Here is a 43,126-nt window from a genome sequence, read left to right as displayed (position 1 = left end):
GGGTAGTCCACTACACGATGATGGCTCTCGATATCGAGCGGCGTGTTCGGATCGTCGTTTCAGAAACCGAGGTCGAACAGTCGGTTGCCGGCGAGTGACAGACAGATCACCGAGAGGAACACCACGAAGGTGCCGAACGCGATCCCCCAGCCTGCAGTGTCCGCGATCGTGCCCACGACGACGCTGCCGGTCGCGCTCAGCATCATATACGTCGTCCGCACGAGACCGAACCCAGCACCGCGTTCTTCGTTCGAGAGATTGTCCACAAAGCGCGGGAGGAGTGCTGCGCCCCAGCCCATCGAAACGCCGACGAGAACGATACCGACGAGAAGCACCGCCAATCGCGATCCGACGAGAAGCAGCGTGAATCCGCTGATTCCGAGCACTGCACAGAGCCCTGCCGTCTCCTCGCGCCCATACCGATCCGATAGCGAGCCCACGCCGGGCTGTGTGAGCCCCTGGATGACGAAATACGCCGAGAACAGCGTGCTGGCGAACGTCACCGAGTAGCCGTGATACGCGATCAGAAACGTCGGGAGGAAGGATGCGGTCGCCTGCCAGACGAATTCGAACAGAAACGCCAGCACGGCAGTGAACGCGATCTTCCGCCGGGAGAGCAGTTCCACGACCGGTTTGAGTGCGAACCGATCACCCATCGGCTGCTCGGGCCGCGCGGGTTCCGTCGGACGTACCTTCCACCGAAAGAGGACGAACACGGGCAACGCAGCCACGGCTCCGAGCGCGATCGCCGCCCGCCAGCCGAANCTGGCTGACGGCGGCCGCCGCGATCGGCGCGAGCAATCCGGCCAAGGGTGCCCCGGAGTTGTGCAGACCGATCGCGGTGCCGATGTTGTCCAGTTCGCGAGTCAGTAGTGTCGTCGCAACGCTGTAATGCAGTCCGGCGACACCACCCAAAATCAACGTCAGGACGAGAAAGACCGGCATCGACGGCGAGAGCGCTAGCAGAGCGCTCGCAACCGTGGTCAGCCCAACTGCCACGAGGATGATGATTCGCTCGCCGTATCGGTCGGCGAGCACGCCGCTCGGGAACTGTGCGAAAGCGTACGCCATCCAGAGACCAGTCAAAGCGAGTCCGAGAACGCCGGTCGACGAACCGAACGTCTCGACGATTTCGGGGACGACCGGACTGATGACCAATCGTGCGACCATCGTCGCGAAAAACGCCAGCGTACAGAGAGCGACGAGCGTCACCCGATAGTCCCAGACTCGCTTCACTGTTTGCGGTAGCCCCGCAGGCTGGTAAAACGTACTGACTTCCCCGAGGCATTCCGTAACGGATTCTCCCAGTGATATTATAGAGATATTTCATCAAGCGACAGATAGCTGCAAACACCCACCCTCTCTGCTCATCGGACAACGCAGGCGGCAAGAACAGAACCCACGCTGCTGTTCGCGTTTGATCCGATTGGACGGCAGGACTATCAGACGGTCTCGGCCAGTGCGTCCATCGTCCGTTCGACCAGTTCAGTATCGGCCTGATAGCCCATGTGCCCGACCCGAATGACGTCATCGGCGAGCGGTCCGAGTCCGGTTGCCAGCGTGATGTCGTACTGCTCGTCGAGCGTTGCCTGGAGGTCGGCTGCCCGGCCGGGGACGTGGAACGCCGACACGGTCGGTGAGGATCGTTCCGAACCGGCGAACAGTTCGAGCCCGATATCCGAGCCACGCTCGCGACAGCGACTCGCCGCCGTACGGTGGCGTTCGTACACCGTGTCGAGACCCTCCTCCAGGATTTGATCGAGGGCAACGTCGAGCGCGACGACGTTCGTCGAGAGATGGGTGTAGGGGAACTCCTCACTGGGGTCCCGCCACGGAAGGAAGTTGGTGTACAGGCTGTCCGGATCGATCGCTTCCATGCGCTCCCACGCACGCTCGCTGATGCTCGCGGTCGCCAATCCCGGTGGCGCGCTGAAGCATTTCTGTGAGGCACCGAGACAAATATCGACGTTCTCGGTCGGCACGGGTACCCCGCCCAGTGACGAGACGGCGTCGAGGATCGTCACGGCACCGTGGTCGTGGAGGCGCTCCAGGGCGGGTTCGATGTCGTTGAGCGCGCCCGTTGGCGTTTCACAGTGGACGAGCGTTGCAACATCGTAGTCGCCCGCTGCGAGTGCGTCGTCCAACTCCGACAGTGGGAGTTCCGTGTCGTAGTCGGTACCGACGACCGTCGGGGTGCCACCGTAGCTCTCGACGAAATCGGCGAACCCATCGCCGTAGAGCCCGTTCGAGAGGCAGAGCACGTCCGTGTCCTCGTCGACGAGACACGCAACGGCCGATTCCAGTCCGAGGATGCCTTCGCCACCGGTGACGATCACCTGATCGTCCGTCCCGTAGACATCGGCCAGTTTCTCGCAGACCCGATCGTAGAGTTCGTCGAACTCCGACTCGACATCGGGGTTGATCAGCTCTCGGCTCATCGCGTCACGGACGGGGTCTGGGACCGCAGTGGGTCCCGGTGTCATCAACATATTCCCTCTCGGGGCGACATCCGTTTAGTCGCAATGGTTTGCCAAGACGATACACACTCTGGAAACCGATCGTGGAGCACGCGGTGGCTCGCTCGTGGTCGACGATACATCCTACCACGCAAGTTCCGGATATCCCCCGCCCCCAACTGCTGATCGCCGTCACAGAGCGTGAACTGATCTGCAAACCCTCAACTTCACTCCGAGTTCGATGTTCTATCGATGACGTTCGCACATACCCATAGAACGGTCGTCGAGGACGATCGATGCTTCTTTCTGGACGCACTCGAACACGGAGTTCTCAGGGGTTCCGAGAGCAAGTGCCGTGAGCCATCTCGTCGCCAGAGCACTGTCGGACACGTCGGACCATGAAAGTCCGGATTCGTGGCATCTACGCGACTGCGCTGACGCGACTCTTCGATGACGCCGACCACGCAGTGGTACAGGCATCCCAACCCATCCGCGAGCGCTTCGAGGGAGAGTTCGCCGTCGAGGAGTCCGAGATCGCGATCGAGACGACCGACGATCGGCAAGGCATCGGCATCCACGGCGAGTCAGGAGCTGTCGACACTGCCGTTAGTCAGCTCGCCGATCTCGAAACGGATACGTTCAGTTGGACCGGGGAGCTGCCGCGTGAAGCGGTGTTCACCGGGCGGGTCACGGAAACGCTTGGAAGCGGTGCTGTCGTCGACTGTGGCACTGGCACCGGTTTTCTTCCCTTCTCGAACACGGAGCAGCGAGTCGACGACGGCGACCGGCTCAGGGTGCAGGTTCGCGATCCAGTTCCACCGTGGAGCGACGACCGCCCGGTGCTCGATACGAATTTCGAGGTGGGAGGTGGTCTGGTTCGGCTCGTACGCGATGGCTCCGTGGAGACGTCGACGGGACCGGGCACGGCAACTGACGTGACTGAGCTGCTTCCGAACGATCCACCCGACGGGTGGCGGGCACGCTGGACGGACGCGAGCGAGCAGGCGGCGTTCGCCACGCTGTCGGACGCGCTCGCAGCCGCAAACGACCGGGCCACGGCGATCGATGCGGCGCTTTCGGCTGCAGCCGAAACGGAGGCCGAGTCCGGCGTGCTCTGGGATGATCCCGCGACGACCTGGCTCTGGTTCGGCCGCGCGTCACGCTTTCGGCTCGACGAGATACGCCGTACCGTCTGTCCGACGATGGCAGGCCACCATCGCATCAAAGCCGGCAGTACGGGCGCGAGCGCTGCCGTCGATTTCGTGGAAGCCGTCTGTGAGCCGGACGGCGCGTTGCAGTCCGAATTCCCGTTCGCGACCGTCGTCCGACAGTTCGGGCCAGCCGAGAACGATGGCGTGAGGATCGTCCACGGCAAGCCGGACGGCAGCCGGATCACGCTGGGTGAAGGCAGCGTAACCGATCGCGACGAATCAAGCATCACGGTTCGACGGGAGATGACGGCCGGCGGAACCTACGATGCGTTGGGCATCGAACGCCACGCCGGCGACACCGCCATCACGAAGCTGACTGAGAGCAAGTGGTGGTATCCGACGGTCTATCGGGATGTGGATGGGAAGCGCCGGGGCACGTACGTGAACATCTGTACGCCGGTCGAGATCTTTCCCGATGCTGCCCGGTATATCGATCTCCACGTCGACGTCGTGAAACACGCCGACGGCCGGATCGAGCGGGTGGACGATGCCGAGCTCGACGCTGCCGTCGCGGAGGGGCACGTCTCCGAGGCGCTCGCCGAGAAAGCACGCGAGGTCGCGGATATGCTCGAAAAGGCGCTCTAAGCCACCGTTCTCAGGACATCAATAGGCGTGCTCGTGTATCGTCGGCCCCGTTGATATCGCGGACCCCGCTGTCGTTTATGGCAACATCACTCATAGCGAGCGCTGCTGACCTTTACCCTGATTTCGGCATCTGTTGTGTGCCGTGTTGGCGTCAAATACTCACTGATCCGTAGAGATTCGGGCCAGTGTGTCCCCTCGTTCGAATTCGCCCTGTTCGTCGACCAATAGCTCACATATTTCACCGGTTGCTGGTGCCGGGACATCGAGACTCACCTTTTCGATCTGGATCTCGGCGATAGGGTCGCCCTCGGTTACCGTCGTCCCTTCACGGACAAACCAGTTCGAGACGATCGCTTCCTCGACGTCGTCGGAATCAGCAGGCCAGATCGTTTCGGACTCCACTGCAACTGTCTCATCACTCATTTTTATGTAGGATTATTCCGTGGTTGACTGAACGGCCTCGATGATATCCTCGCGTCCCGGATTGACTTCTTGCTCAAGCGGTCGAGCGTACGGAATAGGTGCGTCCGGCATCGTCACGCGGCGCACGGCCGAGAGATTGGCGAGCGCCCCTTCCGTCGCCCGGGCAACGATTTCGCCAGAGAGGCCGAACGAGTGGTAGTCTTCGTCGACAACAACAAGTCGGCCGGTTTTTCTGACCGATTCGAGCACCGTCTCGGTATCGAGTGGAACCAACGTCCTGAGATCGATTACCTCGACATCGACCTCCTCTGCGAGAGCGTCAGCGGCTTCGAGCGCCCGGTGGACGTGGAGACCGAGCGTCACTACAGTCACGTCATCACCCTCGCGTTTCACGTCCGCCTCGCCGAAATCGATGGTGTAGTCGTCTTCAGGTACTGAAGTCTTTGGCCCGTCCGGCGCGGGCATCCAGCCGATTCCCATCAGGCGTTTGTGAAACATGTACACTACGGGATCGTCGTCACGAATCGCCGTGTGCATCAGCCCCTTGGCGTCGGCAGCGGTGCTTGGAACCACCACTTTCATGCCCGGCAGATGAGCGAACGTTCCGTAGAGTGTCTGTGAGTGCTGGGCGGCATCGTTGTACGTACCACCGACAGCGGTCATGAGCACCATCGGGACGTTCACCGTGCTGCCGCTCATGTAGGTGTTTTTCGCCATCTGGTTGTAGATCTGATCCATTCCAACGCCGAAGAAATCGGCGAACATCAGCTCCGCAATGGGACGCATTCCGGCCTGTGCGGCCCCGACGGCGGCACCAATGAACCCCGTCTCGCTGATCGGGACGTCCATGATTTTCTCCCGTCCAAACTCTTCAAGCAGGCCGTCAGTGCTGTCGAAGATCCCACCGTAGTCAGCAACATCCTCGCCCATCACGAACACATCGTCGCTGTCACGCATTTCCGACGCGATGGCGCTCACCATCGCTCGGCTCATCGTCGTCTCACGCTCGCCGGTCGTTTCAGATTCGTCTGCTTCTGCCATCAGTCGTCACCTCCTGCGGATTCGGTCTGTCCCGGCTTCGTGTTGGGCGTCCATCCTGCCGGCGGGTTCGTGAACACGTCGTTGTAAGCCTCGTCAGGATCGGGTTCCGGTTGGTCTTTAGCCCATTCGATGGCGTCTTCAACTCGTTGATGGCTTCGATCGCGGATGTCGTCGATCGTATCGTCATCGATCCCTGCTTTCTGTAAGGTGGACTCCATCCGTTCGATAGAATCACGCTGTTTTGCACGCTCGCTATCAGCCTCAGGACGGTACCCTTCTGCGTCGCCCATGAAATGCCCCATTCGTCGATGAACCTGTACTTCGAGGAGCGTTGGTCCGTTGCCATCACGTGCGCGCCCAATGGCTTCGCCTGCGGCCTCATAGACCGCGCATGCGTCGTCATAGTCGACACGCTTGCCAGGCATGTCGAATCCATCGGCACGCTGGGATCCGTTTCCAACGTCGGTGACCCGCTCTTTGGGCATACTGATGGCCCAGTCGTTGTCCTCGATGACGAACAGTACCGGCAAGTTCTGGACGCTTGCGAGGTTGAGTGATTCAAGAAATCCACCCTGGCTGATCGCGCCTTCGCCGAGATACGCAACAGCAACGTTGTCTTCACCGCGTTTTTCGGCCGCGAGTGCTGCTCCGACTGCCGGCGGGCATCCTTCGGCAATGATGCCACTGCCCGCAAAGTTCACCGTGGAATCGAAAAGATGCATGTGGCCACCTTTCCCCTTGCACAACCCGGTACGGCGGCCGAAGATTTCGGCGGTCATCCGCTTGAGATCCACACCTTTGGCGATAGCCACGTGGTGGGGGCGATGCGGGGCGGTTACGGTGTCGGCATCACGGAGATGGGAACAGACGCCGGCAGCGGCAGCTTCCTGCCCAGCGGCGAGATGGAGTTCACCCGGGATCGGGCCAGCCGAGATATCGAATGCGGGCTGTTTCCCTTCCAGATACTCCTCTTGGAGACGTTCCTCGTAGTATCGGGCCGTGACCATCCAACCGTACATTTCTTGTAATTCGGTATCGCTTATCATGGCATCCTCCGTGCGGACAACGCATTACGCTCACATAAACGTGATCGATCCTCCTGGTTTTCTGATGATAATAGCCACAATTTCCAACTGAGAGCGAGTGATATCCCCCATTGCCTAGCCACATCTGTGGCCCACGACCCACGGCACACAGTTCCCGAGGCATCCGTCGTCGATCCAGTGCGGCAACGAATGGTGAGCGCGGAAATACCGTAGCATCTACGAATGGGCTTGGAGCGATCGAGCGTGCCACTATTTGCCCGTCCGGACACGACCACCGACATGCAGATCGATCTGAGTCACCGAATCGAGACCGGGATGACCGTCTATCCGGGCGATCCGTCGGTTTCGGTTGAGCCACATGCGACACATGCCCGAGATGGCTGTCGAGTCAGGGCCGCTCAGCTGGGGAGCCATACGGGAACTCACATCGACGCGCCGGCCCACGTCATGGCGGAGGGGCGAACGCTAGACACCTATTCGGTTGATCGGTTCACGTTCGATGCGATTCGCGTGGATTGCACGGACCTGAGCGGTCGCGAACCGATCACGGCAGCAGACGTACCTGACGAAGCCGCCGATATCACGATCTTTTGGACGGGGTGGGATTCGTACTGGGGAACGGATCGATATCTCGAACATCCATATCTGACGGCCGACGCGGCTGCGGCCTGCGCCGAGCGGGGCTACGCAGTCGGTGTCGACACCCTGAGTCCGGACCCGACCTCAACCGACAACACTGCCGAGGGTGAGTCGAGTGGTCTGCAGGCTCATCACGCCCTATTGGGTGCCGACAACCTCATTATCGAAAACCTCTGCAATCTCGAACGGACGTCGGAACGGTTCGAACTGCGTGCGTATCCGATGGCGTTCGGAGGTGATGGCGCTCCGGTCCGTGCAGTGGGTGTCGTCGAGTAGTGGTGTATTTACGGAGGTAAATGACCCCTCCCTACTTCGCTCGGCCCATACGGACCTCGCTTCGTTGAGGGAGGGGCTTTGATGTGGACTCCCGGCACTCACTCGGCGGCAACGTGCTGCCGAGAGGTGCCGTTCAGCGTCCCACCATTTATACGCACATCTACTGGTGCGTCTCCGTTCGGCGACTTGGGCGACGAACGGAGTCTGTGTCGTCGTTTGCGAGCGTACCGTAGCCCGATGTTCTTCGCTGCATTGTAGTCGGCGTTCACCGTGTAGCCACAGTTCTGGCAACAGAACTCGGTGCCGTTGCGGTTGTCCTCGTGGGTAAACCCACAACCGAGGCGCGAACACCGCTGGCTGGTGTGATTCGGTGGGACCCGCTTCGCTTCGACACCGTGCTCCGGTGCCTTGTACGAGACGTACTCGTAGAGGCGTCGAAACGCCCAGATGTGGTGCCACTCCGCGAACGGTAGCCGGTCGCGGATGTCATCGAGTTTCTCGAACACGATCACGTCGCACCCGGTTTCTGTGGCTTCGGTCACGATCTCGTTGGCGACCATGTGGACGTACTGCTTGCGCCATGCCCGCTCTCGCTTACCGAGGCGTCGGAGCGCGTTGTAGCCATGCTGGGTTTCGCGCTGTTGCATCTTTGCGCGGCGTTTCTCGAACTCCCGCACCCAGTGGTCATAGTCATCACCCTGCCAGAACGTTCCTGTGGAGGCGACGGCGAGACTGTTGACACCGAGGTCGATACCGAGGACTGTTTGGTGCTCGGTATCCGTCGAAGCCTCGGAGTCTGCTTCGTCAACCCCGTCGTACTTCCGCGTCGAAAGGTGGAGGTAGAACCCGTCGGTCACATCGTCGTATTGGAGGGTCGCCATGCGAAACTCGTAGTCGTCGTTCACGATGTACCGTTCGTAGGGTGTCGGACTGTCTGCCGGAAAGACGAACTCACACTCAGCGCGCCCGTTCACCGTCGAGAGCGACACTTCGCTTCGAGAGAACGTCGCGGAGCGTTTGTCGTACACGACGCTCCACGAGTCGAACTGTGGTTGATTCGTGCGGCGGCCCTTCTTCCAACGGTCCACGCCGGATTTGACGGCTTCGACGGCGCGGCGAATCGCCTTCTGGACGAGGTTCGCCGTCAGATCGGTGTCGGCCTTGAGGTCATCGTAGAGCGCGCGTTCGGCCTTCGCCTTCGACGTAACGCACTCGTCGTAGTGGCGGTCGCTCCAACAGAACTCACTCGCACGATTTGCACATCGAAGGAACTGCTCCTTGGTGGTGTGGAGGTCGTCGCGCCGCTCGTCGAGAACATCGAGCTTGACGATCCCAGTTCGACGGACCTCCATTGACACACATTACACGACAACGGTACTTATATCCACGGGTGGGGAGTTCGGTGGGTTTCATTGTACTGTCTCCCGGTTTGTCGGTATCCGATGACCGAACGCTTGGTGTACGTGCTCAGCTATACGAACGCGCTCCTCCCTGCCCTACCGTTCGCTTCGCTCGCGGTTGAGGACGGGGCCTCCGCGCTACCGCACAGGTGATCGCGATGGCGATGACTCCGTCGCTGAGCGCGAGCAAACGGTCGGTCTCGGTGAGTTCGTGACTGTACGATGACGACATGCACTAGATCGACAACTCGGTGAACAAGTGACCATCGTCATTCCATCGGAACGATCGAAAGTTCGCGACTGTGTCGGCCGGATCGCGGTGGATGTTCGGCACCGATTCGGTCGTCTCGGAAAGTCTTCCTAAAATACTAACCGATGAGGAAAATCCCGAACGGGAGTACCTATTCGAGATCGAAGCGGTCGAGTTGCATCACGTGGCTCCAGGCGTCCACGAAGTCCTCGACGAACTGCTCCTCGTCGTCGTCGGCGAAGTAGGCGTCCGCGGTGGCGCGGAGGCGAGAGTTCGAACCGAAGATCAGGTCGAAACGGGTGGCCTCCCACTCGACGTCGCCGGTGTCGCGATCGCGGACCTCGAAGAGCTCGTTGTCTTCGTCGACCGGCTCCCACTCGTAGTCCATGTCGAGCAGGTTCACGAAGAAGTCGTTGCTGAGCGTACCCGGCTGGTCCGTAAGGACGCCGCGACCGGTGTCCTGGTAGGTCACGCCGAGTGCACGCATCCCGCCGAGGAGCACCGTCATCTCCGGAACGGACAGGTTCAGCAGCTCTGCCTTGTCGACCATCCGCTCCTCGGGGGAGTCGTAGAGGTCGTCGTACTCGCCGCCGAGGTAGTTCCGGAACGCGTCGACCTTCGGTTCGAGCACTTCGAAGGATTCGACGTCGGTCTGAGCCTGGGTCGCGTCCGTGCGACCGGGCTCGAACGGCACCGTGACGTCGTAGCCGGCGTCCGACGCGGCTTCTTCGATCGCGGCGTTCCCGCCGAGCACGATGAGGTCGGCCAGCGAGACGCGCACGTCGTCGGAGCGGGAGTCGTTGAACTCCGTCTGGACGGATTCGAGGGTGTCGAGCACCGTCTCCAGTTCCTCGGGTTCGTTGACTTCCCAGCTCCGCTGGGGTTCGAGACGGAGGTGTGCGCCGTTCGCACCGCCGCGCTTGTCGCTGTCGCGGTACGTCGACGCCGACGCCCATGCGGTTTTGACCAGCTGGGAGCGCGAGAGATCCGTGGCGAGGAGTGTCTCTTTGAGTTCGTCGATCTCCTCGTCGCCGACGAGTTCGTAGTCGGCATCCGGAACGGGATCCTGCCAGACGAACGTCTCGTCGGGAACCTCCGGGCCGAGGAACCGCGTGGGCGGGCCCATGTCGCGGTGGAGCAGTTTGTACCACGCTCGCGCGAACGCATCCTTGAACTCCTCAGGGTTCTCCTGGAAGTTTTCGAGGATCTCTCGGTAGTCGTCGTCGTGTTTCAGAGCGACGTCCGTCGTCAGCATCATCGGCTGTTCCGTCTCCGAGGCGTCCCGCGCGCCGGGTGCGTCGTCGATATCGTCGCCGACTGGCGCCCACTGCCAGGCACCGCCTGGGCCCTTGACGGAGGTCCAATCGTAGTCCAGCAGGTTGTCGAGATAGTTCATATCCCAGATGGTCGGCGTCGCGTTCCAGGGGCCTTCGATGCCGCTCGAGATCGCGTCGAGACCGCCGATCTTGTCCCCGTACTCCTGATCCCAGCCGAGGCCCTGCTTTTCGACCGGTGCTCCCTCGGGTTCGGGACCGACGTGCTCCTCGGGATCGTCCGCGCCGTGGACCTTCCCGAAGGTGTGACCGCCGGCGATGAGCGCGACAGTTTCCTCGTCGTCCATCGCCATCCGGCTGAACTCGTCGCGGATGTTCTTCGCGGATCCGTCGACGTCCGGTTCGCCGTACGGGCCCTCGGGGTTCACGTAGATGAGGCCCATCACGGTGTTCCCGAGCGGGTCTTTGAGATTGCCGACTTCGCCGTCCTCGAAGCGCTCGGGCGAGGTCGTCTCCCAATCCGTCTCGGGACCCCACTCGACGGCCTCGTTGGAGATGAATGCATCCTCACGGCCACCGGCGAAGCCGAACGTCTCGAAGCCCATCGATTCGAGGGCGACGTTCCCCGCGAGCAAGATGAGGTCGCCCCACGAGAGCTTCTTGCCGTGTTTCTTTTTGACCGGCTGAAGCAGGCGACGGGCCTTGTCGAGATTCACGTTGTCCGGCCAGCTGCTCTCCGGCGGGAGGCGCTGGCGGCCACCGGCCCCACCGGCACGGCCGTCGGCGGTTCGGTACGTCCCGGCGCTGTGCCACGCCATCCGGATGAAAAACGGTCCGTAGTGACCGTAGTCGGCGGGCCACCAGTCCTGCGAGTCCGTCATTACGTCCTCGATGTCGGACTTCACTTCCTCGAAGTCGAGCTTCTCGAACTCCTCTGCGTAGTCGAAGTCCTCTCCGTACGGATTCGTCTCCGCGGAGTTATCGTCGAGGATGTCCAGCCGGAGTCGATCCGGCCACCACTCGTCGTTTGACCATGGCATATCTATCCGAAGGGTCGTATCGGCGTTAAGCCTGTTGACTTCGTCCTGTGACTGTGCATTATTTTTCCTGTCATAGACAGGAGTTGGAACGACAGCTTGCGTGACGAAAACGGGAGAAGAAACGGTCTGCCACCGCGCAGTCCGATGGACCACACGAGGTGGTTTGCGAATCGGTCGTCGAGTGAACAGTTTCTATTTGCTGAAAGGGAGACGATATACCACCCGAAGATAAACCCTCGTCATGGACGATCGGACAGCGGCCGCCCGGGCGGCCGACGCTGCAGGCGACGATCTCGATGAACTGGCGAGCGCGTTGCGTGGAGAGCTCTTACGACCCGGTGCAGACGAGTACGACGACGCCCGTCGCGTGTGGAACGGGCTAGTGAATCGGTATCCGGCCGCCATCGCCTACTGTGAGTCGGTGAGTGACGTGCGAAGTGCCGTCCGAGCCGCCGATGAGGCAGCTCTGCCGGCGAGTGTCCGCAGCGGCGGTCACCACGTTGCCGGCTCCTGTATCGCGGCGGCCGGTCTCGTGATCGACTGCTCGCGGATGGAGTGGGTGCGAGTGAATCCTCGGAACCGAACGGCGACCGTCGGACCGGGAACGACGTGGGGCGAGCTCGATCGCGAGACGACGGCGTTCGGACTCGCAACTCCGGGCGGCGTCGTCTCGGACACGGGCGTTGCCGGGCTCACGCTGGGCGGCGGGACGGGCTATCTCTCACGGAAACACGGTCTTGCAGCGGACAACCTGCTCGGCGCGGACATCGTGACCGCCGACGGCGACCTCGTTCATGCGAGCGCCACCGAAAACACCGAGCTGTTCTGGGCGCTTCGCGGCGGTGATGGCGGGTTCGGAGTCGTCACGGCCTTCGAGTTCGACCTCCATCCCGTTCCCGACGAACTGGCCGTGTGTAGCGTCTGGTATCCTGCCGAGCGTGCCGAGGAACGCCTTGCGGAGTTCGCCGCGTACCAGACCGATGCGCCGGACGAGGTCTTGCTGTCGCCGTATTTCGGACAGATACCGAATGATCCGGAGTGTCCCGACCGTGGTGGCGAGGTCGGTCTCTGTGTCTCCGGCACGTACGTCGGCGATCCCGACGTCGGTGAGCAAGAATTCGAACGGTTTCGGCGGGATGAGAATGCCCTTATCGACGAGAGCACGCGCATGAGCTACACGGAGCTGCAGTCCGACTCCGATTCGGGCTTTCCGCACGGCCGCCGCTACTACTGGAAATCCGTCTACGTTGACGAGTTGACCGAAGCGATCCGAACGAGTCTGCGCCGTCGCGCTGCGAGCGCGCCCAACGAGGAGTTCAGTGTCATCGTGTGGCCGATGGGCGGGGCGGTCAATCGTGTCGGAGCGGGAGAAACTGCGTTCCGTCGTCGCGACGCCGCGTTCGTCTGTAGCATCGAGGCGAACTGGGACGACCCGATGACCAACCACGAGAACATCGAGTGGGTACGGGGAACGGCCGAGGCACTCCGGGACGCCGGCGCTGGCGGGCCGATCCCCAACTTCGAAGGCGAGACCGACGCCGCGACGACAAGCGACCTCTACGGCGAGCACTACGAACGGCTCCACGAGATCAAGGAGACGGTCGATCCCGAGGGCCGTTTCGTTGGCGGACGGTTCGACGAGAGTGAATAGGATTGGATGTGTGACCTGAGCTGATCGACGGGCGACGACGTCGACGTCGATCGTTTCCGTCGATATACTTATGTATGTGAGATATCAACAGCCGGGGGATCAACATGACTGAAGAGACGAACCGCGTTTTCGAGATCGTGGAGTATCCAGAAGGGGAGACACCGGATCGGGACTGTTTCGAACTGCAAGAAGAGCCGGTCCCTGAACTGACCGACGACGACCAGGTGCTGGTGCGGACGCTCTACTTGCGGATGGATCCCGGCTCCCGTAGCAAGATGGTGCCCCCTGAGGACTCGCCGTACGACGACAGCTGGGCGGGGGACGAACCCGTCAGTTCCGGCGGCATCGGCGAGGTCGTCGAAACGACCCATCCCGACTACTCGGTCGGCGATATCGTTTTGGGTCGGCACAGATGGGCGGACTACGACGTCTTGACCGATGACGACGATCTGGAAGCGGTGAACATCGATGCCGCCCCGATTCGCGCGACATTGCACGTGTTGGGCCATACCGGCCGGGTGGCATACGTGGGGCTGACCGAAATCGCCGATCTCCAGGAGGGCGAAACGGTCGTCGTCTCTTCCGCTGCCGGATCGGTCGGCTCGATCGCCTCCCAGATCGCACGGATATACGACTGTCGCGTGATCGGGATCGCGGGTACGGACGACAAGATCGATTACCTCGTGAACGAACTCGGTATCGACGAGGCTATCAACTACAAGACGACGGACGATGTCCAGGAGGACCTGGCGGAGATCTGTCCCGATAGTGTCGACGTCTATTTCGATAACGTCGGCGGCGAGATCAGCGACGCAGTGATGAACGAGATGAACACTTACGGCCGGATCGTCCAGTGTGGTCGGATCGCGCTGATCAACGCGGAGGGTGGTGAGCGACCGACCGGGCCCCGACACGAAGGGCTCTACATCAAAAAACGACTGCGAAGGGAGGGGTTCGTCGTCGACGATCACGAGGAACTGTATCCGGAGGCGGAATCGAAGCTCGAGGAGTGGTACACGAACGATCAGCTGCAGCATCGAGAGACCATCGTCGAAGGGTTGGAGAACACGCCCGATGCGTTCATCGGGCTGTTCGAGGGCGACGACATCGGGAAAACGCTCGTCGAGGTGTCCAAACCACCGGGCGAACGGGACGACGAAATCCCATCGGAGTAGCCGACAACTTCATCGTACGAACGGGGTTTGGAGTGAGAAACACCCACCGCCAGTGGTGTTTTACGTGGGAAACCCGTACTCAGTAGTGTGTCAGGAAACGATTTTAGTTCGATCACGGGCCTGCCCGAAGAACTCGACATCGAGGACGATCTCGAACGCTCACAACAGCAGGTTTCGATTCGCGTCGACGAACGGCGCTACGGCAAGGCCATGACCATCGTCGACGGTCTCGATCTTGCGGACGACGACGTTTCGGAGCTCGCGTCGGAACTGAAGAGCCAGCTCGCCACCGGTGGGACGGTCGATGAGGGGCGCATCGAACTGCAGGGCGATCACAGCGATCGCCTGCCCGAACTGCTCGAAGAGCGCGGGTTCACCGTCGAAGCCAACACTCGTTAAATCGACTTGTTGTACTGTGTCCGCAAAGTCAGATAGCCGTTGCTGCGTTCGCCGATCGTTCCGTCCGGCGATCCACCTCTCGAAGCACGGAGCCACACGTTCAAGCGGGCGCGGTTGCGAGTGAGCGTGATGGCCTCGCTGGACGTCGTCACGGTCGGCAGTGCGCTCATCGATCACGTCTATTCGCTATCGAATCTGCCGGAGCCCGACGGCGGGGCGTTCGTCCACGACCACACGACGACCGTCGGTGGCGTTGCGGCGAACGTCGGGACCGGACTCGACGCCCTCGATCACGACGTCGGCATCGTCGCCCGTCTCGGCGAGGACGCCACCGAGGAAGTCGAGACGACGTTGCGAACGCGCGGTCTCGACGTCACACGAGTTCGTTCCGGGACGGAAGAGTCATCCTACACGCTGATCCTGCGAGGGCCCGACGGAGAGCGGATGGTCGTTGCTGGCGGACAAAGCGTGCCACGGCTCCGTCTCGACGACACCGATCGGGAGTATCTCGCCGACGCGGACGTCGTCTTCACCAGTGCGTACGCCCCCGACGCGGTCGTCGCCGAACTCGTGGCGGCTCGCGAACGAGGGGAGATCGCACGGCTCGTCTTCGATCTCGCCGGCCCGCTCTCGGAGCTCGAAGGACGCGGCACGACGCCGGACACTATCGATCGAGTGCTCTCGGTCGCCGATCTGTTCGTGGTCGGCGAGGTGGCTGCGCGCTCGTATTTCGGTGGAGCGGTCGCGGATGCCGTCAGCGCTCTCGAACACCGTTCCGTCCCGCGGGCAGCCGTCACGCGTGGCGACGAGGGGGCGGTGCTCCTCGCCGGCGAGCGGACGATCGACGTGCCGGCGCAATCGGTACCGATCGAGGACACGACGGGTGCGGGCGATGCGTTCACCGCGGGACTCATTCATGCCTGGCTGCTCGGTGGAGCGCCACCGGCGGACGCGGGACGGTTCGCAGCGGGCGTCGCCGCGCTCAACTGTACCGCCGAAGGCGCCTGTGGCCGTCTGCCCGACGAGGCCAGCGTCCGTGCGTTTCTCGCCGAGGACTAGGGGACTGACGCGACGAGGCGTTCGACCGCCCCTTCGTCGACGGGGGCGGTCGTCTCACCGTCGCGTTTCAGCGCCGTCCCGACGATCGCGCCGTCGGCGACCGAAAGGAGGTCGGGTGCCGTTTCGGCCGTGACACCGCTTCCGAGAAAGACCGGAACGTCGAACCCGTGGTCGTCACGGCACGCCACCACGCGATCGAGCACGGTCGTATCGACGGCCGCGCCGGTGCCGGTCCCACTCACGACGACGCCGTCGGCACCGCCGCGTTCGACGAGATCACCGAAGGTCTCTTCGAGCGTCCGGTCGGCCAGCGGTGCGGAGTGTTTCACGTCGATATCGGCGAGAACGGCCACGTCCGCATCGAGTCGGTCACGAAGCCGCAGCGTCTCGTGGGCCAGCCCCTCGACGATCCCCTGATCGGTGAGTCGAGCACCGGTATGAACGTTCACGCGGACGAACGCACCGCCCGTCGCGGCGGCGATACCGAGCGCGCTCTGGACGTCGTTTCGGAGGATGTTCACGCCGAAGGGTATCGACACCTGGTCGCTGAGCGTCTCGGTGAGGGCGGCGATATCGGCGACGACGTGTCGGGGCACGCGGTCGGGATAGAACGGCGTGTCGCCGAAGTTCTCGAGCATGATCCCGTCGACGCCGCCCGCTTCGAGTGCATGCGCGTCCTGAGAAAGCCGGTCGCGGATCGCGGTTCGATCCCCGCTGAAGCCGGGTGCACCAGGCAGGGGTGGCAGATGAACCATGCCGATGATCGGCGTTTCGGTGCTGAACACGTCCATGTTCCCCCATGACCGCCTGGTTTCTTAACGCTGCAGGTATCGCCATTCCGGGCAGGTTTCCGATGGGTGAATCGAGATGGTGAAACGCCCGAAGGCTGCGTTCGGCACGCCCATCGACGACCGAGTGTGACACCCTGATTGATGTTGTCGAACCACTGAAGGTTGTGGGGCAAGGAGATAATTCAACCATCATGAGCGAGGGGTATGATCCCGTAGCATGGGACCGACTCCGCCGTCAGTGGGGCCTCACTGTACTCACTGCGATCAGTGTCGCGATCGTGGGATATCTGTTCCTCAGCGATTGGTGGACGAGGCGACACGGGATCCAGTGGACGGCGACGGCGGGCATCGTGCTGACGTACGAACTGTGGCTTCTGTGGCGCTATCTCGGGCAGAATCGGTGTGAATCGGCCGGACTGTTGCTCGATTCACTCGGCATCGCGACCGCTGCGACACTCGCGAGGGGGCTGCTAACCGCGGCCGTCGCCGGGTTTATCGTGCTTCCCGAACCGACGGGTCGAGCCGCGTGGCTCCCGGCAGGGCTGTACGTCGTCGCGGTCGCTCTCGATCGGGTCGATGGCCGACTGGCGCGACAGTACGGCGAAACGACCATGCTGGGGGCAAAGCTCGATCTGGAGTTCGATGGACTCAGTCTGCTCGTGGCCGGACTGCTCGGTATCGTCTACGGCACGCTCCCGGTCTGGTATCTGGCAGTCGGGCTGGCTCGGCCCGCGTTCGTCATCGGCAGATCGCTTCATCGGCGGCGAGGGGGAACTGTCGGATCGATCCCGCCCAGCACCGTTCGCCGGCCGTTGACTGGCGTGCAGATGGTCGTCTGCAGCGTGGCCCTCGTGCCGATCGTCCCGCCGACGGTATCGACAGCACTCGCAACGGTCGCCATGATCCCGTTCGTGGGCGTGTTCGCTCGGGACTTCCATTCGGTCGTACAGGGTGAGTAAGCTACCACGCCGTGAACGGCGTGGCATTTAGCATGGACTCCCACTCAAACCGAACCAGTCGGTGCGGATGTAAGCCCGCTCGTGTTCAGCATCCCGCTATTCAGGCGCACGCCTACGGGTGCGCCTCCCTCGGTTCCAGTTTGGCTCCGAAGGAGTTTCAGGCCGATATTCTTCGCCGCGTTATAGTCCGCGTGGTTCTCGTAGCCACACGACTGACACGCGAAACTCTCGCGGTCGCGGTTCGCATCAACCGTGAATCCGCACGTCGAACATCGCTGGCTGGTGTACGCTGGATTCACCTGCCTGACCGAGATACCATGAGCTTCGGCTTTGTACGAGACGTATCCGAACAGGCGGTTGAACGCCCACTCGTGGAACTGCCGCGCTCGCGGCATCCGTTCACGAATGTCCGTCAGTTGCTCGAAGGCGATGTACGAACAGCCGTTCTCGACGGCTTCCGCAACCAGTTCGTTCGCCACGCGATGAAGGTACTGCTCGAAGCGCCCCGTCTCGGTGTGACCGACCGACTGGACGTTCTCGTGTGCCCACCGCGTGCCACATTCCTGCAACGACCGACGCCGTTCGGCGTACTCCGTCCGCCAATGGTCGAGTTCGTCGCCCGTCCAGAACGTCCCCGTCGAAGTGACGGCGATGTTCTCAATCCCGAGGTCCACGCCGAGAACCGTTCCGTTCTCGGGGCGATCGGGGGTGTCCACATCCGCCTTTGTTCGGACGTGGAGGGAGAACTCTCCGTTACGGTAGTGGAGCGTTGCACCAGTTGTTTCGTACTCGTCGTTGAACAAGTAACGCGAGTGGGGCGTATCGCGGTCTTCGTCGGGCAACACGTACTCGGCGGTGATGCGCCCCTCAACAGTCGCCAGCGAAACGGAATCCTCGTGGAACGTCGCGTTACGCTGGTTGTATTCCACGAACGGCGTGGTGAACGCCGGAAGCGCCGAGTAGCGCCCCTTCGACCACTTCGCCACGACGCTCTTGAGTGCGTCCACGGCACGGTCGCGCGCCGACTGAACATGATTGCTGTGCAACGCGGTGCGGTCGCGCACCTCGGAGTACGTCTCGTCGTGCAGGACGGACTTACGAGTTTCGACCCACTCGCCGTCGTAAGCGGCGTCCACGACGTAGTTGGCAGCGTCGAGGAACTGCCGAATCGTCTCGCGAAGAAGGTCCGCATCGCTGTCGGCCACGTCGAGTTTGACGGGAACCGTGCGACGGACCTCCATACACATCACAACACGATCTATGCTTAAAAGAATTAATACGCAACTCGGGAGTCGGACAGCCGATACCGAGAAACATGGCGGTTGTATCGCACCCGAACAGAGTGGCGCGCTCCTCCACGGCCTAAAGGCCGTGGTATCCGCGCTTGGTACGCTTCTATGAATCGGATCGATGTGCTCGAGCTCACTCGGAGGTCGAGGCGACGTACTCCGGAATCCGTCGACGAACGACGGCGTACACCGCTCCAACGATCACCGCCGCGACCGCGACGAGGGCGACCCAGCCGTCGTACACCCATAGTACCGGCAGCGCGAACGCGAGCGTGAGGCCGAGATCTTCGAGTGCCCCGTCGTAGCGGACCCAGTATCGTGCGCGAAACCATCGCCCACAGGCATGGCAGTAGACCGCAAACGGGTTCGTTCGCTCCCACGGACGGAGTTCCTCGCCCGCGCCGGCGATATCGACGACCGCATGGAGAGCGAACGCGACGGTGCCGACCGCCAGACAGATCGAAATGGGCGACGGGGCGATCCACGCGACGACCGACGCGACAAGCGCCGGCAGCCATCCCAACACCGGAAAATGAAGCGTTCGGCGGTGACTGCCGGCGAACAGGTCGAGATCGGGAACGATACTGCCGACGAAACCGCCGACCGCGGGAGCCAACCAGAACGGGGTGACACTGCTCACCACGGCTGCGATCGAGAGTCCGATCGTGACGTGTGTCGGTGCCATCATGATTCGTGGGTTCGGCGCTGTCGAGACCGTACTCGTGGAAACGACCGTTCGATCTTCGTCCGCAATCGGCCGGCAAAAGCCGTTTGCTTCAGTTGCAGTCCCTGTGGCTATGATGCCATGCGATCGGATCGACATCGGGGATCACGGTTCGGGTGCTCTCTCGTGGCTCGAAAGGCCGAAAGTCATCACTGTTGTGAATATTAGCCTGCAAATATAAGTGATGGTGCGAAGTATTTCCTCTATGGCAACAGCTGCACAAAGCAATCGGATCGACACCGCATCCGTGGGAACGCTGCACTGGGTTGGGATCGCTCTCGCCGTCATTACTGGTGTGATTCATCTGTTCCTGGGAGTCTCGTTCATCACGACACCCCTCGGCTGGAGTTTCCTCATCGCCGGTGTCGGATTCCTCGGTGGCGTGGCTGCGATGCTGACGAACACCCGCCGGCGGCTGGTCGTCCTCCTTGGAATTCCCTTCACGGCTGGCCAGATCGTCATCTGGTATCTGGTGAACGCGCCCGAGTTCTCGGCGCTCGGTATCGGTGATAAGGTCGTTCAGGCCCTGCTCATTGTGGTTTTGGTCGGGCTGTACCGCCGCTGATAGCGAGCGGGACTGTCTCGCGTTCGATACCGGACGGAAACGACAGTACGGACGGAAAGACTGGAAGCGGCAGCTGTGTGGGACTGCCCCTCACGGTGTCGCTGGGCGATAGAGCAAGTCGTACTGATGGGCCACGTACGTCAGTTCGCCGTCCGAGAGCTGTTGGCGACGCGTCGTGAGCCACTCCTCGAGCCCATCGACATGCTCGTCGGCATCCGAGAGCAGTTCGTCGATGAATCCGAGAATGCAACCCACGAAATATCGCTCATCGGCCGGATAGCCCGAGGTACGGGGTCGAACGATCCAGTCCGACGACGCCATCGCGAGGAGGTCGCCGGACCGTTCGCGGAGCAGATCGGCGAGATGCCGACCGGCGGTGACGTCACGTCCCGGGCGACGGTCGATGGCGCGGTGATACGCACGCTCGATGGCATCGTCTCTGGGATGGTCGGGCTGGAAGACGGTCCCACCATCGAACGTGATCGGGAGGTAGGCGACGCCACCGGGGTCGAGCACCGACTCGAGCGTGGCGACGAGTTCCGCGAGCGGGACGAGATCCGCGAACGCCTGCGCGACGAACAGATCCGCACTGTTCTCGTCGAAGGCGGTGAGGGCGTCACCCGTTTCGAATGTGACTGCGAGATCGTCGACCCGGAATCCACGATCGGTGTCGACGATATCGTGACCCGCGTGACGAAATGCGGCCGGTCGGACGTGCCGGGCAAAGGAGATAGCCTCTTGGTCTCGGTCGACACCGCAGTACGATCCCGAATCGATACCCCACGCATGGAGTCGGGGGACCGTCGCACCGGTTCCACAGCCGGCCTCACGGATCCGTGGCTCGGCCGGAAGGTGGGCCAACAGCCGATCGCGTATCCGCGGCGCAAGCGCACGGTCGTCGATCGATCGTTTCGCCTCCAGATACCGAGTCGCGGCGTGGTTCATCCGTCGAGCAGTCGCCGATGGCTCGCCCATGCCGACTCGTCCTCCCAGATGCGCACGGTGAGCTCCATCGAGGCCGGGTCGTCGAGGGCGGCTTCGATGCGATCGCCGAACAGACGGGCGAACCGTTCGACGCTCGGATTGAGTCCCTCGAACTCCGGAAGCTCGTTGAGCAGCGTGTCCCGGTATCGCTCCTCGAGATCGTCGAGAACGGCGTTGACGTCGTCGATATCGAGGAGGTAGCCGTACTCGTTGAGCGACGGGCCGGCGAACCGGACCTCGACGGAGAAGTGGTGGCTGTGGATCTCGCCTTCGGGTCCGGGATCCGGCACCGTCAGGAAATGCTGTGCGATGAATTCGCGCGTGACCGTGAGTTCGTACGGTCGATCGATTGCTGTGGTCATGAGTAGGTGAGGAGGACCTGCAACGTCGGTTCGGTGCGCTCATCGAGCAGTCGGTACGCCGATGGGGCGTCGGTAAACGGGATCCGATGGCTCACGAGCGATGCGACGTCGAGCGCTCGAAGACGATCGAGTGCGGTGTCCAGTCGGCGTGCGTTCGTCCAGCGGCCGCGAGTGGTGGGCGACAGCGTGCTCACTTGGCTCGACTCGATGGTGACGTGATTGCGGTGGAAATCGGTGCCGAGGTCGAGCGTCGTCGGCTTGGTCCCGTACCACGAGCCGACGATGACACGACTGTCGTAGCCCGTGACGTCGGTGGCGTCGTCGAGTGCGTCCGGCTGCCCTGAGAGTTCGTAGACGAGATCCGCGCCATCGTCCATGTCCACCCCGGTCGACAGCTCCGCCGGCGAGAGCGTTTCGTCGGCTCCCAGCCGTCGAGCATGGTCACGACGCTCGGCGAGCGGATCGACCACGACGAGGCGATCCAGGGGGAACGAAGCGAGCACACCGATAGTGCAGAGCCCGATGACGCCCGCACCGAAGACGACCACCCGTTCGCCGATGCGAGGGCGGCCGTCCAGAACGAGCGAGGTTGCGGTCTCGACTGCCGGGAGCATCGCCATCGCTTCGGGCGTGATGTCCTCGGGGACCGGTACGAGGTCGTCGGGCGACGCGGCGAAGCGCGATTCGTGGGGGTTGAACGCGAAGACGGTCCGTCCACGCCAATCGCTCGATACATGGGCACCCACCTTGATCACCTCGCCGACCGCGGCGTAGCCGTACCGAAGCGGAAAGGAGAGATCACCGTCTAAAGCATCGATCGTCTCGTCGGCCGGGCGATCGGTCTGGACGTCTCCACGGTAGATGAGGAGTTCGGTGCCCGCATTGATGGCCGAAACCCGCGTCTCGACGACGACCTCGTCGTCGGCAGGCGTAAACGTCGTTTGCCTACGTTCGGTCTCGTGGGGAGCGGTGAACTGCAGCGAGTGTCGGTCCATCAGTCGTCGGCCGCGAGCCCTTCGACGCCCTGTATTCGCGTCCCGGTCTCTCTGCACACCTCCAGTGCGTGTTTGGCCTCGTCGCCGGCTTCGTGAGCCGTCGCCCCGCGGCCGATGCCGACCTGCAGATCGATCCCGGTCGTCTCCCGGACGTGATCGACGGTCGCATCGAAAGCCGCTGGGTCGAGCGAGGGACAGATGGCGATGACGTTGTCGCCACCGACGAAGTGAGCGACGCTGTCATGGTGGTCGCGGAGATACGTCGCGAGTTCGAGCGTCGCTCGTTTGACCGCCAGATCCGCATCGACGGCGTTCCGGCGATCGGTGAGCGATCCCGTCGCGTCGACGATATCGAAATGAGCGACCGTGACGCGCTCGGTCGGTGCGTCGCCGACGTCGTTCGATGCCGCGGCGAGCACTTCGCGCCGGTCGGCATCCTGTGCGCTCCCCACCGCCTGCAGCTGCTCGCTGGCGAGACCGAGCGCTTCGGCGGGTGTCGATGCCCGACCGATACCGATGCTCACTGACACGGGCGAGCGGTTTCTGACGCGGCGTTGGTAGCGTGTATGTGTCTCCGCATCGACACCGTTCGTCACGGCGAACATGTTGTCGAACCGGCCGTAGAACGCGTAGCCATCGCGTTCGCCGACGAAATCGGCGAAGTCAGCGTAGAGCGTGGCCTGGAGCGATTGGAGATCGGTTTCTCGCCGCGGGTCGGGGGTCACTGTCCACGGGCCGTACTCGTCGATCTGGACGAGCGAGAGCTGGACCACCTCGTTCGCTGAACTGTTCACGGCCTGTTGAATAGTGGATTGGTGATTATTCGGCTCTGTTGAATCGCCATAAGGCGATGGAATTCACTGTTTCACTGCTCGTTTGATGTTGTAGACGATACACATCAGGGCGATCTCTCGAANTTGAATCGCCATAAGGCGATGGAATTCACTGTTTCACTGCTCGTTTGATGTTGTAGACGATACACATCAGGGCGATCTCTCGAAACTCACGGAACCAAGTACGCGCTCGCACGGCGTAGCCGAGCGAGCGCTTGACAGCCGAATTCACGGTTTCGGTCATCGACCGCTGTGCGTAGAGATCCGCGTCGATTCGAGCGTTGTGGGCGTGGTCGTACGGTGCGCGGATGCAGTGCTTGATGAGCGGGCGGATCTCGAGCTCACGCAGCCGTTCGCGGAGAGCGGTCTTGTCGTAGCCTTTNGGTGCGCGGATGCAGTGCTTGATGAGCGGGCGGATCTCGAGCTCACGCAGCCGTTCGCGGAGAGCGGTCTTGTCGTAGCCTTTGTCCGCAGTGAGAGTCCGCAGATCGCCCGCATTCCGGCGGGCGATCTGCTCGCAGAGGTCGGCGTCACTTCCTTTGAGTGTGGTCGAGCAATGAACGTCGAGGACGGCTTGGGATTCTGTATCGACGAGTTTTGTGACTTTGAGCGTCTGCACGCGGTAGTTCGTGCGCTGGCAGTAGTGGCGGCTGGCGCGGTCTCGGTCGTAGAACGTGGCGTCGAGAGCGGCGTGTTCGGANGCCGACTGGCGCAGTAGCACTCGACAGAGGCTCATCTCGATTCGGTCGAGTGCTTTACACAACGTCGACGGCGCAGGGAGATCGGCCGCGTCAAGGCCGATCTCTCGGGTTATTTGTGGCATCTCCTTCAGTAGATCGATGGTCATGCGGTAGGACGTATCGAGGTAAATCCGGAGACAATGCAGGGAAACGAGGGCGTAGTCGGCGAATCCGCCGCCACCGTTCGGGGCGGCGGATTCGCTTCCATCGCCAGTAACTCTTTGTGCGACCAAGACGCATCGCTCGGTGANGGCATCTCCTTCAGCAGATCGATGGTCATGCGGTAGGACGTATCGAGGTAAATCCGGAGACAATGCAGGGAAACGAGGGCGTAATCGGCGAATCCGCCGCCACCGTTCGGGGCGGCGGATTCGCTTCCATCGCCAGTAACTCTTTGTGCGACCAAGACGCATCGCTCGGTGAAGCGAGAGATTTGGGTCATAGACAACGCAAGTCTCTCGCTTCAATGCCTTTGATCTAGCGACCGATCCCGACGCCNGCATCGCTCGGTGAAGCGAGAGATTTGGGTCATAGACAACGCAAGTCTCTCGCTTCAATGCCTTTGATCTAGCGACCGATCCCGACGCCATCTAGTGATTCAACAGAGCCGATTATTCTTCCGCAAGAGGATATTTGCGGCGGAGACGGCGTGTGACCGGCGACGATCTTTAAACAGCGAGAGAATCCCGTCCTGAGGCCGTAGGCCGAAGGGCGGGCGTGAATCGCGTAAGCTTTGCCGTGATACTACGCAACTGCCGGAACCGTGGGTTTCTGCCGTCCGAACGCCCCACGGGAAACGCTTAAGTCAATTGGTCCCCTTGTAATCGATGAGGCCAAATGAAGTATAACCTGCAAACCGGGTCGCACACGGTGTATGCGCTCCAATATCACTTTGTGACCGTCACGAAGTACCGCGCGACCATCCTCACCGACGACATCACGGAGCGCATCGGTGAGATTGCGAACGACGTTGCAGGTGACTTCGGTGTCGAGATACAGAGTGTGAACGGCGGGAACGACCACGTTCACATCCTGTTCACCGCGAAGCCGACCACCGACCTCACGAAGTTCATCAACTCCCTCAAGGGTGTCACGTCGCGGCGCGTCCGTAGCGAACACCCCGAGGTGAAACAGACGCTCCCCGATTCGTTCTGGCAACCCGGATACTTCCTCGCCAGTAGCGGGCAGGTGAGCATCGACGTTCTGATGGAGTACGTGGAGGACCAATGAGCACCGCCACGAAGACGCTACAGGCCACGCTCGCACCTCCGACGGCCCACAAAGAACGAAAGCTACAGGACACTCTCGGAGAGTATCGAAGCGCCCTGTCGGAAGCGTTCGACTCCGGCGCGGATACGATGAACGGTGTCAGCGAAGTCGTCACGCCCTACGACCTGCCGTATCAGGCGAAAGCGGCGCTCTGTAGCTACGTTCCGAAGCTTCGGAAAACGTACAATGCCCGCGAGCTTGACGACGACCACCCGCTTCGGTTCACGAATCAGGCGGCGAAGTTCGACCACGACGCCACCCGTGAACACGAATATACGTGGTGGGTTCCGCGTCCGGGTCGGGGAACGAACTTCTGGATACCGCTTCGCATCAATCCCGAGCAGGGTGAACTGTGGTCGGACCTGCTCGACGGCGAAGCATCGGCGGGTGAGATACGCCTACAGCAACACCGCACGTCGTGGGAGTTGCACGTCACCGTCGAGTTCTCCGTTCCCGACCCCGAGACGGACGGGGAACAAACGCCGGTCGGCTTCGACATCGGTGAGACCGCGCTGATAACGGGCTGTGCCCTCAAGCGCGACCTCCCGGTACAACCTCGGATGTGGTCGGGGAAGCGAGCGAAACACCTCCGAAAAGAGATGTTCACGACGCTTCGCCGGCTACAGGAACGTGACGCTTCGGAGCGCCGCGTCGATGAACGGTTCGAGCACTACCAGAACGCGCTCACGGACATCGTTGAAAAGGCGTCCCGCGAAGCCGTCGAGTACGCACAGCGGTTCGACTCGCCGGTTATCGTCATGGAGGATTTGGGATTCATCCGCGAACGGCTCGACTACGGGAAGTGGATGAACCGCCGACTCCACGCATGGGCGTTCGCTCGCCTACAGGGGCGCGTCGAAGACAAAGCGACGGAAGCCGGAATCCCCGTCGAGTACGTGAACCCGGCGTACACGTCTCAAACGTGCCACGAGTGCAACCATATCGGGAAGCGTTCGGAACAAGCGGAGTTCCGATGCACGAACCCGGAGTGTCGCGTGACGGAGTTTCAGGCGGACATCAGCGCCGCCGCGAGTATCGCACAACGATTAGACCCGTGGGGAGAGAGGTGTCTTTGGAAAACAGACTCCGATGACTCGCCACGGGATGGGAGCGGTTGTGACACCGCCACAAGACACCCCGAGCAGAGCGCACCTACGCAAATGACGCTCGGGGGGTGGTCGTCTTGAAACCGCCGGTTACAGCAGGCCGGCGTTCCCTTGCAGGGAAGCCCCGCCGTTTACGGCGGGGAGGATGTCACGGCTCGGATCGCCGTCCTCCACAACACGCTCGATTTCCATGGCGGAGCCGATGCCGTCTGTCTCACCGTCTGCGAGGCGCTCCAGCGAGATCACGATATCACCCTGTTCACCGTCTCGGAGACGGCACCCGCAACGCTCGCCGACCGGTTCGACGTCTCGCTCTCTGATATTCGGGTGCGAATGCCGCCGGGCGCAGCGGCAGTTGCGGGTGCGCTCTCGGATGTCGCGCCGTGGACCGGTCCACAGCTTGCGTTGCGGAGCGTGCTCTTGGAACGGTTCTTCCGGTCGTCAACCGCAGCGTTCGATCTCGCCGTGAGCACGGCCAACGAGCTGTCGCTCTCGATACCGTCGGTACAGTATATCCACTATCCACAGTTTCATCTCCATCGACTCGCCGATGGTGGTCCCGGTCGCCTGAACCGACTGTGGAGCCGACTCGCGGGTCCCAGCCGGTCCGAACTCGCTCGCGAGGACACCGCGCTCCTGGCGAACTCCTCGTGGACAGCAACGGTCGTCGGCGACATCTACGGGACGCGACCAGCGGTCCTCCATCCCCCTGTCGATCCGATCCCGTGTGAGCGGGCGTGGGAACAGCGCGAGGACGGGCTCGTTGCGGTCGGTCGACTCGCACCGGACAAACAGCTGCTCGATGTGATCAGGGTGGTCGACGCGGTCCGTGATCGCGGATACGATCTCCATCTGCACGTGGTTGGGGCTGCACCACGAGCGTACCGACGCTACGCCGAACGGGTTGCCACCGCAGCCAACGATCGGTCGTACGTCAGTCTGGAGCGCGACGTCTCACGAGATCGGCTCGAACAGCTGCTATGTACTCATAAATACGGGCTGAACATGAAGCACGGCGAGCATTTCGGGATGGTTGTGGCCGAGTACGTCGCTGCCGGAATGGTCGCGTTTGCCCCGGCGAGCGGTGGTCAACAGGACGTACTCAGGAATCGACACGACCGACTCTTCGATTCGCTCGATGAAGCCGTTGCACTCGTCACGCGGGCGATGGCGGCCGACGAACCGCCCGAGCTGCAGCCCGATCGGTTCGCCCGGGAACAGTTTCAAACCTCGCTCCGACGATACGTCGACGACTCTCTGGCTGTATTGAATTACTAGGTGGGGATGGGAAACAGCAAGCGAATTGGGAGTGGTGTCCATCCCACACGTGGGCACGGCTGCCCTCCAGTAAGGAGACCGTACCCACTTCTGAAAAACAGGTCAACGGTCATGGATTCGATCGTTGCGCCAGGCAAGCATCCTCGATGGGTAGTCAAGCGTACCGAGGCTCACAGGTGACAACAGATCTCGTCACCGGAATCCACCCCACTGCATTCGCTCGGCGTTGCCACCGGTAGCATAACACGCAAGGACTGATCGCCGCTTCATGCCACTCGATGGATCGATGTGGATCCGGAACTGGAGATCGTTTTGGAGTATCTCTGCAGTAAGCGTCGTCGCTCGATCCGATTCAGCGATGAGTTCACCGGTCGTATCCGCTCCAACTCTCACTACTCCAGAGTCGACGTGGACGGTCATATCCTCACCGAGGTAGACGTCACCGTCCGATCTATCCATTGTCCTGAGAACGATGTGATCTCCGGCCCGAGTGCTGAATGTGTTCATGGGTTCGTTGTACGATGATGGTCGTCGTTAAGCGGTACTTCCGGTCGCACCGGTAATGACGGTTGGGTCGGCCACGATGCTGGAACGGACAGGCGTACAGAGTGGGATCTGGTACTGTCGCCGATTGGGTTGGATGGTAATGTGAGTTTGCCATCAAAACGAACGGCTGGGCGATATCGAGGGGCGATTGACTAGTCAAATGAGTTTATAATACAGCTTCCAAGTTATTGGGTTTTCGATAGATTTACCCTGTCGCTGATCGTAGAATCACCAATGGGTAGCTCCGAGACAGCGAAGATCGACAGTCTCGCGCCGAGCGCCAAACTCGTCGCAAAAGTGCTCGAATACGAGGGCCCACTGACGCAAAAAGAGCTCATCCGGCAATCACATCTCTCGAGTCGAACGGTGCGAAACGCGCTCAACCAGCTCGAACGCATCGACATGGTTGAGAAGGGAATCTGCATCGACGACGCTCGACAGAACAGCTACCAGCTTGTATCCGACGGTGATCTGGTCGAGCAAAGTGACGATTGAATCGCCAGCGAGTATCAGCCTGCAGTAGAGAGAATCCATTGATTGCGTTCGTAGAAGCCGTGTGAGATCAAGGGGCGAGAGCGTGTAGACAGGGCAATTGGGATCTATTGGAGCGTATCAGTCGACGCCGTCAGTTTCTGTCGTGTCTCGAGGCCGGTCCGAAATCGCTCGATGATCTCGTCTTGGTGGTCCGGACACGCGAGGACGGCAACGGCGCCGTTCTGTACCGGAATGAGAGGGTGCTGTGGATTGTACGGGACGAAATGACAGCTGGGGCAGTTGATACCGCCGGCCGGGCGGTGCGAGAGGAGTTCAGCGGTATCCTCTGTGGTGAGTCCACAGATGGAGGTGAACTGCTCGAGATGGTCGTCACAGCCAACGAGGGGGAGTGTAAGCTGATCCAGAAGGAGAAAGGAAATCGAGTGATCGTGCTGTGAGCTGAGGGCGGACTCGCATGCGTCACAGGGGATCGACGGATGGCTTTGAAAGTCGTCGTGTGATTGCTGGGAAGCGTCTGCTGGAGGCACAGGCAGGGTTCGTTCGCCAAGCGGGTAAGGTATTGGGGAAGTCGTGTGGCCAAGCAGATGGGAGAGCCACGTCCGAACGCCTCCGAGAAACGATATCTGGGGAGCAACCACGGTCACTACGGTTCGAAAGCGGCGATAGCGGATCGCGCATCAGATCGTCGAAACGCATTGGTCAGGAGTCGGCCAGCTGCTATCGAGAAACCGGCAGTAGCACGACAAAATTTACGCGATTCCCGCCCGCCCTTCAGCCTCGTTCCGCTCGGTGTCGAATAATTGGCAACCGAATATATGATCCTCAATGATCTGTTCTTGAACTCTTCCGTGAGGTACGATCAGCGCGAAAACGTGGGGATACGTGCGAACGGAGAGACATGACGACCAGTCCCCACGTTTGCTGTCTGACTCCGGGACGCAACCGCGTTTCAGTTGAAAGATCGTGATGGTAAATAATTTATGGTCGGTTGGCAAGCGAGCGAGCCAGCATGATGCGATGCGAGCGTGAAAATTCCACGATCTCATCTATGTATTAGCATCAACTATTTAATACTGATCTGAAAATCGGCTGAGAACTGACGGAGTCTTTTTCTCGACCAGTAAAGAAGTGAGAGGTAATGTCAGACATAACTATTCCCGTTGATGGCGCTATCGACGTACACGCACACCTGATGCCCGACCGGCTGATGGCTGCTATTCGCGAAGCACTGACCGATGCTGCAGGATGGGAGTTCGATCATCCGACGGACAGAACGGCGCTCGAGGCTGCTCTCCGTGAGGCCGGTATCGATCGGTACGTCGCGCTACCGTACGCCCATAAGTCGGGTATGGCCGCCGAGCTCAACGACTGGCTGCTCAAGGAAGCGGAAAGTTCCAGGATGTGTCTTCCGTTCGCGACGGTCCATCCCGCCGACGATGTCCACGCGGTCGTCGAAGCAGCCTTCGAGAACGGTGCTCGGGGGCTAAAATTCCAATGTCCCGTCCAGGAGGTGGCGCCGGACGATCCGCGCTTGGATCCCGCCTACGAACTCTGTGTCGAGTACGACCGACCTGTGCTCCACCATGCTGGCACCGCGCCGATGTTCGGGGACAGTCCGCACGTCGGAATCGAACGGTTCCGACAGTTCCGCGAGCAGTTTCCGGAAGTGCGAGCCTGCTGTGCACACATGGGAACCTTCGAACACGAGGCGTTCCTCGATATCGCCCGGGCCGACGAGAACGTCTATCTCGATACCAGCTTTGCGATGGCGACGGTCGTCGATCGTCACGTCGAGTTCGATCCGGCCGTCATCGATGACGGCGTCTTCGAGGAGCTCGCCGGCCGGATCATGTACGGTTCTGACTTCCCGAACATGCCACACGCCTACGAGCGGGAGTTCGAGGGATTGATTCAACGGAATCTCTCGGAAACGGCATTTGAAGCGCTCTTTCGTGGTGCGGCGGAGCAGTTCCTCGGCGAGGTGTAGTCGCCTGAATCGATGTTTTTGATGAAATCTCCAGTAGTGAGCAATGGATTTCCCTGCCGTCGTTGGGATAGTATCGACCTCGAAATCCAAGCAGACACCGTCTCACAACGCGCGAAACGTACGGATCGTATCGCGCTCGCTCGGTTCACACGTGAGTTGAGCGAATCCGAGATCGGTGAATATTCGCTTCCAGTTCCGGAAATAAAGTGGGAACTCGTCGTTGACGTAGCTCACGGTTGCATCCGCTCGGCCACGCTGTGGGCCGTTGCCCTCGTTTTCAGCGGTTATCAGCAGACCGCCAGTGATGCGAGCCAGCTCCTCGAACACCCACGTGTTCTGTGGTTGAATATGCTGCAGAGTTTCGACCGAGTAGACGAGATCAAAGGCGTCGTCGGGGTACTCAGGAACGAGCTCCTCGATCAACCCTGTTTGAAACGTGCCTGTTGCAGCGAGTTCGGGATACTGATCGGCCATCACGGCAAACGACTCGTCGTTGATGTCGATACCCGTGAGGTTGGTGAACCCGTTCTCACGAAGGCGGGTGAGATGGCGACCGGAACTACAGCCGATTTCGAGAATCGCGGCGTCCTCAGACAGGTAGTAGTCACACGTCGCAGCGAGAGTCTCACTGACGTTGTTCGCGCCGAGCTGGGCGTAGTATGCCGGCGAAAATTCTCCTGAGCGTTCGGCCCAGCCACGATGGTTATCATCCGGTTCCACAGGGATGCTCAGGAATCCAGCGGTAAAACTCCATCTTTGCCAGCCATCCGGATCCACTGGTCGGCACGAACATCCGTTCTGAAAGCGATTGTCCTGGGTGCCAGAGACGGGTTGGTGATCGACGGATGAGCTAGGCATGTCCCGGAAATTGGCTCCAAGCGGTTCCGTACCGCTGTGTTTTCTTCACCACGATTGGCGGCTGGGATCGCTCTCGGAGAGATCGAAGACAGCCAATACAACACGCAAATTTCATATAGTTCATTATTTAATCAGATAATGTAATTTGATCGACAGGCCACGATCACGGTGGCCATCGTCCACAGCGGCGATTCGTCCGGGAGTGGTTCGGTTTCGAACACGTCGAGTGCTGCCCCGGCGAGTGACGCCGATGCCAACGCGTCGACGAGTGCTGACTGTTCATGGTGGAACACCAGCCTCAAGCGAGCAGCGAACGAAGTTCGGGACGATGCCGATCGAAGATCTCCCGCGGATCGGATTGGGAACCTACTCCGAGGACGACCAGCCACAGTGGACCGACAACGTGCGAACGGCGCTCGATGTCGGTTATCGCGCGATCGATACGGCCCACGCCTACGGCAACGAACAGTACGTCGGCGAGGGGATCGCCTCGTCGTCGGTCGACCGTGAGGACGTCTTCGTCGCGACCAAAACCGTCCACGTCGATCTCCCATCGAGTACGGACGACGTTGAAGGGGCGATCGACGGCTGTCTCGACCGGCTCGGCGTCGACTACGTCGACCTGCTCTATGTTCACTGGCCGTCGGGAGAGTACGACCACGAGGCGATTTTGCCCGCCTTCGACGAGGCCTACAACGCGGGGAAGGTCCGCCATGTCGGCCTGTCGAATTTCACGCCCGAACTGCTCGATGAGGCGCGTGACGTACTCGACGCGCCGCTTGCCGCCCATCAGGTAGAGATGCATCCACTGCGACCTCAAGAGGAGCTGCTCGCGGAGGCCCAGCGTCATGGCCACTGGCTGGTAGCATACTCACCGCTCGCTCAGGGGAGAGTTTTCGAGGTGCCCGCAATCGAGGCGGTCGCAGACAAACACGACGCGACGCCGGCACAGGTATCGATTGCGTGGCTACTCGCCAAGGACAACGTCGCCGTGATCCCGAAAGCAAGCAGCGAAGAGCACATGCGGGACAACCTCGCCGCCGGAGAGATGGCGTTGGACGAAGCGGACATCGCACGGATCGACGCCATCGAGCGGCGCGAGCGTCTCATCGATCCCGGCCACGCGCCCTGGAACTAGGCCCGGGCTCGGAGAGAGAGAGTACGTTTCGTCAACTACCCCTCACTAACTCGGCCTAACGGCCTCGTTTGAGGGAGGGGCTTGTCAGTGGACTCCGACTCTATCCGTCGTGTCTCAGACGGTGGACGAGTAGCGTCCGTTCGCGTTCACTGTCCCTGACTTCAGGGCCACGTTGACTCGTGGCCGTCCGCCGATGGACTTCTGCCGTCGGCGGACGTGCTTCATTGCGATGTTCTTCGCCGCGTTGTAGTCCGCGTGGACCGCGTACCCGCACTTCTGACACTCGAATCGGTGGTCGCCGTTCGGACGATTCTCTTCGAGCGTCGTCCCGCACTTCGAACACTGTTGGGACGTGTAGGCCGGATTGATCCGTACCACGTTGATGCCATACTCCTCCGCCTTGTACTCGACGTACTCGTAGAGGCGGCGGAACGCCCACGCATGGAACTTCTTCGCTTTGGGCATCTGGTCGCGGATGTGGGTTAACTCCTCAAAGGCTATCGCGTCACAGTCGTAGGCATCGGCCTCTTGGACGAGTGCCTTCGAGATACAATGCAGGTAGTCGTCGGCCCACCGAGTTTCGCGTCCTCCAATGGACTCTATCGTGCGGTGGGCAGACTGCGTACCACGTCGTTGTAGCGACCCACGAACCCGTTGGTACTGCTCCCGGCGGTGGTTCAGGTAACCGCCGGACCACATCTTCCCCGTTGAAGTTGCAGCGATCGTGTCGATTCCGAGGTCAACGCCGAGGACAGTAGTGTGCTCGGTCGAAGAGCCAGTCTCGGTATCGTCGCCGTCGTAACTCCGGAGGCTGATATGCAGGAACCACTCGTCCGCATCGGCGTCGTACTGCAACGTCGCCATGCGTGGCTCATAGTCGTCATTCAGTAGGTAGCGCCTGTGCGGCGTTCCTTCCAGATCGTCAGGGAGAATGTACTCAGCGTGGATACGACCGTCCACCGTCGAAAGGGTCGCGTGGTCCTCGTTAAACGTGGCTGACCGTTTGTCGTAGACCACCGACGGCTTGCTGAATGTCGGACGAGACGTTTGTCCACCATTTTTGAGTCGGGAAACGCCAGACTTGACCGCTTCGACGGCCCGTCGGATGCCTTTCTGGACGAGGTTCGCCGTGAGGTCCGTCTCGTCTTTCAGGTCGGCGTATAACGTTTGTTCGGCCTTCGCCTTCGAGGTAACGTGGTATCCGTCGTCGCCGTGCCAACACCACTCGGATGCGGCGTTCGCACAATGCTTGAACTGATCGACGGTGCCGCGAAGCGACTCGTCAGCCCCTTCGGGCAGATCAAGCTTTATAACGACGGTACGACGGAGTTCGACCACATTTCACATTACAGTATTTGTGATTAAGTAAACTTCGGAGTCGGCGGCCGCCCGCGTTGCCGAATTCGATGTCACACGCTACAACCGTCTACTCGTGGTACTCACCGCGCCTGTGGTCGTCGCGGTGATGCGGATCATGGATGTTATTCTTGTCGCCGCGATGCTCGTCGTCCCGGTTGCAACCGCCTCGTAGGTCATGCGGAGCTTCCGGGAATCGTTGTGGGCGTCGGTCGTCGCCGAACTTGCTGTCGTTCTCGGTATCACGCTCTCCTACGTCTACCTCGCCGCCGGCGAGATCATCGTGCTTGAGGTCATCGGCATCTACATCGTCACCGTGCTCGCCGGACGATTCGGTGTCTCGACCACGACACTCACGGGAGAACACCGGTCGGGTTCGGAGGAGACAGCGATGCGCGAGCGGTAGCTGCAGTGCAATGTGCGCTCTGTCTCTCGCACGCTAATCTACCAACTGCTGGAAAGAGTCACCGAAAACTGTGAATCAGTCGAGAGTCGAACTGGATCACTCGGATGCTGAGTCGGACCCAGAATCGGAGNGGAGGCCGTGTCCGTCGAGACCGATCGCTGGGAGAAGGTCGCACGCTCGTAGCGTTCGGTCAGTCGTCTGAGCGCCCCGAGCTGTCGGTCGCCGAGCCCACGATCGATACACGCTTCGAGGAACTCCCAATGGGTCCGTGCGCCCCCGAGTTCGGGATCGCGACCCAGGACCCGTCGGACGGCCGTGTACGCGAACCCGACGGCACCGTCGGCATCACCCGCGGACAGTTCCTCGCGGGCCGCCCTGAGCAGCGCTCTGAGCCCTTCGCGCTGGTCGTCGACGGTACCGGTCGACTCGCTTGCTAACGTCGACGACGGTGCGTCCTCGATGTCGCTCTCGGTAATGCCGAGCCACCGCCGGAGCACCGAGAGGAGTGCGCCGAACACGAACACGAACCCGAGCCCGAGCAACAGCTGATAGCTGATCGGCAGCGCCCTGAACGCAGCCACGAACTGTGCGATGACGCCGGTCGCCTCGGCCGGCACGGTTAGCTCGATGGTCGTCCGGCGACGCGACGATTCGAGGTTCGTCTCCCCACCCTCGAAGGTCGCGCCGATCGTCGCCATCGTCGTCCCGGTCTGGTCGGCGAAGACGCCTTCGGGCACCGTGACGTTGGCGTCGTAGCTACCGTTTGCATCGGTCGTCACGGGCGTCGTCGAGTTGTTCAGCCCGACGGCGACCGTCCGATTTGGAACGGGCGTTCCGTTGGCGGTGAGTTGGCCCTCAACGTGGACGATCGGCCCGCCGACGGCCGAGCCATTGACCGACTCCTGGGTGGCGTTGAGCGACAGCTGCGTCGGCGTCTGCGTGACCATCACCGGAACGGTGGTGTTCGTCCTGGCGATCGATCTGTTTTCGAGGGGCATGGAGACGTGAACGCGCTGGCGACCGGGCGCAACGTCGGCCGGCAGCCCGTTGGCCATCCGGAATCGTCCCTCCGACCCCGTCCGGACGCGGCTCCCATCGGAGAGGTTGAGCTCCCGGCCGTCGATCGAGACGGCGACCGGCACGGAGCCGACGCCACTACCGTTGACGGCGACGCGACCAGTAATCGACAGCAGCTCGTCGAAGCCGACCGACTGGGGCGTCGTCTCCGCTTGGATCGTCGGCGTGACCTGGCGAACGTCGATGGGGACGGCCGTCCGATTGCTCCGATAGATCGACTGCGTCGACGGTCGATAGCGCACCGTCAGCCGGCGCGTATCGAGCGGGAGCACCGCCGGGCGATAGGTGATGACGTACTGGCCGGACTCGTCGGTGGTGGTCCGTCGGAGGCGGTTGTCACCTTCCAGCACGACGGTCCGGTTTGCAAGCGGCGTGCCGTTGGCCGTTCTGAGGCGGCCGCTCACGACGAGCGAGTCGTTGAACGCGATCCGATTGTCGGCCGTCGAGGCGGTGATCGTCGTGTTCTTGAACTGCTCGACGCTGAGCGTGTCGGCGGTCGCGGAGACGTTATTGGTAGTCTCGTTGGTCGTTGCGATCGCCGCCGTGAAGTTCTGTGTCGTTCCGTTGTCGATCGTGCGGTAATCCTCGGTCAGTCGAGTACCAGTCTCGTTGATCCGTTCGGAGAGCCGTTGGGCCCGGCGTGCGAGCCGGCGGGCGCGGTCGGTCTGGCCGTTTGCTCGCGCAGTGCGATATTTGTCGACGGTCCGGCGGAACCGCTGGACGTCGTTTGCGTAGGATGTTTGGTTCTCTCTGGTTTCCTGAAACGCGTCGGTCTTGTTCGTCTCGGCATCTGAACTCCGGGTGACGTTGACGTATTTGCCGAGCCAGTCGGGGTAGTTGCCCGAACGATTGCAGGCGTCGTAGTTGCCGACCTCTAACCCCTCCGAACAGTCGACGAGCGTCTCGCCGAGGCGATCGGAGAGCGAACTTTGGAGTTCGGAGACGTTGCCCTCGTCGTCGGCCGACTGTGGATCCTCGTGGACGACGGAGCTGTTGTTGGTCGGCTGGGCGGCCTGTACTGACCGGTCGGTCGTGCTCGCGTCGGCGGGCGCTACACCGGCCGGAACCAGCCCGACGGTCACGAGCAGCGCCGCCAGACAAACCGCCACGACGGTGCCGAAACGAGGCGCAGAGACCACATCGAGTTCTCTCCACGGCCGGGTAAAACTGCTTTCCTTCCCAGCACACGCTGTGGACGCTGTGGGAAAGCGTGGTCACATCGACTGTTGGCGTGGAGAGCGGTCGCTACAGTCGGGTATTCGATGGTGGGTACTGCAGTCGTCGCGTGGCTATGCTTGACGAAACGAGTGTGTCAGCGAGTCGGGCTAGCTGCCGTCGGTGTCGCGGGCATCGTCCTTGATCTCGACGATCGTTCCGTTCTGTCGCGCGACGTTAACCTCCTTGCCCGTCCCGTTCTCTCTGGTCACTTCGACTTCGTAAACCGGGACGTTGTCGGTGGAGTCGTTTTCGACGTTTAACACCGAGCCCCCAACCCGATCGGTGGCGATCTGCCGGGCCTGCCGTTTGGAGATGTTCCCTGCTGCAGCGGTCGGTTGCTGCTCGTCGGTGGCGTTGGTGGTCGAGTTCGCACTCGCTGCGGGTGCAGTCTGGGTGTCGCTGTTAGTCTCGGCTGCAGTCCCGTCGTCCCTGAGAGCGGTTGTGTTCGTCTCGGTGCCCGCTGCAGTGGTCGTGTCGCTATCGGTGGCCGTCTCGGGTTGGAGCGACGTGCCGTCGCTGCTGGCGTCGTTGTCGCTGTCGGTTGCGTTCGTACCGTTGTCGCCCGACCCACTGCTACAGCCGGCAAGGACACCCGCGAGGACGGCACTGCCTGCACCGGCGAGAAACATACGTCTACTCGATCTGTGTGTGCGATCAGTCACACTGGTAGTAGGGTCGTACCCCGTAAAAAGATGACTATCGTGTCAAAATTTTGTTGTGTGACAGGTGGACAGTTAGCATGGGTTCAATCGGAGTGAGACGGGCGATGGCGACGTCTCGAACATGGCATGGACGGAATCGGCAGGAATCAACATGGATAGCCGTGCTGGTGGGCTGGAGCGCAGACGGATCGCACAGTCGGACGGTCGGCATGGCCAGAGGCTGCAACAGGACGGCACGACTGCGAGCGGACGACCGTAACGGTCATCATGCGGGTCGTCGTCGCGAAAACAACGGCCCACATGAAGATCGCACTCTGTCCCCATCTCTCCCTTGAGCATTATCGCGGCGGCGAGAAGTGGACGGCAACGCTCGCGAACCGGCTGGCCGCGGACGGCTTCGAGGTCGCGGTCCGGGCGCTCCCCTACACCCCACGGGACGAACGGCGTGTAGCGGCCGACGACGTCCTCGACGAGGCGGTGTCCTATCGCGAGCGCTGGCACCACGATCTCTCGGCGTTCGACAGCGCCTATCTGTTCTATCATCCCTTCGCACGCTCGTTTTTTACCGGTGAGACGCGGGCGATCGCGGGCATCCACTCGTGGATCTATCTCTCGAAGCGGCTGTACGAACCCCACTACGGCGTCGTCCCGACGGCGGCGAAACTGCTCTATCGTGTCCTTGGCGAGCATGCCTTCGATCGGTTCGATGCGGTCCATACCGTGACCGACAGCTACACCTCCCCGCATCCGAACACCCACTACATCCCGAACTTCGTCGACACGTCGCTGTTCGAACCGGTCGAGGACGAGCGTGAGGAACCCTTCACCGTGCTCGTCACGGCCGCCCAGCTGCGCTCGAAAGGCTGGGATCGCACGCGGGCGGTCGCGGCCACGCTGTCAGACGAGCTACGCGTGGTGACGACCGGCGACAGCGATCACCCGGCGATCGAGGGGCTTGGCTTTCTCGATGAGGACGAGCTGGCGGACGCCTACGCGAACGCCCACGCCGTCTTGCATCCGACCCGCATCGATGCGGACAGCCTGGTGCTCAAAGAGGCGCTGGCCGCGGGCACGCCGGTCGTGACGACGCCGCTGCGAACCCATCCTCCAGCAAGCGACGCCGTCTTGCATGGCACGACGGTCGGCGATCTGGTCGCGCGACTCAGAACGCTCCAGTGGGAGTGGGCCCACGACGGCGGCTACGAGCGACGCTGTCGGCGAGCTCGCGAGGTTGGGGAACGATCGAGTGTCGAGATGGTGTATCCACAGCTCAAACGCCTGCTGACGACCACGGAGCGAGCCGATGGCTAGTCGGCTCGGCCGCGTTGGACGACGCCTGCTACCCGACGCGATCGCGACGCCGCTGGCGCGATCGATGGGGCGGTATGCGGTGGTGCCGTGGTACGTCGTCGTGCTTGCGGCGGTGTTGGGTGTCGGGTTCGCGGCCTACACCATCGCGCTGTACAAAGGCTACTGGCTGACGGGGGCTGATTTCGGCACGTACGTCCATATGTTCGCGACGACGGTCGACGGCGAGGGCTGGCTCCAGCAGGGCAAATACGTCGCCGGCCATCCCGGCGGCTCCTACTGGGGTGGCCATTTCACGCTCACGCTGTTGGTGTTCGTCCCGCTGTACGCACTCGTCAAATCGCCGGTGACGCTGTTGCTCTGGAAGGCGTTTTTCCTTGCGGCGAGCATCCCGCTGGTCTGGATCGTCGCGAACGACCATCTCGACGATCGACGACTGACCGGCTTTCTGACGGCCTCCTATGCGTGCAATCCCTTCCTCTGGTCGGCCTGGATCTACGACTTTCAGGAACATATCCTCCTGCCGGTGTTGGTGTTGCTGGCCTATCACTGGTATACGACCGAGCGCTACCGACTGTTCGTGCTGGCGTTTGCGCTCGTGGTGGTGACAAACGAGCTGATGGTGCTCATCGGCGGTGGCTTTCTGGTTGGGCTTGCCGTGAGTGCCTATCGTGACGGGCGGCTGTCGCGCGAGCGATGGGCGTTCGTCGGAGCGGGTCTGGTGACGGTCGCTGCGAAAGCGCTCTCGGCGGCGGTCATCGGCCGGTTCAGTCGTGTCTCGGGGATCCGTGAGGCGGCGATCGCCGCGCCACTACAACCGTTCGTCGAGGGGGGACGCGCAACGACCGGGCAGTTGCTCGCGATGTTGGTCGTCCGGCCCGAGCTCATCATCGAATCGCTCGGCACCGGCTTCTTCACGAAGCTGCTGTATTTCGCGCTCTTTCTCGCACCAGTCTTGTATCTCGCGCTGGCGGATACGAGCACGCTCGGCGCGCTGGCACCGTTCATGGGCTTTGCGTGGCTGCTCAGCGGGACGGAGGCGTTCTACACCTTCGGCGGTCACTACCCGCTCTATCTGTTGCCCTTCGTCTACATCGGCGCGAGTCGCGTGCTGGGACGGCTGTCGCCGTCGCTGCCCTCGGGGCGAGTGTTGACGATCTTTTTCGTTGCTGTGTTATTGACGAGTGCCGGGGCCGGCGCACAGACGATCGCCGAAGAGGGTGCCGTGCCCGAAACGGGCGAGCATACGGAGACGCTGTCGACGGCGATCGAGACGGTGCCGGCAAACGCCTCGCTCGTGACCCAGAACACGATCTACCCCCACGTCGCGACGCGCTCGAATGCAACCTTCATCCCGAACCCCTCGCTGTTCGGGCTCTATCAGGAGCAGTATGGCACGCCAAAGCCAGAATACGTCCTCTTCGATACGCGTCTGGAGACGCGGGCGTTCGACTGGTCACAGCCCGTACGGAATGCGTATTTCCCGCTCGAGGAGTACGGCGTCTATCGGTATCAGGACGGGATCTGGGTACTGAAGCGCGGCTATAATGGCTCTGCGGTGGGGATCACGCAGTCGGATGCTGAGGAGCGGGTGGTCTTCGAGGCCGACGAGTTCGTCGCGAGTGAGGGACAGGTCGAAGATGGACGGCTCGTTTCTGTCGACGGTAAGAACGGCAGTAACGTCTGGCACGGACCGTATACGGCACTGCCAGCGGGCAACTACACCGCAACCGTCCGCGTGTCGGCGCGGGGGAGCGGGACGAGCGGGTCGGCGGCGGCCGTCGATGTGGCGGTCGGTGAGGGCCCGCGGACGGTAGCGCGGCAGTCGGTGCCGGCGGGACAGGGGATGCAGGAAGTGACGGTGCCGTTCACGCTTGAACAGGCGCGTAATGGGATCGAGTTCCGCGGGTTCCGGACCGGTGATGGGCCGATCGCGCTCGAATCAGTCGTTGTGGAGTCAGGGGCGAACGGGACGGCAGCGGGTGGGTGAGGTGCTGTGGGCGGTGAGTGTTATCCGGTGGTCCCTGAGAGTGCAGGCGCTGTATCCTGATCGCCGTCGGTGAGCGTGTCAGTCGGGTGTTGTTGAATATCTCATCACACCCGAAAACAACGCCAGTTGGTGGGAACGAATTTGGGCATGGCTGCTCAAACGGCCGTATGGACGGGAACAACTCTCCATCGGACGAACAGTACCAAGCCTCACTCGATCGGATCGAAGGACTCGTGTCGGCGTTTGTCGACAGTCAACAGTTCGATCAGCTCACAACACACCAGCAACGTGAAGCAGAGTTTGCCATCGAAACGTTTCACGAACTGTTGTATGGCTACGAGGACGTGCCACTTGACGATCCCGATGAGCATAGCCTCGAAACGGTGTGTCGACAGCTCTACCCCGCAAAGATCAGTGCCGAAGCTGATCACTTCGAAACGGTCGCACCGGTGATCGGAGCTTTTCTCCGATTTCTCGATGCTCGCGGTGCTATCGAGAACGGAGATCGGTTGGCGACACACGTCGAATCGCTCGACGACACCATCGTCGATGCCGCAGCTGATCCCGCCAACTGGGGGATGGCGAAGTCGATGGTCATGAGTGGCGACCTCGATGACGCCACCCAGCTCGATATCGCCGCTGATGTCGCAGAGCCATCTGAACTCCCCGAAGCGCCACTCGATCCGCCAGACTGGGAGCCGACTGGAAGTTTCGACCCGGACAAAGGCCTGCCATCGGCAGAAGTCGACCGACTCGAAGAGATCATCAACTCGTTGTCGCCGGAGTCCGATGCCGTCCTCGCTTCACTCGCAGCGGCGACCGACGACGTACAGGGCGATGTCAATCCTGATGTCGCACTCGAACGTGCCGGTGTTGCCCCCGAAGAGTACGATGCTGTCGTCGAAGAGATCGTCACGAGAATGGACGAAGAAGGGAGCGAGCTGATCCCAAGTCCGGGCGACACGGACGATCCATCGGTTCTCGACCCGGACACTGCACGAGAGTTTCTCGAACTGGAGGGACAGCTGCTCCTGTACGCCAACGACCGCTTCGATGTGGTGCCGGGCATCGACAGCTACGAGGCGTTCAAGCGACTGTCGACCGACGAGATACAGCCGATTCATGACACGCTCTATCGGGAGGGAAACGCGGTCGAGGTGATCGAAGAGTTCGGCAGAGAGAATCCCACCGACGTATCACCGACCCACCTCGAAACGATCGACTCATGGCTGAACTACGAGGCGGGGCAGTTTTTCATCGTCGAGCATCTCGACGACGGAACTGTGTTTCTCGACCCGGACGAACCGCGAGCGTACAAGGTCACGGGCGTCTACGACAGCTATGCGGCGGTGCTACCCGAAGAGGCGCTCCCGGTGGCGGTGACATCGGTCGTGTTGCTCCCGTACGACGGACGGATCGTGACAAACGGTATGGAAGAGTTCGATATGCTTGCGGGGATGGCAATGCAGATGATCAAAGACGATCCGGAGACCGCCTACGAAGAAGCAAAACACCGGTTCGGGATCGCCGAAACGCTCCCGCCGGCGGACGAACCAACCCGGAGTGACGCCGAACGCCTCCGCTTCTATACGAAAAATCAGGACAACCGCGAGCGGTTCGCCGACGAGATCGAGGCTCTCAAGGACGAAACCGATGAGCTGGCACGGATCTATCACGAGCAACTCGGCAAAGCGAACGCTCGACGATTGGGCCGGGAGTTTCGCGACCTCGGGCTCGAAGAAGCATACGTAGCCATCTACGACGGGCAGGTCGTCACGACGGCACCGACCGAACCACAGCTCGAAGAGACGCTCTCTGGTATCATGCCCGACGAAACAGTCGATCATCCCTACGTCTATCACTACGATCCGTAATCACTCGCTCAGAATGACAGTGGAAAACAAAGTGACTTCTCCCCGCCCTACTTCGCGCTGACGCGCTCGTTGAGGGCGGGGCTTCCCTGTTCCACGACGCGGTTTGCAGACACCTGCTNGTGACTTCTCCCCGCCCTACTTCGCGCTGACGCGCTCGTTGAGGGCGGGGCTTCCCTGTTCCACGACGCGGTTTGCAGACACCTGCTGAAAGGAGGTGTCCGTAGGGACCGCAGTCTCCGAGGGCGTTGATTCGGCATAGCCCATGCCTAATTTGTCGAATCCGCGTTGGAGAACGTTCCACGCGGCGTTTTCGTCCCTGTCCGCTTCGAAACCGCAGGCAGGACAGGAATGTTTGCGGACCCACAGCGGTTTGTTGGTCTCGACGCCACAC

The 43,126-nt window shown here is 61.5% G+C and carries 38 protein-coding genes and 4 pseudogenes; 20 read left to right on the top strand and 22 right to left on the bottom strand.

Features of this window, described 5'->3' with window-relative positions:
• Positions 1–59 precede the first annotated feature (59 nt).
• Both C451_RS24165 and C451_RS05945 read right to left on the bottom strand, forming a co-directional pair.
• A pseudogene (locus C451_RS24165) lies at positions 60–1,212 on the bottom strand (MFS transporter).
• 230 nt (positions 1,213–1,442) lie between these two features.
• Entirely contained in the window at positions 1,443–2,489 is a 1,047-nt protein-coding gene (locus C451_RS05945) for a pyridoxal-phosphate-dependent aminotransferase family protein (protein WP_049913002.1), read from the bottom strand.
• Positions 2,490–2,854: 365 nt separating this feature from the next.
• Between C451_RS05945 and C451_RS05940 the strand changes: the two genes are divergently transcribed.
• A complete protein-coding gene (locus C451_RS05940) occupies positions 2,855–4,252 on the top strand; it encodes a DUF402 domain-containing protein (RefSeq protein ID WP_007738780.1) in 1,398 nt (465 codons plus the stop codon).
• 159 nt (positions 4,253–4,411) lie between these two features.
• Here C451_RS05940 and C451_RS05935 read toward each other — a convergent pair whose 3' ends face one another.
• Genes C451_RS05935 through C451_RS05925 form a run of 3 tightly spaced genes read right to left on the bottom strand, consistent with a single transcriptional unit; the run spans position 4,412 to position 6,735 of the window.
• Positions 4,412–4,675, bottom strand: coding sequence for a lipoyl domain-containing protein (locus C451_RS05935; protein WP_049913001.1), 264 nt, complete (start codon positions 4,673–4,675; stop codon positions 4,412–4,414).
• A gap of 12 nt (positions 4,676–4,687) precedes the next feature.
• Positions 4,688–5,716 (bottom strand): alpha-ketoacid dehydrogenase subunit beta, encoded by a 1,029-nt coding sequence (locus C451_RS05930; protein WP_007738778.1) that lies wholly within the window; start codon positions 5,714–5,716, stop codon positions 4,688–4,690.
• Positions 5,716–6,735, bottom strand: coding sequence for a thiamine pyrophosphate-dependent dehydrogenase E1 component subunit alpha (locus C451_RS05925; RefSeq protein WP_049913000.1), 1,020 nt, complete (start codon positions 6,733–6,735; stop codon positions 5,716–5,718). Before C451_RS05925 ends, C451_RS05930 begins: the two co-directional genes overlap by 1 nt.
• A gap of 306 nt (positions 6,736–7,041) precedes the next feature.
• Here C451_RS05925 and C451_RS05920 point away from each other — a divergent pair, with 306 nt between their 5' ends.
• Positions 7,042–7,677 (top strand): cyclase family protein, encoded by a 636-nt coding sequence (locus C451_RS05920; RefSeq protein ID WP_007738775.1) that lies wholly within the window; start codon positions 7,042–7,044, stop codon positions 7,675–7,677.
• Positions 7,678–7,775: 98 nt separating this feature from the next.
• On the opposite strand, the gene C451_RS05915 is transcribed toward C451_RS05920, so the two are convergent.
• On the bottom strand, positions 7,776–9,029 hold the full coding sequence (locus tag C451_RS05915; RefSeq protein WP_007738774.1) for an RNA-guided endonuclease InsQ/TnpB family protein: 1,254 nt from the start codon (positions 9,027–9,029) through the stop codon (positions 7,776–7,778).
• A gap of 449 nt (positions 9,030–9,478) precedes the next feature.
• Complete coding sequence (gene katG, locus C451_RS05910; protein ID WP_007738773.1) at positions 9,479–11,641, bottom strand: catalase/peroxidase HPI; 2,163 nt, start codon at positions 11,639–11,641, stop codon at positions 9,479–9,481.
• 241 nt (positions 11,642–11,882) lie between these two features.
• On the opposite strand from katG, the gene C451_RS05905 reads away from it, so the two are divergent.
• The 4 genes from C451_RS05905 to C451_RS05890 all read left to right on the top strand — a co-directional run bounded on the left by C451_RS05905 (position 11,883) and on the right by C451_RS05890 (position 15,925).
• Positions 11,883–13,292 carry an FAD-binding oxidoreductase gene (locus C451_RS05905; protein ID WP_007738772.1) on the top strand — a complete coding sequence of 470 codons (1,410 nt, stop codon included), beginning with the start codon at positions 11,883–11,885 and terminating at the stop codon, positions 13,290–13,292.
• Positions 13,293–13,396: 104 nt separating this feature from the next.
• Positions 13,397–14,467, top strand: coding sequence for an NADP-dependent oxidoreductase (locus tag C451_RS05900; RefSeq protein ID WP_007738771.1), 1,071 nt, complete (start codon positions 13,397–13,399; stop codon positions 14,465–14,467).
• Between the two features lie 87 nt (positions 14,468–14,554).
• Complete coding sequence (gene yciH, locus C451_RS05895) at positions 14,555–14,866, top strand: stress response translation initiation inhibitor YciH (RefSeq protein ID WP_007738769.1); 312 nt, start codon at positions 14,555–14,557, stop codon at positions 14,864–14,866.
• A 129-nt stretch (positions 14,867–14,995) separates the two neighbouring features.
• Entirely contained in the window at positions 14,996–15,925 is a 930-nt protein-coding gene (locus C451_RS05890; RefSeq protein WP_007738768.1) for a carbohydrate kinase family protein, read from the top strand.
• Here the strand turns inward: C451_RS05890 and C451_RS05885 are convergent.
• Positions 15,922–16,716 (bottom strand): BtpA/SgcQ family protein, encoded by a 795-nt coding sequence (locus tag C451_RS05885; RefSeq protein ID WP_007738766.1) that lies wholly within the window; start codon positions 16,714–16,716, stop codon positions 15,922–15,924. The genes C451_RS05890 and C451_RS05885 overlap by 4 nt on opposite strands.
• A gap of 191 nt (positions 16,717–16,907) precedes the next feature.
• Between C451_RS05885 and C451_RS05880 the strand changes: the two genes are divergently transcribed.
• A complete protein-coding gene (locus C451_RS05880; protein WP_007738764.1) occupies positions 16,908–17,675 on the top strand; it encodes a CDP-alcohol phosphatidyltransferase family protein in 768 nt (255 codons plus the stop codon).
• Positions 17,676–17,719: 44 nt separating this feature from the next.
• Here C451_RS05880 and C451_RS05875 read toward each other — a convergent pair whose 3' ends face one another.
• Both C451_RS05875 and C451_RS05870 read right to left on the bottom strand, forming a co-directional pair.
• The gene (locus C451_RS05875) at positions 17,720–18,916 is read right to left on the bottom strand and encodes an RNA-guided endonuclease InsQ/TnpB family protein (RefSeq protein ID WP_007738761.1); all 1,197 of its coding nucleotides are present in this window, start codon (positions 18,914–18,916) and stop codon (positions 17,720–17,722) included.
• Positions 18,917–19,097: 181 nt separating this feature from the next.
• Positions 19,098–19,649: a metal-dependent hydrolase gene (locus C451_RS05870; protein ID WP_152420434.1), complete on the bottom strand. Its 552-nt coding sequence runs from the start codon at positions 19,647–19,649 to the stop codon at positions 19,098–19,100.
• A 244-nt stretch (positions 19,650–19,893) separates the two neighbouring features.
• On the opposite strand from C451_RS05870, the gene C451_RS05860 reads away from it, so the two are divergent.
• On the top strand, positions 19,894–20,253 hold the full coding sequence (locus C451_RS05860; protein ID WP_007738757.1) for a DUF7475 family protein: 360 nt from the start codon (positions 19,894–19,896) through the stop codon (positions 20,251–20,253).
• A 90-nt stretch (positions 20,254–20,343) separates the two neighbouring features.
• Here C451_RS05860 and C451_RS05855 read toward each other — a convergent pair whose 3' ends face one another.
• The 6 genes and pseudogenes from C451_RS05855 to C451_RS21960 all read right to left on the bottom strand — a co-directional run.
• The gene (locus C451_RS05855) at positions 20,344–21,198 is read right to left on the bottom strand and encodes a class I SAM-dependent methyltransferase (RefSeq protein ID WP_007738756.1); all 855 of its coding nucleotides are present in this window, start codon (positions 21,196–21,198) and stop codon (positions 20,344–20,346) included.
• Positions 21,195–21,599, bottom strand: a complete 405-nt coding sequence (locus tag C451_RS05850) for a 6-pyruvoyl trahydropterin synthase family protein (RefSeq protein WP_007738755.1) — start codon at positions 21,597–21,599, stop codon at positions 21,195–21,197. Before C451_RS05850 ends, C451_RS05855 begins: the two co-directional genes overlap by 4 nt.
• The gene (locus C451_RS05845; RefSeq protein ID WP_007738754.1) at positions 21,596–22,594 is read right to left on the bottom strand and encodes a zinc-dependent alcohol dehydrogenase; all 999 of its coding nucleotides are present in this window, start codon (positions 22,592–22,594) and stop codon (positions 21,596–21,598) included. Before C451_RS05845 ends, C451_RS05850 begins: the two co-directional genes overlap by 4 nt.
• Complete coding sequence (locus C451_RS05840) at positions 22,594–23,388, bottom strand: GTP cyclohydrolase IIa (protein ID WP_007738753.1); 795 nt, start codon at positions 23,386–23,388, stop codon at positions 22,594–22,596. Before C451_RS05840 ends, C451_RS05845 begins: the two co-directional genes overlap by 1 nt.
• Positions 23,389–23,536: 148 nt before the next feature.
• The gene (locus C451_RS05835; protein ID WP_080503521.1) at positions 23,537–24,400 is read right to left on the bottom strand and encodes an IS5 family transposase; all 864 of its coding nucleotides are present in this window, start codon (positions 24,398–24,400) and stop codon (positions 23,537–23,539) included.
• Between the two features lie 20 nt (positions 24,401–24,420).
• Positions 24,421–24,609 (bottom strand): annotated as a pseudogene (locus C451_RS21960) (IS5/IS1182 family transposase); the annotation flags it as partial.
• A gap of 395 nt (positions 24,610–25,004) precedes the next feature.
• Here C451_RS21960 and tnpA point away from each other — a divergent pair.
• Genes tnpA through C451_RS05820 form a run of 3 tightly spaced genes read left to right on the top strand, consistent with a single transcriptional unit; the run spans position 25,005 to position 27,820 of the window.
• Complete coding sequence (gene tnpA, locus C451_RS05830; protein ID WP_007738751.1) at positions 25,005–25,397, top strand: IS200/IS605 family transposase; 393 nt, start codon at positions 25,005–25,007, stop codon at positions 25,395–25,397.
• Entirely contained in the window at positions 25,394–26,623 is a 1,230-nt protein-coding gene (locus C451_RS05825; protein ID WP_007738750.1) for an RNA-guided endonuclease InsQ/TnpB family protein, read from the top strand. The genes tnpA and C451_RS05825 overlap by 4 nt, the downstream gene beginning before the upstream one ends.
• Before the next feature lie 30 nt (positions 26,624–26,653).
• A complete protein-coding gene (locus C451_RS05820; protein ID WP_007738749.1) occupies positions 26,654–27,820 on the top strand; it encodes a glycosyltransferase in 1,167 nt (388 codons plus the stop codon).
• Positions 27,821–28,012: 192 nt separating this feature from the next.
• On the opposite strand, the gene C451_RS05815 is transcribed toward C451_RS05820, so the two are convergent.
• On the bottom strand, positions 28,013–28,279 hold the full coding sequence (locus C451_RS05815; protein ID WP_007738746.1) for a hypothetical protein: 267 nt from the start codon (positions 28,277–28,279) through the stop codon (positions 28,013–28,015).
• A gap of 321 nt (positions 28,280–28,600) precedes the next feature.
• Here C451_RS05815 and C451_RS05810 point away from each other — a divergent pair, with 321 nt between their 5' ends.
• From C451_RS05810 to C451_RS05800, 3 genes are all read left to right on the top strand, one after another.
• The gene (locus tag C451_RS05810) at positions 28,601–28,861 is read left to right on the top strand and encodes a MarR family transcriptional regulator (RefSeq protein WP_007738744.1); all 261 of its coding nucleotides are present in this window, start codon (positions 28,601–28,603) and stop codon (positions 28,859–28,861) included.
• A 185-nt stretch (positions 28,862–29,046) separates the two neighbouring features.
• Positions 29,047–29,298: a hypothetical protein gene (locus C451_RS05805; protein ID WP_007738741.1), complete on the top strand. Its 252-nt coding sequence runs from the start codon at positions 29,047–29,049 to the stop codon at positions 29,296–29,298.
• A gap of 701 nt (positions 29,299–29,999) precedes the next feature.
• Positions 30,000–30,848 (top strand): amidohydrolase family protein, encoded by an 849-nt coding sequence (locus tag C451_RS05800; protein WP_080503520.1) that lies wholly within the window; start codon positions 30,000–30,002, stop codon positions 30,846–30,848.
• Positions 30,849–30,950: 102 nt separating this feature from the next.
• On the opposite strand, the gene C451_RS05795 is transcribed toward C451_RS05800, so the two are convergent.
• Positions 30,951–31,568 (bottom strand): class I SAM-dependent methyltransferase, encoded by a 618-nt coding sequence (locus tag C451_RS05795; protein ID WP_007738737.1) that lies wholly within the window; start codon positions 31,566–31,568, stop codon positions 30,951–30,953.
• A gap of 296 nt (positions 31,569–31,864) precedes the next feature.
• A pseudogene (locus C451_RS21005) lies at positions 31,865–31,987 on the bottom strand (NAD(P)-dependent oxidoreductase); the annotation flags it as partial.
• Between the two features lie 47 nt (positions 31,988–32,034).
• Between C451_RS21005 and C451_RS05790 the strand changes: the two are divergent.
• Entirely contained in the window at positions 32,035–32,844 is an 810-nt protein-coding gene (locus C451_RS05790; protein WP_007738731.1) for an aldo/keto reductase, read from the top strand.
• A gap of 114 nt (positions 32,845–32,958) precedes the next feature.
• Here the strand turns inward: C451_RS05790 and C451_RS05785 are convergent, their stop codons facing one another.
• Positions 32,959–34,182: an RNA-guided endonuclease InsQ/TnpB family protein gene (locus C451_RS05785; RefSeq protein WP_007738729.1), complete on the bottom strand. Its 1,224-nt coding sequence runs from the start codon at positions 34,180–34,182 to the stop codon at positions 32,959–32,961.
• 52 nt (positions 34,183–34,234) lie between these two features.
• On the opposite strand from C451_RS05785, the pseudogene C451_RS24370 reads away from it, so the two are divergent.
• Both C451_RS24370 and C451_RS24365 read left to right on the top strand, forming a co-directional pair.
• Positions 34,235–34,375: pseudogene (locus C451_RS24370) on the top strand (metal ABC transporter permease); the annotation flags it as partial.
• 3 nt (positions 34,376–34,378) lie between these two features.
• Positions 34,379–34,606 (top strand): hypothetical protein, encoded by a 228-nt coding sequence (locus C451_RS24365; protein ID WP_007738727.1) that lies wholly within the window; start codon positions 34,379–34,381, stop codon positions 34,604–34,606.
• A gap of 2,402 nt (positions 34,607–37,008) precedes the next feature.
• On the opposite strand, the gene C451_RS05770 is transcribed toward C451_RS24365, so the two are convergent.
• Positions 37,009–37,530, bottom strand: coding sequence for a PepSY domain-containing protein (locus C451_RS05770; protein WP_007738724.1), 522 nt, complete (start codon positions 37,528–37,530; stop codon positions 37,009–37,011).
• 300 nt (positions 37,531–37,830) lie between these two features.
• Here C451_RS05770 and C451_RS05765 point away from each other — a divergent pair, with 300 nt between their 5' ends.
• The 3 genes from C451_RS05765 to C451_RS05755 all read left to right on the top strand — a co-directional run bounded on the left by C451_RS05765 (position 37,831) and on the right by C451_RS05755 (position 42,735).
• A complete protein-coding gene (locus tag C451_RS05765; RefSeq protein WP_007738723.1) occupies positions 37,831–38,874 on the top strand; it encodes a glycosyltransferase family 4 protein in 1,044 nt (347 codons plus the stop codon).
• Positions 38,867–40,861, top strand: a complete 1,995-nt coding sequence (locus C451_RS05760; protein WP_007738721.1) for a DUF2079 domain-containing protein — start codon at positions 38,867–38,869, stop codon at positions 40,859–40,861. Before C451_RS05765 ends, C451_RS05760 begins: the two co-directional genes overlap by 8 nt.
• 167 nt (positions 40,862–41,028) lie before the next feature.
• Positions 41,029–42,735: a hypothetical protein gene (locus C451_RS05755; protein WP_007738719.1), complete on the top strand. Its 1,707-nt coding sequence runs from the start codon at positions 41,029–41,031 to the stop codon at positions 42,733–42,735.
• A 135-nt stretch (positions 42,736–42,870) separates the two neighbouring features.
• On the opposite strand, the gene C451_RS05750 is transcribed toward C451_RS05755, so the two are convergent.
• Positions 42,871–43,126: zinc ribbon domain-containing protein (locus C451_RS05750; RefSeq protein ID WP_007738718.1), on the bottom strand; the 256-nt coding region annotated here is incomplete at its 5' end.

The sequence above is a fragment of the Halococcus thailandensis JCM 13552 genome (assembly GCF_000336715.1).
Taxonomy (GTDB): Archaea; Halobacteriota; Halobacteria; order Halobacteriales; family Halococcaceae; genus Halococcus; species Halococcus thailandensis.
The sequence above is the reverse complement of the archived record's forward strand: the minus strand, read 5'-3'. Positions and strand labels throughout refer to the sequence as shown.

What these genes read in the sequence shown, in the direction of transcription:
- C451_RS05945 (WP_049913002.1), bottom strand. Translation starts at nt 2,489, where the DNA reads ATGTTGATGACACCGGGACCCACTGCGGTCCCAGACCCCGTCCGTGAC.
- C451_RS05940 (WP_007738780.1), top strand. Translation starts at nt 2,855, where the DNA reads ATGAAAGTCCGGATTCGTGGCATCTACGCGACTGCGCTGACGCGACTC.
- C451_RS05935 (WP_049913001.1), bottom strand. Translation starts at nt 4,675, where the DNA reads ATGAGTGATGAGACAGTTGCAGTGGAGTCCGAAACGATCTGGCCTGCT.
- C451_RS05930 (WP_007738778.1), bottom strand. Translation starts at nt 5,716, where the DNA reads ATGGCAGAAGCAGACGAATCTGAAACGACCGGCGAGCGTGAGACGACG.
- C451_RS05925 (WP_049913000.1), bottom strand. Translation starts at nt 6,735, where the DNA reads ATGTACGGTTGGATGGTCACGGCCCGATACTACGAGGAACGTCTCCAA.
- C451_RS05920 (WP_007738775.1), top strand. Translation starts at nt 7,042, where the DNA reads ATGCAGATCGATCTGAGTCACCGAATCGAGACCGGGATGACCGTCTAT.
- C451_RS05915 (WP_007738774.1), bottom strand. Translation starts at nt 9,029, where the DNA reads ATGGAGGTCCGTCGAACTGGGATCGTCAAGCTCGATGTTCTCGACGAG.
- katG (WP_007738773.1), bottom strand. Translation starts at nt 11,641, where the DNA reads ATGCCATGGTCAAACGACGAGTGGTGGCCGGATCGACTCCGGCTGGAC.
- C451_RS05905 (WP_007738772.1), top strand. Translation starts at nt 11,883, where the DNA reads ATGGACGATCGGACAGCGGCCGCCCGGGCGGCCGACGCTGCAGGCGAC.
- C451_RS05900 (WP_007738771.1), top strand. Translation starts at nt 13,397, where the DNA reads ATGACTGAAGAGACGAACCGCGTTTTCGAGATCGTGGAGTATCCAGAA.
- C451_RS05890 (WP_007738768.1), top strand. Translation starts at nt 14,996, where the DNA reads ATGGCCTCGCTGGACGTCGTCACGGTCGGCAGTGCGCTCATCGATCAC.
- C451_RS05885 (WP_007738766.1), bottom strand. Translation starts at nt 16,716, where the DNA reads ATGGACGTGTTCAGCACCGAAACGCCGATCATCGGCATGGTTCATCTG.
- C451_RS05880 (WP_007738764.1), top strand. Translation starts at nt 16,908, where the DNA reads ATGAGCGAGGGGTATGATCCCGTAGCATGGGACCGACTCCGCCGTCAG.
- C451_RS05875 (WP_007738761.1), bottom strand. Translation starts at nt 18,916, where the DNA reads ATGGAGGTCCGTCGCACGGTTCCCGTCAAACTCGACGTGGCCGACAGC.
- C451_RS05870 (WP_152420434.1), bottom strand. Translation starts at nt 19,649, where the DNA reads ATGGCACCGACACACGTCACGATCGGACTCTCGATCGCAGCCGTGGTG.
- C451_RS05860 (WP_007738757.1), top strand. Translation starts at nt 19,894, where the DNA reads ATGGCAACAGCTGCACAAAGCAATCGGATCGACACCGCATCCGTGGGA.
- C451_RS05855 (WP_007738756.1), bottom strand. Translation starts at nt 21,198, where the DNA reads ATGAACCACGCCGCGACTCGGTATCTGGAGGCGAAACGATCGATCGAC.
- C451_RS05850 (WP_007738755.1), bottom strand. Translation starts at nt 21,599, where the DNA reads ATGACCACAGCAATCGATCGACCGTACGAACTCACGGTCACGCGCGAA.
- C451_RS05845 (WP_007738754.1), bottom strand. Translation starts at nt 22,594, where the DNA reads ATGGACCGACACTCGCTGCAGTTCACCGCTCCCCACGAGACCGAACGT.
- tnpA (WP_007738751.1), top strand. Translation starts at nt 25,005, where the DNA reads ATGAAGTATAACCTGCAAACCGGGTCGCACACGGTGTATGCGCTCCAA.
- C451_RS05825 (WP_007738750.1), top strand. Translation starts at nt 25,394, where the DNA reads ATGAGCACCGCCACGAAGACGCTACAGGCCACGCTCGCACCTCCGACG.
- C451_RS05815 (WP_007738746.1), bottom strand. Translation starts at nt 28,279, where the DNA reads ATGGATAGATCGGACGGTGACGTCTACCTCGGTGAGGATATGACCGTC.
- C451_RS05810 (WP_007738744.1), top strand. Translation starts at nt 28,601, where the DNA reads ATGGGTAGCTCCGAGACAGCGAAGATCGACAGTCTCGCGCCGAGCGCC.
- C451_RS05800 (WP_080503520.1), top strand. Translation starts at nt 30,000, where the DNA reads ATGTCAGACATAACTATTCCCGTTGATGGCGCTATCGACGTACACGCA.
- C451_RS05790 (WP_007738731.1), top strand. Translation starts at nt 32,035, where the DNA reads ATGCCGATCGAAGATCTCCCGCGGATCGGATTGGGAACCTACTCCGAG.
- C451_RS24365 (WP_007738727.1), top strand. Translation starts at nt 34,379, where the DNA reads ATGCGGAGCTTCCGGGAATCGTTGTGGGCGTCGGTCGTCGCCGAACTT.
- C451_RS05770 (WP_007738724.1), bottom strand. Translation starts at nt 37,530, where the DNA reads ATGTTTCTCGCCGGTGCAGGCAGTGCCGTCCTCGCGGGTGTCCTTGCC.
- C451_RS05765 (WP_007738723.1), top strand. Translation starts at nt 37,831, where the DNA reads ATGCGGGTCGTCGTCGCGAAAACAACGGCCCACATGAAGATCGCACTC.
- C451_RS05760 (WP_007738721.1), top strand. Translation starts at nt 38,867, where the DNA reads ATGGCTAGTCGGCTCGGCCGCGTTGGACGACGCCTGCTACCCGACGCG.
- C451_RS05755 (WP_007738719.1), top strand. Translation starts at nt 41,029, where the DNA reads ATGGACGGGAACAACTCTCCATCGGACGAACAGTACCAAGCCTCACTC.